This is a genomic window from Cellulomonas endometrii (assembly GCF_949769265.1).
In the GTDB taxonomy this organism is placed as follows: Bacteria; Actinomycetota; Actinomycetes; order Actinomycetales; family Cellulomonadaceae; genus Cellulomonas; species Cellulomonas endometrii.
Map to the genome: position 1 here is coordinate 451,363 of NZ_CATKPC010000001.1, position 57,162 is coordinate 508,524.

Annotated in this window: 53 protein-coding genes, 1 tRNA gene and 1 pseudogene (2 of these 55 cut by a window edge); 14 read left to right on the plus strand and 41 right to left on the minus strand. The window is 74.1% G+C overall.

The features are described 5' to 3' along the window. Together QNH85_RS02180 and QNH85_RS02185 are read left to right on the plus strand one after the other, a co-directional pair. Positions 1-415, plus strand: partial view of a class C sortase gene (locus QNH85_RS02180; RefSeq protein ID WP_282944254.1) — the end only. The gene continues 650 nt to the left of window position 1, outside the view; 415 of the gene's 1,065 nt are visible here — the last part of the coding sequence; the start codon falls outside the window, past its left edge; its stop codon occupies positions 413-415. 70 nt (positions 416-485) lie between these two features. Further along, positions 486-2,333: an Ig-like domain-containing protein gene (locus tag QNH85_RS02185; RefSeq protein ID WP_282944255.1), complete on the plus strand. Its 1,848-nt coding sequence runs from the start codon at positions 486-488 to the stop codon at positions 2,331-2,333. A 655-nt stretch (positions 2,334-2,988) separates the two neighbouring features. On the opposite strand, the gene QNH85_RS02190 is transcribed toward QNH85_RS02185, so the two are convergent. The 3 genes from QNH85_RS02190 to QNH85_RS02200 all read right to left on the minus strand — a co-directional run bounded on the left by QNH85_RS02190 (position 2,989) and on the right by QNH85_RS02200 (position 5,641). Continuing rightward, positions 2,989-3,765 (minus strand): nucleotidyl transferase AbiEii/AbiGii toxin family protein, encoded by a 777-nt coding sequence (locus QNH85_RS02190; RefSeq protein WP_282944256.1) that lies wholly within the window; start codon positions 3,763-3,765, stop codon positions 2,989-2,991. Beyond that, on the minus strand, positions 3,762-4,469 hold the full coding sequence (locus QNH85_RS02195; protein ID WP_282944257.1) for a MarR family transcriptional regulator: 708 nt from the start codon (positions 4,467-4,469) through the stop codon (positions 3,762-3,764). Before QNH85_RS02195 ends, QNH85_RS02190 begins: the two co-directional genes overlap by 4 nt. Before the next feature lie 251 nt (positions 4,470-4,720). Next, complete coding sequence (locus QNH85_RS02200) at positions 4,721-5,641, minus strand: alpha/beta hydrolase family protein (RefSeq protein WP_282944258.1); 921 nt, start codon at positions 5,639-5,641, stop codon at positions 4,721-4,723. Between the two features lie 96 nt (positions 5,642-5,737). Between QNH85_RS02200 and QNH85_RS02205 the strand changes: the two genes are divergently transcribed. Further along, positions 5,738-6,328: a TetR/AcrR family transcriptional regulator gene (locus tag QNH85_RS02205; protein ID WP_282944259.1), complete on the plus strand. Its 591-nt coding sequence runs from the start codon at positions 5,738-5,740 to the stop codon at positions 6,326-6,328. 141 nt (positions 6,329-6,469) lie between these two features. Next, positions 6,470-6,772, plus strand: coding sequence for a tyrosine-type recombinase/integrase (locus QNH85_RS02210; RefSeq protein ID WP_282944260.1), 303 nt, complete (start codon positions 6,470-6,472; stop codon positions 6,770-6,772). A gap of 147 nt (positions 6,773-6,919) precedes the next feature. On the opposite strand, the gene QNH85_RS02215 is transcribed toward QNH85_RS02210, so the two are convergent. From QNH85_RS02215 to QNH85_RS02280, 14 genes and pseudogenes are all read right to left on the minus strand, one after another. Beyond that, positions 6,920-6,993: transfer RNA gene (locus tag QNH85_RS02215), tRNA-Pro, on the minus strand. A 48-nt stretch (positions 6,994-7,041) separates the two neighbouring features. Beyond that, complete coding sequence (locus QNH85_RS02220) at positions 7,042-8,334, minus strand: MFS transporter (RefSeq protein WP_282944261.1); 1,293 nt, start codon at positions 8,332-8,334, stop codon at positions 7,042-7,044. Next, positions 8,331-9,011, minus strand: a complete 681-nt coding sequence (locus tag QNH85_RS02225) for a GntR family transcriptional regulator (protein ID WP_282944262.1) — start codon at positions 9,009-9,011, stop codon at positions 8,331-8,333. The genes QNH85_RS02220 and QNH85_RS02225 overlap by 4 nt, the downstream gene beginning before the upstream one ends. A 73-nt stretch (positions 9,012-9,084) precedes the next feature. Beyond that, complete coding sequence (locus QNH85_RS02230; RefSeq protein WP_282944263.1) at positions 9,085-10,257, minus strand: hypothetical protein; 1,173 nt, start codon at positions 10,255-10,257, stop codon at positions 9,085-9,087. Continuing rightward, positions 10,254-11,840, minus strand: coding sequence for a ribosome biogenesis GTPase Der (gene der / locus QNH85_RS02235; protein ID WP_282944264.1), 1,587 nt, complete (start codon positions 11,838-11,840; stop codon positions 10,254-10,256). Before der ends, QNH85_RS02230 begins: the two co-directional genes overlap by 4 nt. A gap of 48 nt (positions 11,841-11,888) precedes the next feature. Next, the gene (locus QNH85_RS02240; protein ID WP_282944265.1) at positions 11,889-12,551 is read right to left on the minus strand and encodes a lysophospholipid acyltransferase family protein; all 663 of its coding nucleotides are present in this window, start codon (positions 12,549-12,551) and stop codon (positions 11,889-11,891) included. Further along, the gene (gene cmk / locus QNH85_RS02245; RefSeq protein ID WP_428830338.1) at positions 12,548-13,306 is read right to left on the minus strand and encodes a (d)CMP kinase; all 759 of its coding nucleotides are present in this window, start codon (positions 13,304-13,306) and stop codon (positions 12,548-12,550) included. Before cmk ends, QNH85_RS02240 begins: the two co-directional genes overlap by 4 nt. Beyond that, positions 13,288-14,412 (minus strand): prephenate dehydrogenase, encoded by a 1,125-nt coding sequence (locus tag QNH85_RS02250; RefSeq protein WP_213284244.1) that lies wholly within the window; start codon positions 14,410-14,412, stop codon positions 13,288-13,290. Before QNH85_RS02250 ends, cmk begins: the two co-directional genes overlap by 19 nt. Further along, entirely contained in the window at positions 14,409-15,143 is a 735-nt protein-coding gene (locus QNH85_RS19910) for a pseudouridine synthase (RefSeq protein WP_346016285.1), read from the minus strand. The genes QNH85_RS02250 and QNH85_RS19910 overlap by 4 nt, the downstream gene beginning before the upstream one ends. Positions 15,144-15,664: 521 nt before the next feature. Beyond that, entirely contained in the window at positions 15,665-16,372 is a 708-nt protein-coding gene (gene scpB / locus QNH85_RS02260; protein ID WP_282944268.1) for an SMC-Scp complex subunit ScpB, read from the minus strand. Next, complete coding sequence (locus tag QNH85_RS02265) at positions 16,369-17,304, minus strand: segregation and condensation protein A (protein WP_428830339.1); 936 nt, start codon at positions 17,302-17,304, stop codon at positions 16,369-16,371. The genes scpB and QNH85_RS02265 overlap by 4 nt, the downstream gene beginning before the upstream one ends. Next, a pseudogene (locus QNH85_RS02270) lies at positions 17,288-18,155 on the minus strand (ParA family protein). The gene QNH85_RS02265 and the pseudogene QNH85_RS02270 overlap by 17 nt, the downstream one beginning before the upstream one ends. Before the next feature lie 29 nt (positions 18,156-18,184). Next, positions 18,185-19,228 carry a site-specific tyrosine recombinase XerD gene (gene xerD / locus QNH85_RS02275; RefSeq protein WP_282944269.1) on the minus strand — a complete coding sequence of 348 codons (1,044 nt, stop codon included), beginning with the start codon at positions 19,226-19,228 and terminating at the stop codon, positions 18,185-18,187. 28 nt (positions 19,229-19,256) lie between these two features. Then, a complete protein-coding gene (locus QNH85_RS02280) occupies positions 19,257-20,213 on the minus strand; it encodes a heme o synthase (RefSeq protein ID WP_213284239.1) in 957 nt (318 codons plus the stop codon). Positions 20,214-20,541: 328 nt separating this feature from the next. Between QNH85_RS02280 and tal the strand changes: the two genes are divergently transcribed. Genes tal through pgl form a run of 4 tightly spaced genes read left to right on the plus strand, consistent with a single transcriptional unit; the run spans position 20,542 to position 24,891 of the window. Next, complete coding sequence (tal, locus tag QNH85_RS02285; RefSeq protein ID WP_213284238.1) at positions 20,542-21,660, plus strand: transaldolase; 1,119 nt, start codon at positions 20,542-20,544, stop codon at positions 21,658-21,660. Continuing rightward, positions 21,657-23,198 (plus strand): glucose-6-phosphate dehydrogenase, encoded by a 1,542-nt coding sequence (gene zwf, locus QNH85_RS02290; RefSeq protein WP_213284237.1) that lies wholly within the window; start codon positions 21,657-21,659, stop codon positions 23,196-23,198. Before tal ends, zwf begins: the two co-directional genes overlap by 4 nt. Then, positions 23,195-24,112, plus strand: coding sequence for a glucose-6-phosphate dehydrogenase assembly protein OpcA (locus QNH85_RS02295; protein ID WP_282944270.1), 918 nt, complete (start codon positions 23,195-23,197; stop codon positions 24,110-24,112). Before zwf ends, QNH85_RS02295 begins: the two co-directional genes overlap by 4 nt. Then, positions 24,109-24,891: a 6-phosphogluconolactonase gene (pgl, locus tag QNH85_RS02300; protein WP_282944271.1), complete on the plus strand. Its 783-nt coding sequence runs from the start codon at positions 24,109-24,111 to the stop codon at positions 24,889-24,891. Before QNH85_RS02295 ends, pgl begins: the two co-directional genes overlap by 4 nt. An 80-nt stretch (positions 24,892-24,971) precedes the next feature. Here the strand turns inward: pgl and QNH85_RS02305 are convergent, their stop codons facing one another. The 9 genes from QNH85_RS02305 to uvrC form a co-directional block, all read right to left on the minus strand. Beyond that, a complete protein-coding gene (locus tag QNH85_RS02305; protein ID WP_213284234.1) occupies positions 24,972-25,328 on the minus strand; it encodes an RNA polymerase-binding protein RbpA in 357 nt (118 codons plus the stop codon). A 13-nt stretch (positions 25,329-25,341) separates the two neighbouring features. Continuing rightward, positions 25,342-25,584: a preprotein translocase subunit SecG gene (gene secG, locus QNH85_RS02310; protein WP_213284233.1), complete on the minus strand. Its 243-nt coding sequence runs from the start codon at positions 25,582-25,584 to the stop codon at positions 25,342-25,344. 195 nt (positions 25,585-25,779) lie between these two features. Continuing rightward, positions 25,780-26,568: a triose-phosphate isomerase gene (gene tpiA / locus QNH85_RS02315; protein WP_282944272.1), complete on the minus strand. Its 789-nt coding sequence runs from the start codon at positions 26,566-26,568 to the stop codon at positions 25,780-25,782. 3 nt (positions 26,569-26,571) lie between these two features. Then, positions 26,572-27,762, minus strand: coding sequence for a phosphoglycerate kinase (locus QNH85_RS02320; RefSeq protein WP_282944273.1), 1,191 nt, complete (start codon positions 27,760-27,762; stop codon positions 26,572-26,574). 132 nt (positions 27,763-27,894) lie between these two features. Continuing rightward, positions 27,895-28,899, minus strand: a complete 1,005-nt coding sequence (gene gap, locus QNH85_RS02325) for a type I glyceraldehyde-3-phosphate dehydrogenase (RefSeq protein ID WP_213284230.1) — start codon at positions 28,897-28,899, stop codon at positions 27,895-27,897. A gap of 246 nt (positions 28,900-29,145) precedes the next feature. Continuing rightward, positions 29,146-30,126 (minus strand): DNA-binding protein WhiA, encoded by a 981-nt coding sequence (gene whiA, locus QNH85_RS02330; protein ID WP_213284229.1) that lies wholly within the window; start codon positions 30,124-30,126, stop codon positions 29,146-29,148. 4 nt (positions 30,127-30,130) lie between these two features. Next, the gene (locus QNH85_RS02335) at positions 30,131-31,150 is read right to left on the minus strand and encodes a gluconeogenesis factor YvcK family protein (RefSeq protein ID WP_282944275.1); all 1,020 of its coding nucleotides are present in this window, start codon (positions 31,148-31,150) and stop codon (positions 30,131-30,133) included. Between the two features lie 4 nt (positions 31,151-31,154). Beyond that, the gene (gene rapZ, locus QNH85_RS02340; RefSeq protein WP_213284228.1) at positions 31,155-32,102 is read right to left on the minus strand and encodes an RNase adapter RapZ; all 948 of its coding nucleotides are present in this window, start codon (positions 32,100-32,102) and stop codon (positions 31,155-31,157) included. Then, the gene (gene uvrC / locus QNH85_RS02345) at positions 32,099-34,183 is read right to left on the minus strand and encodes an excinuclease ABC subunit UvrC (RefSeq protein ID WP_282944278.1); all 2,085 of its coding nucleotides are present in this window, start codon (positions 34,181-34,183) and stop codon (positions 32,099-32,101) included. Before uvrC ends, rapZ begins: the two co-directional genes overlap by 4 nt. A gap of 83 nt (positions 34,184-34,266) precedes the next feature. On the opposite strand from uvrC, the gene QNH85_RS02350 reads away from it, so the two are divergent. Next, the gene (locus tag QNH85_RS02350) at positions 34,267-34,800 is read left to right on the plus strand and encodes an OsmC family protein (RefSeq protein WP_213284226.1); all 534 of its coding nucleotides are present in this window, start codon (positions 34,267-34,269) and stop codon (positions 34,798-34,800) included. A gap of 32 nt (positions 34,801-34,832) precedes the next feature. On the opposite strand, the gene uvrA is transcribed toward QNH85_RS02350, so the two are convergent. Next, complete coding sequence (gene uvrA / locus QNH85_RS02355; RefSeq protein WP_428830340.1) at positions 34,833-37,694, minus strand: excinuclease ABC subunit UvrA; 2,862 nt, start codon at positions 37,692-37,694, stop codon at positions 34,833-34,835. 101 nt (positions 37,695-37,795) lie between these two features. Here uvrA and QNH85_RS02360 point away from each other — a divergent pair, with 101 nt between their 5' ends. The 3 genes from QNH85_RS02360 to QNH85_RS02370 all read left to right on the plus strand — a co-directional run bounded on the left by QNH85_RS02360 (position 37,796) and on the right by QNH85_RS02370 (position 41,856). Further along, positions 37,796-39,691, plus strand: coding sequence for a glycoside hydrolase family 15 protein (locus tag QNH85_RS02360; RefSeq protein ID WP_282944279.1), 1,896 nt, complete (start codon positions 37,796-37,798; stop codon positions 39,689-39,691). After that, positions 39,688-40,365, plus strand: a complete 678-nt coding sequence (locus tag QNH85_RS02365; RefSeq protein ID WP_282944281.1) for an MBL fold metallo-hydrolase — start codon at positions 39,688-39,690, stop codon at positions 40,363-40,365. The genes QNH85_RS02360 and QNH85_RS02365 overlap by 4 nt, the downstream gene beginning before the upstream one ends. Before the next feature lie 195 nt (positions 40,366-40,560). Continuing rightward, positions 40,561-41,856, plus strand: coding sequence for a DUF4190 domain-containing protein (locus QNH85_RS02370; RefSeq protein ID WP_282944283.1), 1,296 nt, complete (start codon positions 40,561-40,563; stop codon positions 41,854-41,856). Between the two features lie 73 nt (positions 41,857-41,929). On the opposite strand, the gene QNH85_RS02375 is transcribed toward QNH85_RS02370, so the two are convergent. Both QNH85_RS02375 and QNH85_RS02380 read right to left on the minus strand, forming a co-directional pair. After that, a complete protein-coding gene (locus QNH85_RS02375) occupies positions 41,930-43,096 on the minus strand; it encodes an acyl-CoA dehydrogenase family protein (RefSeq protein WP_282944355.1) in 1,167 nt (388 codons plus the stop codon). 2 nt (positions 43,097-43,098) lie between these two features. After that, positions 43,099-43,941, minus strand: coding sequence for an aldo/keto reductase (locus QNH85_RS02380; protein ID WP_282944285.1), 843 nt, complete (start codon positions 43,939-43,941; stop codon positions 43,099-43,101). Between the two features lie 56 nt (positions 43,942-43,997). Between QNH85_RS02380 and QNH85_RS02385 the strand changes: the two genes are divergently transcribed. After that, positions 43,998-44,294 (plus strand): YciI family protein, encoded by a 297-nt coding sequence (locus tag QNH85_RS02385; RefSeq protein WP_282944286.1) that lies wholly within the window; start codon positions 43,998-44,000, stop codon positions 44,292-44,294. Between the two features lie 30 nt (positions 44,295-44,324). Here the strand turns inward: QNH85_RS02385 and QNH85_RS02390 are convergent, their stop codons facing one another. The 4 genes from QNH85_RS02390 to uvrB all read right to left on the minus strand — a co-directional run bounded on the left by QNH85_RS02390 (position 44,325) and on the right by uvrB (position 49,227). Beyond that, positions 44,325-45,341 (minus strand): TerC/Alx family metal homeostasis membrane protein, encoded by a 1,017-nt coding sequence (locus QNH85_RS02390; protein WP_282944288.1) that lies wholly within the window; start codon positions 45,339-45,341, stop codon positions 44,325-44,327. Positions 45,342-45,348: 7 nt separating this feature from the next. Continuing rightward, a complete protein-coding gene (locus tag QNH85_RS02395) occupies positions 45,349-46,392 on the minus strand; it encodes a TerC family protein (RefSeq protein ID WP_282944290.1) in 1,044 nt (347 codons plus the stop codon). A 210-nt stretch (positions 46,393-46,602) separates the two neighbouring features. After that, entirely contained in the window at positions 46,603-47,049 is a 447-nt protein-coding gene (locus QNH85_RS02400; protein ID WP_282944292.1) for a VOC family protein, read from the minus strand. 72 nt (positions 47,050-47,121) lie between these two features. Continuing rightward, complete coding sequence (gene uvrB, locus QNH85_RS02405) at positions 47,122-49,227, minus strand: excinuclease ABC subunit UvrB (protein ID WP_282944294.1); 2,106 nt, start codon at positions 49,225-49,227, stop codon at positions 47,122-47,124. 172 nt (positions 49,228-49,399) lie between these two features. Between uvrB and QNH85_RS02410 the strand changes: the two genes are divergently transcribed. Then, complete coding sequence (locus QNH85_RS02410; protein WP_282944296.1) at positions 49,400-50,968, plus strand: HNH endonuclease signature motif containing protein; 1,569 nt, start codon at positions 49,400-49,402, stop codon at positions 50,966-50,968. A gap of 36 nt (positions 50,969-51,004) precedes the next feature. Here QNH85_RS02410 and pcp read toward each other — a convergent pair whose 3' ends face one another. From pcp to QNH85_RS02450, 8 genes are all read right to left on the minus strand, one after another. Then, on the minus strand, positions 51,005-51,715 hold the full coding sequence (pcp, locus tag QNH85_RS02415) for a pyroglutamyl-peptidase I (RefSeq protein ID WP_282944298.1): 711 nt from the start codon (positions 51,713-51,715) through the stop codon (positions 51,005-51,007). After that, positions 51,712-52,338, minus strand: coding sequence for a dephospho-CoA kinase (gene coaE / locus QNH85_RS02420; RefSeq protein ID WP_282944300.1), 627 nt, complete (start codon positions 52,336-52,338; stop codon positions 51,712-51,714). The genes pcp and coaE overlap by 4 nt, the downstream gene beginning before the upstream one ends. 38 nt (positions 52,339-52,376) lie before the next feature. Further along, a complete protein-coding gene (gene hisF, locus QNH85_RS02425; protein ID WP_282944302.1) occupies positions 52,377-53,147 on the minus strand; it encodes an imidazole glycerol phosphate synthase subunit HisF in 771 nt (256 codons plus the stop codon). Between the two features lie 2 nt (positions 53,148-53,149). Beyond that, positions 53,150-54,055, minus strand: coding sequence for an FKBP-type peptidyl-prolyl cis-trans isomerase (locus tag QNH85_RS02430; protein ID WP_282944303.1), 906 nt, complete (start codon positions 54,053-54,055; stop codon positions 53,150-53,152). A gap of 119 nt (positions 54,056-54,174) precedes the next feature. Beyond that, positions 54,175-55,536 carry a Pup--protein ligase gene (gene pafA, locus QNH85_RS02435; RefSeq protein WP_213284211.1) on the minus strand — a complete coding sequence of 454 codons (1,362 nt, stop codon included), beginning with the start codon at positions 55,534-55,536 and terminating at the stop codon, positions 54,175-54,177. 10 nt (positions 55,537-55,546) lie between these two features. Further along, a complete protein-coding gene (gene prcA / locus QNH85_RS02440) occupies positions 55,547-56,272 on the minus strand; it encodes a proteasome subunit alpha (protein WP_282944307.1) in 726 nt (241 codons plus the stop codon). Further along, positions 56,269-57,117: a proteasome subunit beta gene (gene prcB / locus QNH85_RS02445; RefSeq protein ID WP_282944357.1), complete on the minus strand. Its 849-nt coding sequence runs from the start codon at positions 57,115-57,117 to the stop codon at positions 56,269-56,271. Before prcB ends, prcA begins: the two co-directional genes overlap by 4 nt. Before the next feature lie 18 nt (positions 57,118-57,135). Beyond that, positions 57,136-57,162, minus strand: partial view of a ubiquitin-like protein Pup gene (locus QNH85_RS02450; RefSeq protein ID WP_146837158.1) — the end only. The gene runs 168 nt beyond the window's last position; only the last 27 of its 195 coding nucleotides appear in the window; its start codon lies beyond the right edge, outside the window; it ends in the stop codon at positions 57,136-57,138.

A 57,162-nucleotide genomic window follows, 5' to 3' on the forward strand; every position in this document is an offset into this window, starting at 1 on the left:
CGCGCTGCGGGTCGTCGAGGGCGAGGACCGGGTCACGCTCGTCACCTGCACCCCGATCGGCGTCAACACCCACCGCCTGCTCGTCCAGGGGCACCGCGTCACCGTCGCCGCGACCGAGGGCGGCCAGGGCGTCGTCCCGGGCACCGGGCGCACCGCCGGCTTCCCGTGGTGGGCCGTGCTGCTGGCTGCCGGCGCGGGCGGCGCCACGCTGCTCGCCGTCGTGCTGCACCGCGGGCCCCGCCGCCGACCGCGCCACCTGGCGCCGGCCCGCCGCCGCTCCCGCCGCCGGGCCCGCCCACCGTCGGCACCGTCCGCACTCGCACGACGGTCGCCGCGCCGGACCCGCGCGGCGCGCGCGCGGACCCGGGACGTTGGTCCTTCCGGGGGACGTTCCCGCCGTGCTGGCCTGCGGTGACATACCGTTCCGACCGCAGGCCGCCGCACCCGACCGGGTCCACCTGCCGACCCGGAACGGGGACCGCTGGATGCGCCGCACACCTGCCGTCGTGACCCTCACGCTCGCCCTCGCGGGTGCGCCGCTGCTGCCGGCCGCGTCGCCGGCCCTCGCGGCTCCCCCGACGGCGACCGTGACCTTCGCCGACACGCAGCTCACCATCGGGGAGACGACGACCGTCACGATGACGTTCTCCGAGGCCGTGACCGGGTTCACGCTCGCGGACGTCGTCGCCAGCGCCGGCACGGTGACCAACCTGACGACGAGCGACAGCATCGTCTACACCGCGACGTTCACGCCGACCGACACCCTCGACGCCACGACGGCCAGCGTCACCGTCGCGCACTCGGGGGTAGCGGACGGCTCCGGCACACCCGGGACCGGGACGTCCTCGGCCACGGTCGCCGTCGACACCCTCCGCCCGTCGGCGTCGGTGGTCGTCGCCGACACGACGCTCCAGGCCGGCGAGACGTCCCTGGTCACCATCACCTTCTCGGAGCGCGTCACGTCGCTGGACCGCGGCGACCTCGTCGTCGCCAACGGGACGGTGAGCTGGCCGTCCAGCGCCGACGGCGGGCTCACGTGGACCTCCGAGCTGACGCCCGCCGCCGATGTCGACGACCCGGCGAACGTCGTGACGCTCACGAACTCCGGCGTGATCGACCTCGCCGGCAACGGCGGGACCGGCACGACGACCTCGAACTCCTACGCCGTGCGCACCGTGCGGCCGGACGCGACCGTCATGCTGGCGGACACCGCGCTGAAGGCCGGCGAGACCAGCACGGTGACCATCACGTTCACCGGCGCGGTCTCCGGCTTCACGAACGCCGACCTCACCGTCCTCGACGGCACGCTCACCCCGGTGGGCAGCACCGACGGCGGGGTCACGTGGACGACCACGTTCACCCCGGCGGCCGGCGTCGAGGCCGCGGGACGCGTCCTCACCCTGGACCTCACCGGTGTGGTGAACGCGGCCGGCAACGCCGGCCTCGGCACCGTCAGCTCCGGCGCCTACGTCGTCGACACCCGCCCGCCCACCGCCACGGTCGCCGTGGCCGACCCGGTCCTCGGCATCGGCGAGACCACCACGGCCACCATCACGTTCTCGGAGCCCGTCGCGGGGTTCTCCGCCGCCGACGTGGTGGTCACCGGCGGCACGGTCAGCGCCCTCAGCACGACCGACGGGCAGGTCTGGACGGCGACGTTCACGCCCGCCGCGAACACCGAGACCACGACGGCGTCCGTGCGCGTCGACCTCTCCGGCGTGGTCGACGGTCTGGGGAACGTCGGCTCGGGGGTCACCCCCGCGGCGCCGTTCACGGTCGACACGGTCGCGCCGACCGCGACCCTCGCCCTCGCGGCGTCGCGGGTCACCGGTCCCACGACGCTCACCGTCACGTTCTCCGAGCCGGTCACCACGCTGACGCTCGCCGACCTCACCGCCACCCGCGGCACCCTCTCGGCCCTGGCGACCGCCGACGGCGGCACGACCTGGACCGCGACCTTCACCCCCGACGCGGGCGTGTCGGCGGCGGTCACCATCGCCCTCGACCTGCCCGGGATCACCGACGCGGCCGGCAACGCCGGGGTCGCCGCGGTGCTGTCGGCGCCGTTCGCGGTGGACACCGCGGCACCGGCCCCGCCGTTCCCGCCCCCGCCGTTCCGCCCCACCGCCCCGCTCCCCGCGGCCCCGCTGCCGGCCGCGCCCGTCGCCGTCGTCCCGGCACCGTCGGCCACGGCCCCGGTTCCGGCCGCGCGCCCGCTCGCCGCCACGGGTGCCGAGGTGCTCGCCCTGCTCGGCTCCGCCGTCGCGCTCGTGGGCACGGGCCTCGCGGCGCTGCGCCTGCGCGGACGGCGGACCCGCCCCGGCACGCGCTGACCCCCTCGGCGTCGCGCCCGCCGGCCGGGCGCGACGCTCAACGGCTGCGATCGACGGCCGGTAGACCGGGGAACGGCGAGAGGCCACCCCCGGTTTCCCGGGAACGGCCTCTCGCCTGCTACTTCATCTGTCGGGCTGACAGGATTTGAACCTGCGACCCCTTGACCCCCAGCTCACGTGGTCGTCGATCGGGAGCATCCGCACACGTCCGCTCCCGTGTGAGCTTCGGCTAGGTCTGAACCACCGGACGGGTGTGGACCTGCACGGACAAGCTGCGCTGGGGTCATCGCTTGGGGTCAGGAACAGTCCCACCGAGCGCGCTCCGCGTGAGTCAGCTCCCCGTCTCGTTCGGCACCGTCGTTCAGTTCCACCTCGAAGCCCGCACCTCGTGGTTCGCCCGGCCGTGGCGCTGAGGTTCACGCGGGCGGTTGTCCGCACCGGCCTGACCGTCGCCGACTGGGCTGGCATACCGACGCCCTGTACGCGGAGCATGCCGGCGACGCCCGAGCTTGGGATCCCGGCGACCTAGAGCTGTTCCGGTCGCTGGTCGCCCGGCTACGCACGCAGCACGGCACAGAGGCGCGCAGCGACCTCGCGGCCGACCTCGGTGCGCTGGCCGAGGCGATGGTCTACCCGCGGCCGCGGCGCTGACGCGCTACCAGCTCTGGGCCGCGAACCAGCGCACGATCTCGGGTGCCCGATGCCGCCAGTACGCCTCGACCTCGGTGCGCTCGACGGGCAGTCCCGGGTCGTCGTTGACGTCGTCGAGGTACCCCAGTCCGCGCACGATCGCGGACACGGCAGCCTCGGGAGACGCGGGCTGGTAGCGGTCGACGAACAGCACCAGGCCCTCCTCGACGGTCAGGTCGGTGCGCTGCTCGATGACCATCAGGTCGAAGTAGTCGCGCAGCTCTCCGCGGTCGGCGATGACCTTGACCTTGGTGGCGAGCAGGTCGGGCAGCGAGGCGATGCGCACGCCGTCGACCTGCGTGAAGTCGCGCAGCGGGCGCTGGGTGGTGGCGTCGAGGAACTGGACCTTGGTGTCCTCGAACACGCCGTCGAGCGTCCCGGCGCTCTGGTCGGTCACCGCGAACCGGCCGCGGGCCTTGAGGATCTCGGCCAGCTGCTGCTCGTCGAACGGCCCGTCGGTGAAGAAGTCCAGGTCCCGCGACAGCCGGTGGTGCAGGTGCACGGCCAGTGCGGTGCCGCCGGCGAGGTAGGCAGCCTCGGGCACGACCGGCCCGAGCTCGCGCCACGCGTGCGCTGCGCCCTCCGGCAGCGCCTGCTCGAACTCGTGCCCCTCGAGCCGGCCGGACAGGTCGACCTCGGACTCGCCGGCAGGCTTCCCTCGACCCGCGCTGGTCCGGGCCTTGGCGCTGCCCTTGATGGCGTGCTGGTTGGTGCCGCGCCCGCCGCCGCTCTTGCCCGTCATGATGCCCTCGCAACGTTCAGGAGCCACCGGTCACGGGGCGCGAAGCTGCGCGAGGACATCGCCTTCTCCAGGGCCTCGTAGGGCAGCCCGGTCACGGCCCACGCGGTCGCGGTGGGATCGGGTGCGGCCAGCAGCCGCGACGCCACGAAAGCAGCGTCGGCGGGCAGCGTGAGCGCGCGCACGTCGACGTTCCAGAACAGGTGGTGGAACCGCGCCGGCACCTTCGTCGCCCGATCGCGCTGGGGCGGCTGCGGCAGGGCGGCCGCCTTGGCGTCGCCGAGCAAGCTCCGCGGCCAGGTCGCCAGGCTTCGCGCAACCCACTCGGTGACCTCGACGGCGCGGCCGGACGCCACGGTGCGGGTGCGCTGGGTGACCAGCCCGCGGGCCTGCAGCTCGTGCAGGGCCTTGGCGGCCGTGGTGGGGCTCGTGCCCGTGAGCCGGGCCAACGCCCGAGCCGAGCGGATGCCGAGCGGGGCGTGCGCGACCGCCTTGGCCGCAAGAACGGCCTCGCGGGTCAGGCCGCTGCGTCGCCGCGGCACCTTGCCGATCTCGCGCTCGATCGCCTCGGCGACGGCGGCGGGCACCTGGCGCGCCTTCCCCGGGCCGGCGGCGGGCGGCACGCCGTGGCGATCGAGCAGGCGGTGCACGCGCGGCAGGGAGATGCCTGCTGCCGCTGCGACCTGCGGCGCCGAGTAGGTGTCCATATCGTTATGGTACCGCCTGCGTCACGGTTGACGCGGGGCCCGGCGGGATCCGGACCCGCTGCGGGAGCCAGCGTTGTTCGCGGCAGCGCCAGCGGCGCTTGCGCCAGATCAGCTGCACCGGGGTGTGCGGGCGAGGGTGCCTGGGCTGCAGGAGGAGTGCAGGGCACAGCCGTTCGTTGGTCACTGACCGGGCCAGGAAGGCCCGCGACCGGGCTCGCCGCGGGAAACGACTGAGCCCGGCCGCGTCGGGTCTACTTGCTGTCGATGCTGAAGACGCCGGAACTGGCTGCGGCCTTCTCCTGCAGGTCCTGCCATGCGCTGGCGTCAGCATTGAGGGCGTCGAGGAGGTAGGCGGCCACGGCGTCGGCGACGAGAGCGACACGGGCGGGGTCCTCGTCGCTGGTCTCGCGGACGGCTTCCCCTGCGACGCCGCCGAGGGTGTGCTCGCCGTCGGTGATGGTGAGCATCGCCTTGGGGGCGGGGCTGAGGTAGTAGGCGTCGGTGAACCAGTCCGGTCCGCGGGTGGACATCGCCGACTGGTCCTTGCCGCCGGTGATGACCAGGGCGGGGGTGGTCATGGTGGAGTAACCCGGGCGCATGAACGGCAAGTGCTCCAGCGCGAACGGGGTCAGCGTGTCACCGGTGCCGGTGGTCGCGATGAGCGCGCCCGCCTTGACGGCGGGGTGGGTGAAGTCCTCCCCCGGGGCGCCGTCGGCGTCCAGGACACGGGCCCCGAGCAGAGCCCCGGTGCTCTGCCCTCCCCAGGAGTGCCCGACGACGGCGACGCGGCCCGCGTCGACGCGGGGAGACAGGCCGGGGACCTGGCCGAGGACGTCATCGAGGTGATCCAGGACCGCGTGCAGGTCGGCGATGCGGACCCGCCAGATGGTGGAGAAGCGCGGGTCACTGAAGCCGATGCGGTTGCGGCGGGAGTCCAGGTGGGTGGGCTGGACGACGACGAACCCGGCGGCCGCCCAGCGATCCACGAGAGGTTCGTAGCCGTCCATGGACCAGGCGTTGCCGTGGGAGAAGACGATGACGGGCAGGTCCTGGCCGTCGACGGGTGCGGTGACCTTGACCTGCAGGTCGAGGCCGCGGTCGACGCCGTGACCGGTGGTGGGAACCGTGATGGGCTTGACCGCGATGAGCTGACGGTCGAGGGCTTCGGGCACGAGATGTCCTTCGAAGGGGGCCGGCTCTGCCACACTGGCGGAGCATCGTTCCGCCGACGTTAACGGAACATCGTTCCGCGAGCAAGGGAGGGCGTGGTGACCCCCACGACCGGAGTACGCCAGGCCGGCATGCAGCGAAGCCGCGAGGCACTGCTGACCGCGGCGGCGGCGGCGTTCATCGAGCACGGCGTGCAGGCGCCGGTGCGGGACGTCGCTGAACGTGCCGGGGTGGGTGTGGGCACGGTCTACCGTCACTTCCCTACCCGCGCGGACCTCGTCAACGCTGTCTACCGCCACCAGGTCCAGGAGTGCACGGCCCTCGCGGCGTCCCTGCTCGAGCAGCCGATCCCGGCGGTCGAGGCGCTGGAGCGGTGGATGGCGGCCTTTGTGGACTTCCTGGTGACCAAGCACGGCCTCAGCGAGGCTCTGCTCTCAGAGGACCCGAGCCTGGCGAACTTGCACGCCTTGATCCTCGACGAGCTGGTACCGGCGTGCGCATCCCTGCTCGCGGCCGGCCAGGACGCCGGCGAGGTCGACCCGCAGGTCGCCGCGTTCACGCTGCTGCGCGCGGTGGGGAACCTGTCCATCCCCGGACCGGGCTACGGCAGGGACGAGGCCCGGCAGATGGTTACCCGCCTCCTCGCCGGGTGCCGCACCGCGATCGCTGACTCCCCTCGCCAGGGTTGAGCTGTACGGTCCTCACCGGACAGGCGGGCGGCCGGACCTGACGAATCGAGACTCGCCTGTCGCAGTGGAAGTGGTGAGCCGCACCTTCCCACCCGCAGATCCGAAGACCCCCCATCGGTCTACGGAGACACACTCCGCGCGGTGTTGACCAACCCGACAGGAGGGGTCTGGCACCCCCGCAACGTCCTGCGAACGCTGCAGGACGCCGTCAACCGTCTCGGGCTGCCGAACGGCACTGGCGTCCACACCCTGCGTCACACTGCTGCTACCCACATGCTCGAGGCCGGCATCCACGCCCGCGCCGTTGCCGACATCCTGGGTCATGCCAGCGCGACCACGACTCTCGAGATCTACGGACACACCACAGCCAAGGTCGTCCGAGAGGCCGGCGACCATCTCGCGGACGCGCTACTCCCGGCAAGCGACGACACGAGCGCAGAGTGACACGGCCCACATACCGGACCTGCTGTGCGAAGGCCGCGGGGCCGCCGTCAAGGCCCGACGGGGCTCAATGGGGGTACGAGCCCCTCCAGACGCGGAAAGAGGCCGCCTCCGATGATCCGGAAACGGCCTCTGACCTGCGACATCACGTCGGGCTGACAGGATTTGAACCTGCGACCCCTTGACCCCCAGTCAAGTGCGCTACCAAGCTGCGCCACAGCCCGATGGCCCTCGAAGGGACCATCACGGCCCCCGCAGGAGCCTCGGAAACTCTACCGCATGCGAACGGGCCCGCTGTCCCCCGCGGGCAGGTGGGCGCGCCACGCGGCGGCGACGACGGCCAGGCAGCCGGCGGCGACGACCGCGCCGGCGACGAACATCTGCGGGTAGGCCCACCGCGTCGACAGCCAGGCGAGCACCGCCGGGACGAAGAACCCGAGGTACGCGGCCGAGTAGTACACGGCGGTGAGGCCCGCGAGGTCGTCGGGCGTCGCGATGCGCTGCACCTCGGACAGCCCGGCGACGAGCGCCAGCCCGTAGCCGGCACCCAGCACGGCGGCGGCGACCAGGACCATCGGCAGGGCGAGCGTCGCGGCGGCCCGGGCGGCGAGCCCCATGCCGACGACCAGGATGACGAGGGCGACGACGGACGCCCGGGCGCTGTGCCGGGTGTCGACGAGGCGGGCGACCGACTGCACGGCGAACCCGACCGCGAGGGTGACGACGGTGAGCAGGGCCGAGAACGCGATGGGGACGCCCCCGGCGTGCGACCGCATGAGGCCCGGCAGGACCGCGTACGCGCTGCCCACGGCCCCGAACACCCAGGGCGCGAGCGGCAGCACCACCCGCAGGAACCGCCGGTGCCCGACGGCGGGGACGCGCAGGTCGTCCCGCAGCCGCCCCCGCGGCGCGCCGGGCTGCACCGGATGCGTCTCCGGGACCGTGAGCACCGCGAGGCCGGCGAGGACCGTGACCACGGCGTGCACGAGGTACGGCGTGCCGGTCCGCCACGGGCCCCACTGCGCGAGGACGCCCGCGATGCCGGCGCCGAGCAGGAACCCCGCGGTGAGCGCGAGGGAGGCCCGGCGGGCGCCCGCCTGCGGGGAGCCGGCGGCCGCGCACAGCTCCGCGACCCACGTCGTGCCGACGGCCATCACCAGGCCGAGCGCCAGTCCGGACAGCACCCGCCCGGCCGCCAGCGCCGGCACCGAGGCCGGGCCGAGCGCCAGCACCAGCGATCCGACGATGCCGAGCGGGGCCGCGGGCAGCAGCAGCGGCCGCCGGCCGTACCGGTCGGAGAGCGGGCCGCCGATCAGCAGCGCGGGGACGATGCCCACCACGTAGGCGGCGAGCAGCGCGTCGACGGTCAGGACCGACAGGTGGCTGACCTCCCGGTACATGACGAGCAGCGGCGTGAACTCGTTGCCGCCCCACGCGACCGCGAACATCAGCGCACCGACGCGCAGCCAGGTGCGGGCGTCCACGCCCGCGCCGCCGCCGACCACCCGGGCCGCGGTCGATGCCGGGGCCGGAGCGAGGTCCGAGGTCGTACCCGGCGCGGTCACCGCTCCGCCTCCGCCCGGTCCGGGCGGCCCGTGGCGGCGCGGTGCAGGTGCGCCTCGTGCAGATGGGCGCGCAGCCGGTCGCGGAACACCGCGGCGTCCCCGGCCTCGACCGCCGCGACGAGGCCCTCGTGCCCGGCGACGAACTCCGGCGCCCGCTCCCCGCGCGCGCCCACGGACAGCGCCACCATCCGGCGCTGCCGCTCGCGGAGCGTCACGGAGAAGTCCGTGAGCACCGGGTTGCCGCCGGCCGCGACGACCGCCAGGTGGAACGCTGCGTCGTGCGTCGCGTACGCGTCGAGGTCGCCGGCGGCGAGGGCCGCGCGCTGCGCGTCGACCAGCCCGCGCAGCTCGGCGACGAGCCGGTCCCGGGCCGCGTCCGACCCCACGACCACGTCGACCGCGTGCGACTCGAGCAGCACCCGCGCGTCGACGACCGCCTCCACCTCCCCCGGCGCCACCGGCACGACCAGGGCGCCCCGCTTCGGGAACAGCCGCAGCCACCCCTCCGTGGACAGCCGCAGGAACGCCTCCCGCACCGGCGTGCGGCTCATCGCGAGCTCGGCGGCGACGTCGCCCTCGCTGACCATCTCCCCCGCCGGGAGCCGCCCGGACAGGAGCGCGTCCTTGACGTGGCGGTACGCGAGGTCGGCGGCGGGAACGGCGGGAGGCGACTGCATGGTTCCTACATGTATCTCAGTTGCATCTCAGATGCGCAACGCGTCCGAGGGGTGGACCGCAGACGGCCACGCCTCAGCGGGCGGCGCGCGGGGTGCCGGTGGCGCCGGCGCCGCGGGTGTCCCGGGCCGCGGCGTCCGCCGCGCTGCCGTCCCCGCCGGTGCGGCCCCGCAGCACGTCCAGCTCGGCGGCGACGACCCCGAGCAGCACGAGGTCGATCACGAGCCCCGTCACGGCGCTCCACTGGTCGACCCGGAACAGGAAGATCTGCGTGAGCAGCAGGTTCACCAGCACGGCGCGCCGGAACCACTCGTACCCGCGCCGGCGGTCCCGCCCGACCAGGCGCAGCCCGACGACGGAGCACACGAGGGAGGCCGCGCCGCTGGCGAGCATCCCGGCGATCGCCCACCACGGCAGGTCGACGCCGGACGCGACGAGCACGACGCCCCGTCCGACGGTGTACAGGGTGGCGACCGCGAGCACGCCCACGGTGACACGCGGGAGCCAGCGCACGCGCACGATCCGCCGCGAGGCGGCGACGACCGCCCGCGACACGGCGCTGATCGGGTCGGGCAGCTCGCGCGCGTCGTCCTCGACGGCGTCGAGCAGCGCCCGCACCTCGGCGGCACCGCGCACGTCGCCCGCCGCGTCGGCGAGCTCGCGGGCCTGCCGGCGCGCCCGGTGCGAGAAACCGCCGGCCAGGCCGGCCACCGCGAGGTCCGCCGCGGCCGCGAGGGTCTCGTGCGGGTCGCGCGCCCGGCGCCCGTGGATCGTCTCCCCCACCAGCACCAGGAGCACGACGACCACGTAGATCAGCGACGCGGTCGGCTCGTAGAAGTAGTCGTTGTCCGACGTGACGAACTTGCCGATCTCGTCGATGAACAGCCCGAACCCGATGCCCCCGACCAGCGCCGCCAGCGGCCGCACGACGGGTCCCGCCCACGACAGCACGGCCACCACGGCGACGGCCATCAGCAGCCCGCCCCACAGGACGTGCGCGATGTGCAGCCCACCGCCGCCCAGCTGGGGGAACCCGGTGAGGGCCAGCGCGCCGCGCGTGACCAGCACGGTCAGGACGGTGACGGCCAGGAACCCGGCGACGTGCCGCGGCCCGGCCGGGTCGCGCGGCAGGCCCAGCACGAGCACCGGCGAGCGGCCGGCGAGCAGCGGCCGGTGGGCGGTCACGCCGGTCTCCGGCGCGCCCGCCCGCTCGAGCTGCTCGCCCGCACCGCGGGCCGCGCGGGTCACCGCTTGCGCTTCTCCCGCACCCGGACCGAGATGGAGATCGGCGAGCCCTCGAACCCGAAGGTCTCGCGCAGGCGGCGCTCGATGAACCGGCGGTAGCCGGCCTCGAGGAACCCGCTGGCGAAGATGACGAACCGCGGCGGGCGGGTCGACGCCTGCGTGGCGAACAGGATGCGGGGCTGCTTGCCGCCGCGCAGCGGGTGCGGGTGCGCGGCGACGAGCTCGCCCAGGAACGCGTTGAGCTTGCCGGTGGGCACGCGGGTGTCCCACGACTCCAGGGACTTCGTCAGCGCGGGGACCAGGCGGTCGGTGTGCCAGCCGGTGCGCGCGGAGAGGTTCACCCGCGGCGCCCACTGGATCTGCACGAGCTCCTTCTCGATCTCGCGCTCCAGGTACGGGCGGCGGTCCTCGTCCATGAGGTCCCACTTGTTGTACGCGATCACCAGGGCGCGCCCGGCGTCGATGACCTGCTGGATGACGCGCGTGTCCTGCTCGGTGAGCGGCTGCGACGCGTCGAGCAGCACGACCGCGACCTCGGCCTTCTCGATGGCGGCCTGCGTGCGCAACGAGGCGTAGAAGTCGGCGCCGGACGTCTGGTGCACGCGGCGGCGGATGCCGGCGGTGTCGACGAACCAGTACGGGACGCCCTTGAGCTCGACGAGCTCGTCGACCGGGTCGCGCGTGGTGCCGGCGACGTCGTCCACGACCACGCGGTCGGTGCCGAGCACCTTGTTCAGCAGCGAGGACTTGCCGACGTTCGGCCGGCCGACCAGCGCGACGCGCCGCGGGCCGCCGGGGCGGGCCGTCCCGTGCTGGGACACCGTCGGCAGCGCGGCCATCGCGGCGTCGAGCAGGTCACCCGTGCCGCGGCCGTGCAGCGCCGAGACGGGGTGCGGCTCGCCGAGGCCGAGGCTCCACAGCTCGGCGGCGTCCGCCTCGACCCGCGGGCCGTCGACCTTGTTGGCGCAGAGCACGACCGGCTTGCCGGACTTGCGGAGCAGGCGGACGACGCGCTCGTCGGTGGCGGTGGGCCCGACGGTCGCGTCGACGACGAACAGCACGGCGTCGGCCAGCGAGATCGCGACCTCGGCCTGCTCGGCGACGCGCGCCTCGATGCCCGCGACGTCGACCTCCCAGCCGCCCGTGTCGACCAGGGTGAACCGGCGGCCGGACCACTCCGCCGGGTACGACACGCGGTCGCGCGTGACGCCCGGCTTGTCCTCGACGACAGCCTCCCGGCGCCCGAGGATGCGGTTGACGAGGGTCGACTTGCCGACGTTCGGCCGGCCGACGACCGCGAGCACGGGCAGCACCTGGTAGGCGCCGTCCTCGTCGAGCTCGCCGCCCTCGCCGGACAGCAGCGCGACGTCCTCGTCCTCGAGGTCGTAGTCGGCGAGGCCGGCGCGCAGCGCCCGCTCCCGCGCGGCGTCGTCGTCGGCCTCCGTGGTCACGTCGGTGCCGTCGAACGGCTCGGCGTCGATCGGCTCCGCGTCGCCGGGGTCCCCGGCGACCTGCTCGTCGAGGTCGACGATCTCGTCCTCGACGGGTCCGCTGGTGGTCGGCTGGGCCGGCTCGCTGTCACGCATGGGCACCATTGTCCCTGACCGCGCGCCCGGCGACGAACCGCGCCCCGCTCAGTCCGTGGGGAGCTCGAACCGGGCGCGGGCCGAGGCGTCGGCCACCAGGGCCGAGAGGGCGTCGCGGATCTCCTCGATCGCCGCCGCGGTCACGTCCCGGCGGGACATCCCCGGGCGGCGCTCGACGTGGACCGGCGCGCCCAGCTCCACGTGCAGCCGCCGGCGCAGCCCCGGGATGTGCCCGACGGACTCCCCCGTGCGCCGGGTGCCGAGCATCGCGACGGGGATCACCGGCGCGTGCCCGTTCACCGCCAGCCACGCCACCCCGGCCCGGGCGCTGGCGGCGTCGCCCCGCCCGCGGTTGCCCTCCGGGAACACCCCGACCGCCCCGCCGCGCTGCAGCACCCCCAGCGCGGCGGTCAGCGCCGCCCGCCCGCCGCCGGTCCGGTCCACCGGGATCTGCCCCGACGCGCGCAGGACCGCGCCGATCGGGCCGCGGAACATCTCCTCCTTGACCAGGATGTGCACCGGCCGGGGCACGACGCCGGCGAGGATCGGGCCGTCCACGACGCTCGTGTGGTTGGCCGCGAACAGCACCGGGCCCTCGGCGGGCACGTGCTCGACGCCGACGACGCGCGCGTCCCACACCCCGTGCGCGAGCAGCCGGCCGATCCCGCGCGCCCACGCCGGCATGTCGCGGACGGGTGCTGCTCCGGTCACGCGTGCAGGTCCGCGGTGCGGGCGACGACGTCGAGCACGGCCTGCACGGTCTGCTCCAGGTCGAGCTCCGAGGAGTCGACGGTGACGACGCCGTCCGCGGCCACGAGGAACTGCGAGACGGTCGAGTCGTCCGCGTCCCGGCGGACCACCTGGTCGCGGGTCGCCTCGACCGCGGCCGCGTCCGCCGTGCCGTGCACCTCGCGGGCACGCCGGGCGAGCCGGGCCTCCTCGCTGGCGGTGAGCAGCAGCCGCACGTCGGCGTCCGGGGCGATCACCGTGGTGATGTCCCGGCCCTCGGCGACGATGCCGCGCCCGCCGGAGAACGACGAGGACGCCCCCTGCGCCGCGATCTCGTCCCGCTGCCGGCGCCCGAGCTCGGCCCGGACCTCCAGGTTCGTGGCGACGGCGCTCACCGCGGCGGAGATCGCCGTCTCGCGGATGGCCTCGCCGACGTCGTGCCCGTCGACGTGCACGCCGGGCTGCCGCGGGTCGACACCCATGACGAGCGGCATCCCCCGGACCAGGTCGGCCACGGCGTCGGTGTCCGTCAGCGGGACGCCGCTCTGCAGCGCCCACCAGGTCGCCGCCCGGTACATCGCGCCGGTGTCGAGGTACGCGAGCCCGAGCCGGTCGGCGACCATCCGGGACACGGTCGACTTCCCCGAGCCGGACGGCCCGTCGATCGCCACCACCACCGGGCGCCGGGCGCCCGTCTCCGTCGTCGCGTCCTCGCGCGTCACCGGACCAACCTCCATCCGCGGGCCGTCAGCTCCGCCTCCAGGTGCGCCGAGCGCGCGGGGTCGACGGACACCGACGCCATGCCGACGGGCCGTCCCGCCGCGTGCTCGAGCTGCAGCTCCTCCAGGTTCACGCCGGCCGCGCCGACGTCCGTCAGCAGGCGGGCGAGCTCTCCGGGCTGGTCGGGGACCAGCGCCGTGACCACCGCGTACCGGCGCGGCGCACCGCCGTGCTTGCCCGGGACCAGGCCCACCCCGGCGTTGCCGTCCGCGAGCAGCCGCGCGATCCGCGCGAGGGCCCCGAGCTCGACGTCCTCCGGCCCGGAGGCCTGCGCGGCGCTGCCCAGCGCGGCCAGCACCTCGTCCAGGTCCGCCCGCAGGCCGGTCAGCACGTCCCGCACGGCCTCGGCGTTCGCCGCGAGGATCGACGTCCACAGGGCCGGGTCCGACGACGCGATGCGCGTGACGTCCCGCAGCCCCTGACCGGCCAGCCCGAGGGCGTCCGGCTCCGCGCCCCGCAGCCGCGCCGCGACCAGGCTCGCGGCGACCTGCGGCACGTGCGACACCACGGCGACCGCCGCGTCGTGCGCGTCGGCGTCCATCGTGACGGGCACCCCGCCCAGGTCGGTGGCGAGCGCCCGCACGGCCAGCAGCGCCTCGGGCCGGGACTCGCCGGAGCCGACGACGACCCACGGCCGCCCCACGAACAGGTCCGGCACCGCCGCGGCGGGGCCGGAGCGCTCCCGTCCCGCCATCGGGTGCGACCCCACGTAGCGCGTGAGGTCCGCGCCGGCGGCCCGCAGCTCGGCCAGCACGTAGCCCTTGACGCTCGCCACGTCGGTGACGACGGCGTCCGGGTGCGCGGCCAGCTCGGCCCGCACCACGTCGGCCGTCACGTCCGGCGGCGCCGCGACCACGACCAGCGCGGGCTCCGGGTCGCCGTCGCCGGCCGGGCGTCCCGCGCCGACGTCGCGCGCGAGCGCCAGCGCCGTGCGGGACGGGTCGTGCAGGGTCACGTCGACGCCGCGGGTGGTCAGCGCAAGCCCGACGGACGCGCCCAGCAGGCCGGTGCCCACGACGCGCACGGGGCCGCGGGTCGCGACCCCGCCGTTCGCCGCCGTCACATGCCCACCGAGGTCATCAGCGACCCCACCTCCGCCTTCCCGAGCACGCGGGTGCGGCCCGGGGGCAGGTCGCCGAGCTTGATGGGGCCGATCTGGACGCGCAGCAGCCGGGTCACGGGGTACCCGACCTCCTCCAGCAGGCGGCGGACCACGCGGTTGCGGCCCTCGTGCAGCACGATCTCCACCAGGCTCGCCTGCGGCGTCTGGTCGATCAGCCGGAAGTCGTCGACCGCGACGACGCCGTCCTCCAGCTCGACGCCCTTGCGCAGCCGCGCGCCGATGCCGCCGGACACCCGGCCGTCGACCGTCGCGAGGTACGTCTTGGTGACGCCGTGCGACGGGTGCGACAGGCGGTTCGCCAGCTCGCCGTCGTTCGTCAGCAGGATCAGGCCCTCGGAGTCCGCGTCGAGCCGGCCGACGTGGAACAGCCGCTCCTCACGGCCCTGCACGAACTCCGCGAGCGACGGGCGCCCCTCCGGGTCGTGCATCGTCGAGACGACGCCCAGCGGCTTGTTCAGCGCGATGGTGATCATCGACTGGTCGAGCTGCAGGCGCAGGCCGTCCACGTGGATGACCGAGGTGAGCGGGTCGACGCGCACGCCGAGCTCCGTCACGACCTGGTCGTCCACCGACACCCGGCCGGCCGAGATCAGCTCCTCGCACGCGCGGCGCGAGCCGAGGCCCGCCTGCGCGAGCACCTTCTGCAGCCGGACGCCCTCGGGGTCGTGCACGTCGACCGTCGGCTCCGAGCGGCGGCGGGGTGCCGCCGGGCGCGCGGGGCGGGAGGGCCACTTCGAGCCGGGGCGGCCGATGCCGCCCGCGGGGCTGCGCCGGTCGCCACCGGGACGCCCGCCGCCCTGGCCGCCGCTGCGGCCCTGACCCGAGCCACCGCCGGAACCGCCGCCCTGCCAGCCGCCGCCCTGGCCGCCGCTGCGACCCTGACCCGAGCCGCCACCGGAGCCGCCGCCCTGCCAGCCACCGCCCTGTCCCGGGCCGCCGCGCCGCTCACCGGCGACCCGGCCTCCGGGGACGCCGGAGCGACCCGCGCCGCCGGCACCACCGGAGCGACCCGCGCCGCCGGCACCCGGACGACCGCCCGACGGGCGGCCCGCGCCGCCACCGCCGGGGCGTCCGCCGGCACCCGGCCGGCCCGATCCTCCGGACCGGCCCGCCGCACCGCCGCCGGCTCCGCGCGCGCCGCCTCCGCCGCCCGCTCCGCCACGGCCCCGGCCGCCCTGTCCTGCTGCACTCATCACACGTCTCCTGTCGTACCGTCGGCCCCGTCCAGGCCCTCGAACGCATCGATGTCGGGCAGGTACGGGGCGAGCGGGGGCAGCTCCTCGAGGTCCGTGAGGCCCATCCGCTCCAAGAAGTATCCCGTGGTCCGGTACAGGACCGCACCAGTGGTCGGATCCGTCCCCGCCTCGGCGACCAGACCCCGAGCCGTCAGCGTCCGCACGACGCCGTCGACGTTCACCCCGCGGACCCCCGAGACCTGCCCGCGCGTGACCGGCTGCCGGTAGGCGATCACCGCCAGCGTCTCCAGCGCCGCCTGCGTCAGCCGGGCGGACTGCCCGTCGAGCACGAACCGCCCGACCACCTGGTGGTACGCCGGCGCGGAGTAGATCCGCCAGCCGTCGCCGACCTGCCGCAGCTCGAACCCGCGGGGCCGGCCGCCGTGCTCCCCGCGGTACTCGGCGGCCAGCGTCGCCAGCAGCCCCTCGACGTCCGGCGTCGGCAGCCCGAGCACCGTCGCGAGCCGGACGGCGGGGACCGGCTCGTCGGCGACCATGAGCACGGCCTCCAGCGCGGCGAGCGCGCCGCCGGGCAGGTCGTCGACGTCCGGCACGGGCTCGTCGGCGCGCGGCGCCTCGTCGGTGCGCGGGGCCTCGTCGGCGCGCGCTGGCAGGTCCACGGCCTCCGCCCGCAGCTCGTCCACCGCGGTCGCGTCCTCGGTCATGCGTCCGTCCCCTCGTCCGGTCCCCCGGTGCCCGCCCCGTCGGCGTCCGGCCCGGCGTCGCCCTCGTCGAAGTCCGTGGTCACCGCCACGTCCCCCTCGCCCGTCGCCGTCCACCGGACGGTCAGCTCGCCGAGCGGCGTCACCTGCTCGAACCCGACGGCGCCCTCGCGGAACAGCTCGAGCAGCGCGAGGAACCGCGCGACGACGACGAGCGTGGAGCCGGCGTCCGCGGTGAGCGCGCGGAAGGTGGTGGCCCCGCCGTGCCGCAGGCGGTCCGCCAGCAGCGCCGCCTGGTCCCGGACGCTGACGGCCGGCGCGTGCAGGTGGCTGATGTCGACGCCCGGCGGCGGGGGCGGCGGCGCGAGGGCCTTCGCGGCCAGCGCGGCGAGCTCCGCGGGCCCGATCTTCCACACGAGCTCCGGCAGCATCGCGGCGAGGTGCGGCTCCAGCTGCACGGTGCGCGGGTACCGCTTGCCCTGCTCGGTGAGGCGCGCGCCGATGTCGGCGGCGACGACCTTGTACGCCCGGTACTGCAGCAGCCGCGCGAACAGCAGGTCCCGGGCCTCCAGCAGCTCCAGGTCCTCGGCGTCCTCCACGTCCCCGGCGGGCAGCAGCCGCGCGGCCTTGAGGTCGAGCAGGGTCGCCGCCACGAGCAGGAACTCGCTCGCCTGGCCGAGGTCCCAGGTGCGCCCCCCGCCGGGCACGGACCGCTCGGCGGCCCGGATGTAGGCGATGAACTCGTCCGTCACGGCGGCCAGGGCCACCTCGGTGATGTCGAGCTTGTGCTTGGAGATCAGCCCCAGCAGCAGGTCGAACGGCCCGGAGAAGTTCTCCAGGTGCACCTCGAAGGCGCTGGAGCCGACCGGCGCGGCGGGCTGCTCGGCTGGTGCGGCGGGCGCCGCCGGCGCGGCCGTGTCAGGCGGCGTCGCCACGGGCGACGAGCTCCCGGGCCAGCTGCCGGTACGCGTGCGCCCCGGCGTGCGTCGGCGCGTAGGTCGTGATCGGCTCGGCGGCCACCGAGGCGTCGGGGAACTTCACGGTCCGGCCGATGACGGTGTGCAGCAGGGTGTCGCCGAACGCCTCGTACACGCGGGCGACGACCTCGCGGGCGTGCAGCGTGCGGGGGTCGTACATGGTCGCGAGGATGCCGTCGACCTCGAGGCGCGGGTTGAGCCGGTCGCGGACCTTCTCGATGGTCTCGACGAGGAGCGCGACGCCGCGCAGCGCGAAGAACTCGCACTCCAGCGGGATGAGCACACCGTGCGCGGCGGTCAGGGCGTTCACCGTCAGCAGGCCCAGGGACGGCTGGCAGTCGACGAGCACCACGTCGTAGTCGTCCAGCACGGGCCGCAGCACGCGGGACAGGATCGACTCGCGGGCGACCTCGCTGACCAGCTGCACCTCGGCGGCGGACAGGTCGATGTTCGCCGGGAGCAGGTCGACGCCCGGGGTCGACGTCGGCAGGATCAGGTCGCCGATCTGCACGTGCCGGTCGACCAGCAGGTCGTACACCGTCCGGTCGAGCTCGTGCGGGTTCGCGCCCATGCCGACGGACGCGGCGCCCTGCGGGTCGAAGTCGACGACGAGCACCCGCCGGCCGTACTCCGCGAGGGCGGCGGCCAGGTTGATGGTCGTCGTGGTCTTGCCGACGCCGCCCTTCTGGTTGCACATCGCGATCACGCGGGCTGGGCCGTGCGCGGCGAGGGGGGCGGGGGACGGGGAAGTCGGGCAGGGCCCTGCCCACCGGGTCGAGAACGGTCTCGGTCGTCTCCTCGCGTGCCACCCGCACAACTTACCGGAGCGCGACCCGGGTCAGCGGCTCCCCGCGCCGGTGGCGGCGCGCTGCGTCCCGGTTCCGGTGGCGCTCCCCCGCCTGGCGCGCGGGTGGCTCGTCGCGTACACCTCGCGCAGGGTGTCGGGCGTCACCTTCGTGTAGATCTGCGTCGTCGTGACGGACGCGTGCCCGAGCAGCTCCTGCACGACGCGGACGTCCGCCCCGCCGGCCAGCAGGTGGGTGGCGAACGAGTGCCGGAGGGTGTGCGGCGAGACGTGCGCGGCGCCGTCGAGGCCCGCCCGCTCCGCCGCGGTGCGCAGGACCGCCCACGCGCTCTGCCGCGACAGCCGGGCGCCGCGGGTGTTGAGGAACACCGCGCCCCCGCTGCGGCTCATCTGCCCGGACGCGGCCAGCGCCGGGCGCGCGCGCACCAGGTAGGCCTCCACGGCCTCGACGGCGTACGCGCCGACCGGGACGACGCGCTCCTTGCTGCCCTTGCCGAACAGCCGGACGGAGGCGCGCCCCTCGGTGAGGTCCAGGTCGTCGACGTCGAGCCCCACCGCCTCGGAGATCCGCGCGCCCGTCGAGTACACGAGCTCCAGCAGCGCCCGGTCGCGCAGCGGCACCGGGCCGTCGCCGAGCGACGCGGCTTCCAGGAGCCGCTCGACGTCGTGCGTCGAGATGGCCTTGGGCAGCCGCTGGGGCTGCTGCGGGGGCCGCACCGCGCGGGCGGGGTCGGCGGCGCTCAGGCCCTCCAGCACGCAGAACCGGTGCCAGCCGCGGACGGCGACCACCGCGCGGGCGGCCGACGACGCGGACAGCACCGCGCGGCCGTCGGTGCCGGTCCGCACCGCGGTGAGGAAGTCCTCGACGTCCGCCTCGGCGACGTCCGCCACCGCCGCCCGGCCGCTGCGCTCGAGGTGCTCGACGTAGCGGGTGAGGTCGCGGCGGTACGCGCCGAGGGTGTTCACGGAGAGCCCGCGCTCGACCGTCAGGTGCGCGAGGTAGCCGTCGAGGGCCGCGCGCAGGGCGGGAGCGACGGGCGGGGCGGGAGCGACGGGCGTCCCGGGGCCGTCCGCCATGCCGCCGACCTCCCCGGTTCCTCCTGCGTCAGAACGGGAGGAACACGTCGACCGCCACCGCGACCGACAGCAGCGACAGGTACGTGATCGACCCGTGGAACACCGACATCGCGCGGAGCTTGCCGCGGGACGGGTCCTGGGCGCGACGGTACAGGCCGATGCACGACCAGAGGAACCACACGCCGAGCACCGTCGCGACGACCGCGTACACCCAGGTCATCCCGGCGACGGGGACCAGCAGCAGCGAGCAGGCGATCATCGCCAGCGTGTAGGCGATCATCTCCTTCGCGACCTTCGACTCGGCGGCGACGACCGGCAGCATCGGCACCCCGGCCGCGGCGTAGTCCTTGCGGAACTTCATCGACAGCGGCCAGTAGTGCGGCGGCGTCCAGAAGAAGATGACCCCGAACAGCAGCACCGCCGCCCAGGACACCCCGCCGGTCACCGACGACCAGCCGATGAGGACCGGCATGCAGCCCGCCGCGCCGCCCCACACGATGTTCTGCGGCGTGCGCCGCTTGAGGATCATCGTGTAGCCGACGACGTAGATGAGGATCGCGGCGCCCGTCAGCAGCGAGGACGCCACGTTGACCACCAGCGCGAGCCACGCGAGCGAGGCGACGCCGAGCAGCAGGCCGAACAGCAGGGCCGCCCGCGGCGTGATCTCGCCGGTGACCAGCGGCCGGCGCTTGGTCCGGTTCATCACCTGGTCGATGTCGCGGTCCAGGTAGCAGTTGAGGACGTTCGCCGACCCGGCCGCGGCCGCGCCGCCGACCAGGGTGGCGAGCACGAGCCCCACCGACGGGAAGCCGCCGTGCGCGAGGATCATCGTCGGCAGCGTGGTGACCAGCAGGAGCTCGATGACGCGCGGCTTGGTCAGCGCGACGTAGGCACCGACGCGGCGGCGCAGGGTCCGGCCCTGGGCGGCGTCGCCGGGACGGGCCTGGGGTCGGGAGGAGGCACCGGCGGGAGCCGCTGGGCTCATCGTGCGCACGCTCCGGTCCTCCGCCCGTCGTCGTCCCGCGCGGACCGAGGTCCCGCGGATGATCTGAGCCATCGTACGTGCCTTTCACCGGCAGAGGGCGCTCCGCAGCGCCTGGGACCTCGGTCCCAGGGGTGTGACGTCCGTCGCCCCGTGGCGCGTCGGCCTGTGGACCGACCGGCACAGCCCCAGCAGCGGGTCTACGCTCGAAGAGCACGCTCGGCTCTGCTTCTTCGGGGGGCCGGGCGTGAGCGGCGCCCGGCCCCCCGACCGGGCACCCGTCCGTCGACGTCCCGGTCCGTGGCCGGGGCGGGAGTGAGGTGGAAGAACGATGACTGAGGGCACCACGCCGCTCGACCAGGTGGCCGACGCGGGCGTCGCGGTCTGGCTGGACGACCTGTCCCGGGAGCGCCTGCGCACCGGGAACCTGAAGGACCTCGTGGCCCAGCGCCGCGTGGTCGGCGTCACGACGAACCCGACGATCTTCGCGAGCGCGCTGGCGAAGGGCGAGTCGTACGACGAGCAGCTCAAGCAGCTCGCGGCCCAGGGCACCGACGTCGACGGGGCGGTCTTCGCGATCACCACCGACGACGTCCGCGAGGCCGCCGACGTGCTCCGGCCCGTCTACGACGCGACCGACGGCGTGGACGGCCGCGTGTCGATCGAGGTCGACCCGCGCCTGGCGCACGACACCCAGGGCACCGTGGACTCGGCCCGCGCGCTGTGGTCGACGGTCGACCGGCCGAACCTCTTCATCAAGATCCCCGCGACGCGCGAGGGCCTGTCCGCGATCACGCAGGTGCTCGCCGACGGCATCAGCGTCAACGTCACGCTGATCTTCTCGCTCGAGCGCTACCGCCTCGTGCTGGACGCGTTCGTCGAGGGCCTCGAGCGGGCGAAGGCCAACGGCCACGACCTCGCGCCGATCGCCTCCGTGGCGTCCTTCTTCGTCTCGCGCGTCGACGCCGCGATCGACCCCCGGCTCGACGCGATCGGCTCCCCCGAGGCCGCCGAGCTGCGCGGCAAGGCGGCCATCGCGAACGCCCGCCTCGCCTACGGCGTCTACGAGGAGGTCGTCGCCGGCGAGCGCTGGCAGGCCCTCGCGGCGGCCGGCGCGAAGCCGCAGCGCCCGCTCTGGGCGTCCACCGGCGTGAAGGACAAGGCGTACCCCGACACGCGCTACGTCGACGAGCTCGTCGTCGCCGGCGTCGTCAACACCATGCCGGAGGCGACCCTGCAGGCGGTGGCCGACCACGGCCAGTTCCGCGGCGACACCGTCACGGGCACGCAGGCCGAGGCGCAGCAGGTCATCGACGGCCTGGCGGCGCTCGGCATCGAGATCGACGAGGTCACCGACCAGCTCGAGCGCGAGGGCGTCGAGAAGTTCGAGGCCAGCTGGACCGAGCTGCTCGACACCGTCACCGGCGGCCTGGACCAGGTGACCGAGTGAGGCCCGCGAAGGTCACCGCGGAGCACAACCCCCTCCGCGACCCGCGCGACCGCCGGCTCCCCCGCATCGCCGGGCCCTCGGGCCTCGTGATCTTCGGGGTGACCGGCGACCTCGCGCGCAAGAAGCTCATGCCGGCGGTGTACGACCTCACCAACCGCGGCCTGCTGCCCCCCGGCTTCGCGCTCACCGGGTTCGCCCGGCGCGACTGGGAGGACCAGGACTTCGCGCAGATCGTGCACGACTCCGTCAAGGAGCACGCGCGCACGCCGTTCCGCGAGGCCACGTGGCGCCAGCTGTCGGAGGGCATCCGGTTCGTCCAGGGCACCTTCGACGACGACGACGCGTTCGACCGCCTGCGCCAGACCGTCGAGGACCTCGACGTCTCCCGCGGCACCGGCGGCAACCACGCGTTCTACCTGTCGGTGCCGCCGAGCGCGTTCCCGGTGGTGTGCAAGCAGCTCGCCCGCTCCGGCCTGTCCGAGTCCGTCGAGGACGCCTGGCGCCGCGTGGTGATCGAGAAGCCGTTCGGGCACGACCTGCAGTCGGCGCGCGAGCTCAACGAGGTCGTGTCCTCGGTGTTCCACCCGGACGACGTCTTCCGCATCGACCACTACCTGGGCAAGGAGACGGTGCAGAACCTGCTGGCGCTGCGCTTCGCGAACCAGCTGTTCGAGCCGATCTGGAACGCCAACTACGTCGACCACGTGCAGATCACGATGGCCGAGGACATCGGCGTCGGCGGCCGCGCCGGGTACTACGACGGCATCGGCGCGGCGCGCGACGTCATCCAGAACCACCTGCTGCAGCTCCTCGCCCTCACGGCGATGGAGGAGCCGGTCACGTTCGACGCGCACGACCTCACCGCCGAGAAGATCAAGGTCCTCTCGGCCGTGCGCGTGCCGAAGGACATCGGCAAGCACACCGCCCGCGGGCAGTACGCCGCGGGGTGGCAGGGCGGCGAGCGCGTCGTCGGGTACCTGGACGAGGGCGGCTTCGACCCGAACTCGACCACGGAGACCTTCGCCGCCATCCGCGTGGACGTGGACACCCGCCGCTGGGCCGGCGTCCCGTTCTACCTCCGGACCGGCAAGCGCCTCGGCCGGCGCGTCACCGAGATCGCCGTCGTGTTCAAGAAGGCGCCGCACCTGCCCTTCGAGTCGACCGCGACCGAGGAGCTCGGCAAGAACGCGCTCGTCATCCGCGTCCAGCCGGACGAGGGCGTCACGCTGCGGTTCGGCGCCAAGGTCCCGGGCACCGCCATGGAGGTCCGCGACGTCACGATGGACTTCGGCTACGGCCACGCCTTCACCGAGTCGTCCCCCGAGGCCTACGAGCGCCTGATCCTCGACGTCCTGCTGGGCGACCCGCCGCTGTTCCCGCGGCACGAGGAGGTCGAGCTCTCCTGGAAGATCCTCGACCCCATCACGTCCTACTGGGCGAGCAAGGGCAAGCCCGAGCCGTACCGGGCGGGCACCTGGGGGCCGGAGTCGGCCGACCGCATGATGGAGCGCGACGGACGAGCCTGGAGGCGACCGTGATCATCGACCTGCCGAAGACCACCACGCGGGACATCAACAAGCGGCTGGTCCAGGAGCGCGACGAGGGCGGCGCGGTCGCCCTCGGGCGCGTGCTGACGCTCATCATCGACGTCGGCGCCCACGACCCGGAGGACGCCATCGAGGCGGCCAACGACGCGAGCCGCGAGCACCCGTGCCGCGTCATCGTGCTCACCGAGGAGGGCCCCGGCGCCGACTCCGAGCTCGACGCGCAGATCCGCCTCGGCGGGGACGCCGGAGCCTCCGAGGTCGTCCTGCTGCACCCGTCGGCCGCGCAGGCCCGGCACCTGGACACCCTGGTGCTGCCGCTGCTGCTGCCCGACGCGCCGATCGTCGCGTGGTGGCCGTACGACGTGCCGGCCGACCCGTCCCAGCACCCGCTGGGGCAGCTCGCGCGCCGCCGGATCACCGACAGCACCGAGGCGACCAGCCCGTCGAAGGCCCTGCACCAGCTCGCGACCACCTACGCGGACGGCGACACCGACCTCGCGTGGACCCGGACGACGCTGTGGCGCGGCCTCATCGCCGCGACCCTGGACCAGCCGCCGTTCGAGCCCGTGCAGCGCGCGGTCGTGTCCGGCGAGAGCACGCACCCGTCGGTCGACCTCATGGCCGCCTGGCTCGGGCTCGCGCTGAACTGCCCGGTCGACATCGAGCGGCAGGCCGACGCCCCGGCGATCACGCAGGTGCGCCTCGACCGCAGGTCCGGCTCGATCGTGCTCGACCGCCCGGACGGCAAGACCGCCGCCCTGCGCCAGCCGGACCAGCCGGAGCACCGGATCGCCCTGCCGATCCGCCAGCTGCGCGAGTGCCTGGCCGAGGAGCTCCGCCGGCTCGACGCCGACGAGGTCTACGGCGAGGTCATCCGCAAGGGCCTGACGAAGGTCGGCGCGTGACCGGCGCCCCGCGCACCGTCCTGGTGCACCCGGACGCGACGGTCCTCGCCGAGGCGACGGCCGCGCGGCTCATCACCCGGCTGGTCGACCTGCAGTCGGCGGCCGCGCCGGTGCACGTCGTGCTCACCGGCGGCACGGTGGGCATCCGCACGCTCGCCGCGGTCGCCGCGTCGCCGGCGTGCGCGGCGGTGGACTGGACCGGCGTGCACCTCTGGTGGGGCGACGAGCGGTTCCTCCCGGACGGCGACCCCGACCGGAACGAGACGCAGGCGCGCGAGGCCCTGATCTCCGCGCTGGGCGACGCGCTCCCCGCCGCGAACGTGCACCCGATGCGGCCGCTCGACGCCGCCGCGGGGGTCACGACCCCGGAGGACTCGGCCGCGGCCTACGCCGCCGAGCTCGCCGCGTTCGCCCCCGAGGGTGCGGACGTGCCGACGTTCGACGTCCTCATGCTCGGCATGGGACCCGACGGGCACGTCGCGTCGCTGTTCCCCGGGCACGAGGCCGTCGGCACCACCGGCGTCCCGGCCGTCGGCGTGCACGGCTCCCCCAAGCCGCCGCCGGAGCGGGTGTCCCTCACGTTCGAGGCCATCCGCGCGGCCCGTGAGGTGTGGGTCGTCGCGGCGGGCGCCGAGAAGGCCGGGGCGGTCGCGTCGGCCCTCGCCGACTCCCCCGTCGAGCAGACCCCCGCCGCGGGCGCCCACGGCACCGAGGCGACGCTGTGGCTCGTCGACGCCGCCGCGGTCGCCCAGGTCGGCGCCGACCCCGGCGCGGCCTGACGCCGCCGCACCCAGGAACGCCGGAGGGCCCCGCAGCGCGCTGCGGGGCCCTTCCGGCGTCGTACGGGGTGCGGCTCGGGTCAGCGGAGCCGGCCGCCGCGGCGGGCGCGGAGCGCGGCCAGCGCCTCGTCCAGGATCGCCTCGCCGTCCTCGGCGGAGCGGCGCTCCTTCACGTAGGCCAGGTGCGTCTTGTACGGCTCGTTCCGGACGGGGGACGGCGGGTTCGCCTGGTCCTGGCCGGCCGGGAACCCGCAGCGCGGGCAGTCCCACAGCTCGGGGGCCTCGAGGGCGGCCTCCTCGGCGAAGCTCGGCCGGGTCTCGTGGCCGTTGGAGCACCAGTAGGAGATCCACACCCGCGGGGCGGCGTCGCCCCGCTCGGCCTCGCCCATCGGGCCCGCACCGACGCGGGATCCCCGGATCGCACTTCCGCTCGCCATGTCGCCGACTCCCTCAGCTGACGCGCTCGACGAGGCCGAGCAGGATGATGACGACCGCCCACACCAGGGCGACGCCCACGGTGATGCGGTTCAGGTTGCGCTCGGCCACGCCGGAGCTGCCGGCGCTGCTGGTGATGCCACCGCCGAACATGTCCGAGAGCCCACCGCCCTTGCCCTTGTGCAGCAGGACGAGGGGGACGAGCAGCAGGCTCGCGACCACCAGGACGACCTGGAGGGCGATGGTGAGGGCTGTCACGACGGTGTCTGACTCTCTTGGCTTCGGGGGCCCGGCCCGGGGTGGGTCGGGGTCATCAGGTGGATCGCGGTCCAGGGTAGGCGACGCCGCGCCGTGGAATCCAGCACGACAGGCCGGGCGGCCGCGTGCGGGTGACGCAGGTGCGGGTGCGGGCGGCGGTCGGTGACCGTCGCCCGCACCCGCGCCGTGGGTGCCTCAGGCGCCCGCGTGCTCCTGGAAGCGCGCGATCTTCGCGAACTCCTCGGCGTCCAGCGACGCGCCGCCGACGAGCGCGCCGTCGACGTCGGGCTTGCCGATGATCTGCGCGGCGTTGCCGGACTTCACGGAGCCGCCGTACAGGACGCGGACCGCGTCGGCGACCTCGGCCGAGTACAGCTCGGCGAGCTTGCTGCGGACGGCCTCGCAGACCTCCTGCGCGTCCTCGGGGGTCGCGACCTCGCCGGTGCCGATGGCCCAGACGGGCTCGTAGGCGATGACGACGGACTTCGCCTGCTCCGGGGTGACGCCCGCGAGCGAGCCCTCGAGCTGCGCCAGCGTGTAGGCGACGTGCTCGCCGGCCTTGCGGACCTCGAGGCCCTCGCCGACGCACACGATCGGGACGATGCCCGCGCCGAACGCCGCGACGGCCTTGGCGGCCACGACCGCGTCGGACTCGGCGTGGTACTCGCGGCGCTCGGAGTGGCCGACGGCCACGTAGGTGACGCCGAGCTTCGCGAGCTGCGCGGCGGACACCTCACCGGTGTACGCGCCGGACGCGTGCTGCGACACGTCCTGGGCGCCGTAGCCGATCTCGAGCTTGTCGGCGTCGACCAGGGTCTGCACGGAGCGCAGGTTGGTGAACGACGGCAGGACGACGACCTCGGCGGACGAGAAGTCGTGCTTCGCGTCCTTCAGGGTCCAGGCGAGCTTCTGCACCAGGTGCACGGCCTCGTGGTGGTCGAGGTTGAGCTTCCAGTTGCCCGCGATGAGGGGGGTACGTGCCATGGGTCAGGCCTCCAGGACCGCGATGCCGGGGAGGGTCTTGCCCTCGAGGAGCTCCAGCGACGCGCCGCCGCCGGTCGAGATGTGGCCGAAGCCGGCCTCGTCGAAGCCGAGCCGGCGCACGGCCGCGGCGGAGTCGCCACCGCCGACGATCGAGAAGCCGTCGGTGTCGACGAGCGCCTGCGCGACGGCCTTCGTGCCGGCCGCGAACGCGTCGAACTCGAAGACGCCCATCGGGCCGTTCCACGCGATGGTCTTCGCGCCGAGGATCGCCTCGCGGAACAGCTCGCCCGACTTCGGGCCGATGTCCAGGCCCATCTTGCCGGCGGGGATCTGGTCGGCGTCGACCGTCTCGTGCGGGGCGTCGGCCGCGAAGCCGTCGGCCGCGACGACGTCGACGGGGAGCACGATCTCGACGCCGGACTCCTGCGCCTGCGCGAGGTAGCCCTTCACGGTCTCGACCTGGTCCTCCTCGAGCAGCGACGCGCCGACCTCGTGGCCCTGGGCCTTGAGGAAGGTGAACATCATGCCGCCGCCGATGAGCAGCTTGTCGGCCTTGGTCAGCAGGTTCGCGATGACGCCGAGCTTGTCGGAGACCTTCGAGCCGCCGAGCACGACCACGTAGGGGCGCTCCGGGTCCTCGACGGCCTTGCGCAGCGCCTCGACCTCGGCGAGCACCAGGGTGCCGGCCGCGTGCGGCAGGCGCAGGGCCACGTCGTAGACCGACGCCTGCTTGCGGTGCACGACGCCGAACCCGTCGGAGACGAACGCGTCGGCCAGCTGGGCCAGCTCGTCGGCGAGCTCGCCGCGCACGGCGTCGTCCTTGGACGTCTCGCGGGCGTCGAACCGGATGTTCTCGAGCAGGGCGATCTGACCGTCCTGCAGCGCGGCGACGGTGGCCTGCGCGGACTCGCCGACGACGTCCTGCGCCAGCGTGACGTCCTGGCCGAGCAGCTCGCCCAGGCGGGCGGCGACGGGCGCCAGGGAGTACTTCGGGTCGGGCTCGCCCTTCGGGCGTCCGAGGTGCGCGGTCACGACCACCCGGGCGCCGGCGTCGAGCAGGCGCTTCAGGGTCGGCAGCGCGGCGCGGATGCGGCCGTCGTCGGTGATCGTCGTGCCGTCCAGCGGCACGTTGAAGTCGGAACGGACGAGCACGCGCTTGCCGCGCAGGTCGCCGAGGTCCTCGATGGTCTTCATGCTCTCCTACCTTGCTCCGTCGGGCCGACCGGGAGGTGGCCCTGGCTCTACATGGCAGCGTCCGCGGGCGCCGGGGTCGAGACCGACCCCGGCGCACGCGGACGCATGACCGTCGCTAGCGAGCGGTGGGCGTCAGAGACGCTCGCCGACGTAGCTGGTGAGGGCGACGAGGGAGTTCGAGTAGCCCCACTCGTTGTCGTACCAGGAGACGACCTTCACCAGGTCGCCCGACACCTTGGTGAGCTTCGAGTCGAAGATGCTCTGGTGCGGGTCGGTGACGATGTCCGAGGACACGATCTCGTCCTCGACGTAGGACAGCACGCCCTTGAGCGGACCCTCGGCGGCGGCCTTCACCGCGGCGTTGACCTCGTCCACGGTGACCTCGCGGGAGGCGGTGAACGTGAGGTCGGTGGCCGAGCCGGTGATGGTCGGGACGCGGAGCGCGTAGCCGTCCAGCTTGCCCTTCAGCTCCGGCAGCACGAGCGAGACGGCCTTGGCCGCACCGGTCGAGGTGGGGACGATGTTCTGCGCGGCGGCGCGGGCGCGGCGCAGGTCGCGGTGCGGGCCGTCCTGCAGGTTCTGGTCACCCGTGTAGGCGTGGATCGTGGTCATGAGGCCACGCTCGATGCCGATCGAGTCGTTCAGCGCCTTGGCCAGCGGGGCGAGGCAGTTCGTGGTGCACGACGCGTTCGAGATGATGTGCTGCGTCGCCGGGTCGTACTGCTCGTGGTTCACGCCGACGACGAACGTGCCGTCCTCGTTCTTCGCCGGGGCGGAGATGATGACCTTCTTGGCGCCGGCCTCGATGTGGGCCTTGGCCTTGGTCGCGTCGGTGAAGAAGCCCGTGGACTCGATGACGATGTCCGCACCGAGCTCGGCCCAGGGGAGGTTGGCCGGGTCGCGCTCGGCGAGGGCGCGGATGTTCTTGCCGTCGACGATGATGTTCTCGTCGTCGAAGCCGACGCTCAGCGGGAAGCGGCCCAGCACGGTGTCGTACTTGAGCAGGTGCGCGAGCGTCTTGTTGTCCGTCAGGTCGTTGACGCCGACGATCTCGATGTCGGCGCCCGACGCCACGATGGCCCGGTAGAAGTTGCGCCCGATGCGGCCGAAGCCGTTGATGCCGACCTTGATGGTCACTTGCCCTCCTCGGCACGCGCCGGCAGGGGCCGGCACACACTGTTGCGGTGATGGACTGCGCACGCCGCTGTGCGCTCCCGGAAACGCCGTGGTCACACGATCTTGACCCGCAGGTGATCTCCGGATGGCACAGAGCCTATACCCGCGCGACCGGTGCCGCAGGGACCAAGGTCTGCCTGCCGGCGGCGTCGCGGGTGGTGCGCGGGACGGTTTCACCCGGTGCGGCGCGCGTGCGCCGCGCGGTCGCTACAGGTCGAGCAGGTCCGGGCTCAGGCCGGCCTCGGTGTCCGGGACGCCCAGGTCGGCCGCGCGCTTGTCGGCGGTCGCCAGCAGGCGGCGGATCCGGCCCGCGACCGCGTCCTTGGTCAGCACGGGGTCGGCCATCTTGCCGAGCTCCTCGAGCGACGCCTCCTTGTGCGCGAGCCGCAGCTCGCCGGCCTCCCGCAGGTGCTCCGGCACGTCGGCGCCCAGGATCTCGAACGCCCGCTCCACGCGGGCCCCCGCGGCGACCGCGGCCCGGGCCGAGCGGCGCAGGTTCGCGTCGTCGAAGTTGGCGAGGCGGTTCGCGGTGCCGCGGACCTCGCGGCGCACCCGGCGCTCCTCCCAGACGAGCAACGTGTCGTGCGCGCCGAGCCGGGCCAGCATGGCGGCGATCGCGTCGCCGTCGCGGATGACCACGCGGTCGATGCCGCGCACCTCGCGCGCCTTCGCCGGGATCTGCAGCCGGCGGGCGGCGCCGACGAGCGCGAGCGCGGCCTCCGGGCCCGGGCACGTGACTTCGAGGGCGGACGACCGGCCCGGCTCCGTCAGGGAGCCGTGCGCCAGGAACGCCCCGCGCCAGGCGGCCTCGGCCTCCTGCGCGCCGGCGGCGACGATCTGCGGCGGCAGGCCCCGCACCGGGCGCCCGCGGTTGTCGAGCAGGCCCGTCTGCCGGGCGAGCGACTCGCCGTCCTTCACCACGCGCACGACGTACCGGTTGCCGCGCCGCAGCCCGCCCCCGGACACGACGATCACGTCGGACGCGTGCCCGTAGACCTCGGCGATGGCGGTCCGGAGCCGGCGCGCGGCCGCCCCGGTGTCCAGCTCGGCCTCGATGACGATGCGCCCCGAGATGATGTGCAAGCCGCCCGCGAACCGGAGGGTCGCCGACACCTCCGCCTTCCGGCACGACGTCTTGTCGACCTGGAGCCGCGCAAGCTCGTCCTTCACCTGTGCCGTCAGAGCCATGCCGTCATCCTGCCATCCCGCGCGGGGCGCGAGGCCCGCCCGGGCGGCCGCCGGCTCCCCCGGCGCCGCCGACGTCGCCGAGGTACCCGTCCACGACGTCGCTGATGGCGGCGGCGAGCCGGAGCGCGTCGTGCCGGGGCGTGCCGTCGCCGCGGCGCACCTGCCGCAGCAGCAGGCGGCCGCCCGCGCCCTGGGTGCGCTCCACGAGCTCGTCGACGTCGTCCACGGACCCCGGGTCGGCGATCACCGCGTCGAGGCGCAGGTCCGGCGCGTGCTGGCGCAGGGCGTCGAGGTGCTCGCACGGGCCCATCCCCGCCGTCTCGGCGTCCGCGCTGAGGTTCAGCACGACGATCCGGCGCGCGGTCGTGCGGTGCAGCGCGTCGGCGAGCTCCGGCACCAGCAGGTGCGGGATCACGGAGGTGTACCAGGAGCCAGGCCCGAGGACGACCCAGTCGGCCTCGAGCACCGCGGCCACCGCCTCGGGCAGCGCCGGCGGGCGCTCGGGCACCAGGCGGACCTGGTCGATCCGCCCGCGGGCGACCGCCACGTGGCTCTGCCCGCGCACGAGCTCGGCGGTCCCGTCGGGCCGCACCACGTCGGCCTCGATGGCCAGCGGGACGGCGGCCATCGGCAGCACCCGACCGCGGGCGCCGAGCAGCCGCCCGACCCAGTCCAGGCCGTCCACGGTGTCGCCGAGCAGCTCCCACAGGGCCACGATCAGCAGGTTGCCGACCGCGTGCTGGTCGAGGTCGCCGCTGGACGTGAAACGGTGCTGCAGCACGTCGCGCCACGTGCGGCCCCAGTCGGAGTCGTCGCACAGCGCCGACAGCGCCATCCGCAGGTCACCGGGCGGGAGGACGTCGAGCTCGTCCCGCAGGCGCCCGGAGGAGCCGCCGTCGTCGGCCACGGTGACGACGGCCGTCAGCCGGTCCGTCACCCGGCGCAGCGCGGACAGCGTCCCGGACAGGCCGTGCCCGCCGCCGAGCGCGACGAACGCGGGCTGCCCGTCACGGACAGGACTCACCAGGTCATTCCTTGCCGAGGTCGCGCGCCGCCACGGTCACGCGCTGGCCGCGGGCGCGCAGGCGCTCCGCGATGGCCTCGCTGATGGCGACCGACCGGTGCTTGCCGCCGGTGCAGCCCACCGCGACGGTGACGTACCGCTTCTCCTCCGCGAGGTAACCCGCCAGCACCGGCTCGAGGGCGTCGACGTACCGGTCGACGAACTGCAGGGCGCCCGGCAGGCCGAGCACGTAGTCCCGCACGGGGGCGTCGCGGCCGGACATGTGCCGCAGCTCGGTGATCCAGTACGGGTTCGCGAGGAACCGCACGTCCACCACGTGGTCCGCGTCGAGCGGGATGCCGTACTTGAAGCCGAACGAGATGACGTTGACCCGCAGGGCGTCCTCCTGCTCGGAGGTCGACACCGCCGCGCGGACGATCCGGCCGAGCTCGTGCACGTTCGTCTCCGAGGAGTCGATCAGCACGTCCGCCCGCTCCCGGATGTCGGACAGCAGGGTCCGCTCGGCGGCGATCCCGTCGAGGATCCGACCCTCGCCCTGCAGCGGGTGCGGTCGGCGGACCTGCTCGTAGCGGCGGACCAGCACCTCGTCCGACGCGTCGAGGAACAGGATGCGGTAGTCGACGCCGGACTCGCGCAGCTGGGCGAGGACGGCGAGCAGGTCGGCGAAGAACTCCCGGCCGCGCACGTCCACGACCGCCGCGAGCCGCAGGTCGGCGCTCGGGGGGCCCCCGTGCGTGAGCATCCCCACCAGGTGGGTGAGCATCTGGGCGGGCAGGTTGTCGACGACGTACCAGCCCATGTCCTCCAGGACGGCGCCCGCGCGGGTGCGGCCGGCGCCGGACATGCCGGTGATGATCAGGACGTGCGGCTGCTGGAGGTGGGGAGCCGCGGTGGCGGCCTCGATCGCCGGGATGCCGGTGGGCACCGTGATCGGCGAGATCTCGTCGCTCATGAGCCCAGCATGCCAGCCGTGCCGGGGGCGGGCTGCGCGGGCTCCGGGGACGGCGCGGCGTCCGGGGACGGCGCGGCGTCCGGGGACGGCGCGGCGAGGGCGGCGACGACCGCGGCGGCGGTGCGCGCCCCCATGCCGGGCACCGACGCGATCTCCTCGGCCGAGGCCGCCTTGAGCCGCTTGAGCGAGCCGAAGTGCTTGAGCAGCGCCGCGGACCGCGCCGGGCCGAGGCCGGGCACGGAGTCGAGGGCCGAGACGGTCATGCCCTTGCTGCGCTTCTTGCGGTGCGCGGTGATCGCGAACCGGTGCGCCTCGTCGCGGACGCGCTGCAGCAGGTACAGCCCCTCGGACGACCGCTGGAGGATCACCGGGTAGTCCTCCCCCGGCAGCCACACCTCCTCCAGCCGCTTCGCGAGGCCGCAGAGCGCCACGTCGTCGATGCCGAGCTCCGCCAGCGCGGCGGCCGCGGCGGCCACCTGGGGCGGGCCGCCGTCGACCACGACGAGGTTCGGCGGGTACGCGAACCGCTGCGGGCGCCCGGTGGTCTCGTCGATGGGACCCGACCGCAGGGGGCCGGCGTCCGCGTCCGCCAGCGCCTCGGCGACCTGGTCCTCCCCCAGCCCGAGCTCCAGGTCACCGGCCTGCTCCCGCTCCGCGAGGTAGCGGCGGAACCGGCGGGTGATCACCTCGTGCATGGCGGCGGTGTCGTCGCGCGCGCCGGTGCCCTCCGGACCGCGGATGCCGAACGTCCGGTACTCGCTCTTGCGGGGCAGCCCGTCCTCGAACACCACCATCGACGCGACCTGGTACGTCCCCTGGTTGTGCGAGACGTCGTAGCACTCGATGCGCAGCGGCGCCGTCTCCAGCGCGAGCGCCTCCTGGATCTCCCGCAGCGCCTGGCTGCGGGTCGTGAGGTCCCCGGCACGGCGGGTGCGGTGCAGCGCGAGGGCGTGCTCCGCGTTCTTCCGGACCGTCTCCGCGAGCTCGTGCTTGGCGCCGCGCTGCGCGACGCGGACCTGCACGCGGCTGCCCCGCAGGCCGGAGAGCCACGCCTCGACCTGCTCGAGGTCCGGGGGCAGCACCGGGACGAGCACCTCGCGCGGGACCGCGCCGGCAGTGGCACCCGCGGCGGCGTCACCGCCCGGGGTGTCCCCGTAGACCTGCTGGAGCAGGTGCTCGACCAGGTCGGCGTCGGTGAGCGCCTCGACCTTCTCGACCACCCAGCCGCGCTGACCGCGGATGCGGCCGCCGCGGACGTGGAACACCTGGACGGCGGCCTCGAGCTCGTCGCCGGCCAGGGCGAAGATGTCGGCGTCCGTGCCGTCCGCGAGGACGACCGCGTTCTTCTCGGTCGCCCGCTGCAGCGCCGCGATGTCGTCGCGCAGCCGGGCGGCGCGCTCGAAGTCCAGCTCGTTCGACGCCTCCTGCATGCGCGCCGTCAGCCGCTTGGTGAACCGGGCGGTGTCACCGGCCATGAAGTCGGCGAACTCCTCCGCGAGGACGTGGTGGTCCTCCTGGGAGATCTTGCCGACGCAGGGCGCCGAGCACTTGTCGATGTACCCCAGCAGGCACGGCCGGCCCTGCTGCCGGGCGCGCTTGAACACCCCAGCGGAGCAGGTGCGCACCGGGAACACGCGCAGCAGCAGGTCGACCGTCTCCCGGATCGCCCAGGCGTGCGCGTACGGGCCGAAGTACCGGGTGCCGGGGCGCTTGGCGCCGCGCATCACCTGCACGCGCGGGTACTGGTCCGCCAGGGTGACCGCGAGGTACGGGTAGGACTTGTCGTCCCGGTACTTCACGTTGAACCGCGGGTCGAACTCCTTGATCCAGGAGTACTCCAGCGCCAGCGCCTCGACCTCGGTGCCGACGACGGTCCACTGCACCGAGGCCGCCGTCGTGACCATCGTCTGCGTGCGCGGGTGCAGGTTCGCGACGTCCTGGAAGTACGAGCTCAGGCGCTGGCGCAGGCTCTTCGCCTTGCCGACGTAGATGACCCGGCCGTGCTCGTCGCGGAACCGGTACACCCCGGGTGAGTCCGGGATCTCCCCCGGCGCGGGGCGGTAGGTCGCGGGATCAGCCATATGGAGCAGCCTAATTCGACCTGCCGACACATCCTGCGCGGGACCGGCCGGGGCGGGAGGCACCGGGGCGCCTACCCTGAGGCATGAGCCTCCTGCACACGTACGCCGCCGACGTCGTGTGGACGGGCGCGGGCGCGTCCGGGACGACCGGGTACACGTCCTACGGCCGCGAGCACGAGGTGCAGGTCGCGGGCAAGCCGACGATCCTCGGGTCCGCGGACCCGGCGTTCCGGGGCGACCCGACGCGGCACAACCCGGAGGAGCTGCTCGTCGCCGCCCTGGCCGAGTGCCACATGCTCTGGTTCCTGCACTTCGCCGCCACGTCGGGCGTGGTCGTCGTCGGGTACAGCGACCGGGCCACCGGGACCATGCGGGTCGAGGCGGCGGGGCACGGGCAGTTCACCGAGGTGATCCTGCGTCCGCTCGTGACCGTGCGGCCCGGCGGCGCCGTCGCGGCGGCCGGTGACGACGCGTCCGGGCTGGACGCCCAGCTCGCCGACCTGCACCACCGGGCGCACGAGCACTGCTACATCAGCCGGTCGGTGAGCTTCCCGGTGCTGACCGAGCCGGCGCCCGCGGTGCTGGAGGCCGCGGACGCCGACCCGGTTCCGGGCTGACCTGGTCGCCGGGCTGAGCCGGTCGAGCCCCGTCAGGCGCTGACGGGCTCGCGCTTGTCGTCCAGCACCTCCGCCAGGAACGTCCCGGTGTGGCTGCCCTCGACGCGCGCGACCTGCTCGGGCGTGCCCTGGGCGACGACCGTGCCGCCGCCCGAACCGCCCTCGGGCCCCATGTCGATGACCCAGTCGGCGTTCTTGATCACGTCGAGGTTGTGCTCGATCACGATCACGGTGTTGCCCTTGTCGACCAGGCCCTGCAGGACGCCCAGCAGCTTGCGGATGTCCTCGAAGTGCAGGCCGGTGGTCGGCTCGTCCAGGACGTACGCGGTGCGGCCCGTGGACCGGCGCTGCAGCTCGGTGGCGAGCTTCACGCGCTGCGCCTCGCCGCCGGACAGCGTGGGGGCGGGCTGGCCGAGCCGCACGTAGCCGAGCCCGACGTCGACGAGGGTGCGCAGGTGCCGGCTGATCGCGGGGACCGCTGCGAAGAAGTCCGCGGCCTCCTCGATCGGCATGTCCAGCACCTCGGCGACCGTCTTGCCCTTGAAGTGCACCTCGAGCGTCTCGCGGTTGTACCGGGCGCCGTGGCAGACCTCGCAGGGGACGTAGACGTCCGGCAGGAAGTTCATCTCGATCTTCAGCGTGCCGTCGCCCGAGCACGCCTCGCAGCGGCCGCCCTTGACGTTGAACGAGAACCGGCCGGCGGTGTACCCGCGGACCTTCGCCTCGGTGGTCTCGGCGAACAGCTTGCGGATCCGGTCCCACACGCCGGTGTACGTCGCGGGGTTCGAGCGCGGGGTGCGGCCGATCGGGCCCTGGTCGACGTGCACGACCTTGTCGAGCTGGTCGAGCCCGGTGACCCGCTTGTGCCGGCCCGCGACGCGTCGGGCGCCGTTGAGCTCGTTGGCCATCACGGTGTAGAGGATCGAGTTCACGAGCGTGGACTTCCCGGAGCCCGACACGCCGGTCACCGCCGTGAGCGTGCCCAGGGGGAACGACACGTCGACGCCCTGCAGGTTGTGCTCCCGCGCGCCGACGACCGTGACCTGACGCTTCTTGTCGACCTTGCGGCGCTGAGCGGGCATCGGGATCGTCCGGCGTCCGGACAGGTACGCACCGGTCACCGACTCGCGCGACGCCAGCAGGCCCTCGAGGTCGCCGGAGTGCACGACGCGGCCGCCGTGCTCGCCCGCGCCGGGGCCGACGTCGACGATCCAGTCGGCCGTCCGGATGGTGTCCTCGTCGTGCTCCACGACGATGAGCGTGTTGCCGAGGTCCCGCAGGCGGGTCAGCGTGTCGATCAGGCGGCGGTTGTCGCGCTGGTGCAGGCCGATGCTCGGCTCGTCCAGCACGTACAGCACGCCGACCAGGCCGGAGCCGATCTGCGTGGCGAGCCGGATGCGCTGCGCCTCGCCGCCGGACAGCGTGCCGGCGGGCCGCATGAGCGAGAGGTAGTCGAGGCCGACGTCCAGCAGGAAGCCGAGGCGGGCCTGGATCTCCTTGAGCACCTGCTCGGCGATCTGCCGCTCGCGGACCCCGAGCTCCAGGGAGTCGAGGAAGTCGCGCGCCTCCCGGATCGGCAGGGCGCACACGTCGGCGATGGACTTGCCGCCGACGAGCACCGCGAGCACCTCGGGCTTGAGGCGCGTGCCGTCGCACACGGGGCACGGCGTCTCGCGCATGAACGCCTCGTACTTCTCCTTGCTCCACTCCGACTCGGTCTCGCCGTGCCGGCGCTCGAGGAACGTGACGACGCCCTCGAAGCCGGTGGAGTACTGCCGCTCGCGGCCCCAGCGGTTCTTGTACTTGACGTGCACCTTGTGGTTCTCGCCGTACAGCACCGCCTTGCGGGCCCGCTCGGGGAGCGCGCGCCACGGCTGGTCCATGGAGAAGCCGAGGTCCGAGGCGAGGGCGTCGAGCACACGCTCGAAGTACTCCGAGGAGATCTGCGCCCACGGCGCGATCGCGCCCTCGCGCAGCGACAGGTCCTCGTCCGGGACGACGAGGTCCGGGTCGACCTCCAGCCGCGAGCCGAGGCCCGTGCACTCCGGGCAGGCGCCGTACGGGGCGTTGAACGAGAACGTGCGCGGCTCGATCTCCTCCAGCGTGAGCTGGTGGTCGTTCGGGCACGCGCGGTTCTCGGAGAAGCGCCGCTCCCGCTCGGGGTCGTCCGGGTCGGCGTCGACCATCTCGACGACCAGCAGGCCGCCGGCCAGGCCGAGGGCGGTCTCCACGGAGTCGGTCAGCCGGCGCTGCACGCCCTCGCGGGCGACCAGGCGGTCGACGACGACCTCGATGTCGTGCTTGAGCTTCTTCTCCAGCGCCGGCGGCTCGGCGAGCTGGACGACCTCGCCGTCCACCCGGGCACGGGCGAAGCCCTTGGCCTGGAGCTCCTTGAACAGGTCGGCGTACTCGCCCTTGCGGCCACGGATGACCGGCGCGAGCACCTGGTACCGCGTGCCGTCCGGGAGCTCGAGCAGCCGGTCCACGATCTGCTGCGGGGTCTGCGCGGTCACGCGCTCGCCGCACACCGGGCAGTGCTGGGTGCCGGCGCGCGCGAACAGCAGGCGCAGGTAGTCGTAGACCTCGGTGATGGTGCCGACCGTCGACCGCGGGTTCCGGTTGGTCGACTTCTGGTCGATCGAGACCGCCGGGGACAGGCCCTCGATGAAGTCGACGTCGGGCTTGTCCATCTGCCCGAGGAACTGCCGGGCGTACGCCGAGAGCGACTCGACGTACCGCCGCTGCCCCTCCGCGAAGATGGTGTCGAAGGCCAGCGAGGACTTCCCCGAGCCGGACAGCCCCGTGAACACGATGAGCCGGTCACGCGGGAGATCCAGGTCGACGTTGCGCAGGTTGTGCTCGCGGGCCCCCTGGACCACCAGTCGATCATTCACGCGCGCCATGCTACGGCGCAGCACCGACACACGCACATGTGTTCGAACGGTGCGCACGGCTCGGGCGGCGCGTCCGTGCTGCTCGGACGCATGATGAGGCCATGCCCGACCCGCGCCCCACCGCCTCGTCCGTGACGCAGCCCACGGCGGCGCCCGCGCCACCGACCCCGATCGGCGACTACGCCGTGCTCGGCGACGGGCGGACGGCAGCGCTGGTCTCGCGGGCCGGCTCGGTGGACTGGCTCTGCGCCCCGCGGTTCGACTCCCCCGCGTGCTTCGCCGCCCTGCTCGGCGGGCCCGAGCACGGCCGGTGGCTGCTCACCGTGCCCGACGCGACCCGGGTCACGCGCCGGTACCTCGGCGACTCGTTCGTGCTCGAGACCACCTTCGAGTCACCGACGGGGACCGCGGTCCTGCTCGACGCCATGCCGCTCCGCGACGGGCGCTGCGACGTCGTCCGGCGGATCACCGCGACCGCGGGGACGGTCGACGTGCGGCACGAGTGGGTCGTGCGGTTCGGCTACGGCAAGGTCGAGCCCTGGGTGCACCGCGTGACCGACCCGGACGGCGCGGAGGTGATCCAGGCGGTGGCGGGACCCGACAGCCTGGTGCTGCGCGGCGAGCGGCTGCCGCGACCGCGCGGCCGTGGCGAGCGCCGCGCGCACGTCGACGAGTTCTCCCTCGCGGCCGGGGAGTCCGTCGAGGTGTCGTCGACGTGGGTGCCGTCGTGGCTCCCGGTCCCGCGCGCCCCCCGCCTGGAGCACCGCATCGAGGCCACGGAGCACCGGTGGGGCCGCTGGGCGCAGGCCTGCCGGTACACCGGCGCCTACCGGGACGCCGTCGTGCGGTCGCTGCTCGTGCTGCGCCTGCTGAGCGACTCCGAGACCGGCGGGATCGTCGCGGCGGTGACCACGTCGCTGCCCGAGGACTTCGGCGGCGAGCGGAACTGGGACTACCGGTACTGCTGGCTGCGGGACGCGGCCATGACCCTGGAGGCGCTGCTCGAGCACGGCTACCGGGAGGAGGCCCAGGCGTGGCGGCAGTGGCTGCTGCGCGCGGTCGCGGGCGACCCGGCCGACGTCCAGATCATGTACGCGGTGGACGGCAGCCGGGAGCTGCCGGAGCGGACCCTCGACCACCTCCCCGGGTACGCGGGCTCCCGGCCGGTGCGGGTCGGCAACGCCGCCGTCGGCCAGGTGCAGAACGACGTGCTCGGCGAGGTGATGTGCGCCCTGCACCTCGCCCGGTCCGTGGGCGTCGCCGAGAGCACCGACTCCTGGTCGCTCCAGGTGCACCTGGTCGACCACCTGTGCCGGACGTGGCGGCAGCCGGACAGCGGCATCTGGGAGGTCCGCGGCGAGCCCCGGCACTTCACGCACTCGAAGGTGATGGCGTGGGCCGCGCTCGACCGCGCCGTGCGCGCCGTCGAGGAGCACGGCCTGCCCGGCCCCGTCGACCGCTGGCGGCAGGAGCGCGACGCTGTGCACGCGGACGTCCTCGCGCACGGCTGGGACGCCGGCCGCGGGACGTTCGTGCAGTACTACGGCGCCACGCACACCGACGCGTCGCTGCTGCAGCTCGTGCAGGTCGGCTTCCTGCCCCCGGGCGACCCGCGGCTGGCCGGCACGATCGCCGCGGTGCGCGCCGAGCTCGAGGTGGCCCCCGGGCTCCTGCACCGGTACCGCCCCGAGCGCACCGACGACGGCGTGCGCGGCGGCGAGCACCCGTTCCTCGCGTGCTCCGGCTGGCTCGCCGACGCGCTCGCCCGGCAGGGGGACGTCGCGGGGGCGGCCGCCGTGCTCGACGTGCTGACGGGGCTGCTGACGGACGTCGGCCTGCTCGCCGAGCAGCACGACCCGGCGACCGGGCGGATGGCGGGGAACCTGCCGCAGGCGCTGTCGCACCTCGCGCTGGTGCGGGCGGTGCACAGCCACGAGGAGGCGGTGGCGCGGGCGGGGCGTCCGGAGCCCACCGCCGAGACGGTGGGCCGCCCGTGACCGCGGCGGACGGGCTGGTGCTCGACGACCTCGTCCTGCGGACGCTCCGCGTGGGACCGATGGAGAACCAGGCGTACCTGCTCACCTGCCGGCGGACCGGCGCGCAGCTGCTCGTCGACGCCGCCGCCGAGCCCGACCGCCTGCTCGCGCTCGTCCGCACGGGATCGCCCGACGGGCGGCTCGACCTGGTCGTCACCACGCACCGGCACGCCGACCACCTCGGCGCGCTCGCGGCGGTGCTGGCGGCCACCGGGGCGCCGCACGCCGCGGGTGAGGCCGACGTGGACGCGGTGGCGGCGGCCGCCGGCACGACGCCGCCGCGCGCCCTGCGGCACGGGGACGTGCTGGCCGTCGGCGACCTCCGGCTCGAGGTGATCGCCCTGCGCGGGCACACCCCCGGCGCGATCGCCCTCGCCTACCGGGAGCCCGACGTCGTGCGGCAGGAGGGGGCCGCCGCCGGACGCGTGCACCTGCTCACCGGCGACTCGCTGTTCCCGGGCGGGCCGGGCCGCACCACGAGCCCGGCGGACTTCGCCTCGCTGATGGACGACCTGGAGCGGCGGGTGTTCGCGCGGTTCGACGACGACACGTGCGTGCACCCCGGGCACGGGCGGGGCACGACGCTCGGCGCGGAGCGGCCCTCGCTGGGCGCGTGGCGGTCGCGCGGCTGGTGACTGTGCGGCCGGGAGCCGTGCCGCCGGTGACCGTGCGGCCGGTGACCGTGCGGCCGGTGACCCTGCGGCCGGTGACCACGCGCCGGCGGTTGGACCGCGCCGTGGCCGGGCGAACTTCCGGACGCGTTCGTCCTGGTCTCCCCCGGTTCTGCCATAGTGGCGCACAGCATCGACACAGAGAACGAGGGGATATCCATGTCCAACGACGGCACCTCCACGCCGGAACCGGGCAAGCAGCCCGACAGCAGCGGCTGGCCCAGCCCCGGTACGGGCGCCGAACCGCCGGCCGCGCCGGCCCCGTCCGGCTACGAGGCGACGTCCGGCGCCGGCGAGGCGCCCGGTCAGGCCGACCCGACGCAGGCGTACCCCGCCGCCGACCCCACGCAGGCCTACCCGGCCGCCGACCCGACGCAGGCGTACCCCGCGGCCAGCCCCACGCAGGCGTACCCCGCCGCGGGCGGCTACCCCCAGCCGGGCTACCCGCAGGGCTCGTACCCCCAGGGGTCGTCCGCACAGGGTTCGTCCGCACAGGGCGGTGAGCAGCAGGGCGGCTACCCCCAGGCCGGCTACCCGCAGGGCGGCTATCCCCAGGCCGGCTACCCGCAGGGCGACCAGCAGCAGGGCGGCTACCCCGGCGGCGGCTACCCCGGCGGCGGCTACCCGGGCGCCCCGTCCCCGTACGCCCCCGGCCAGTACCCCGGCCCCCCGCAGGGCTCCAGCACCGACGGCGTGTCGATCGCCGCCCTGGTCACCGGCATCTTCGGCCTGGGCGTCATCCCGATCGTCCTCGGCGTGATCGGCCTGCGCCGCACCAAGCAGAAGGGCACCCAGGGCAAGGGCCTCGCGATCGCGGGCATCGTCCTGGGCTCGCTCGCGATCCTCGCGTCGATCGCCATCGGCGTCGCGATCTTCCTCGGCATCACCGCGCACAACGAGCGCATGGACGACCTGCGCTCCGACTGCGAGTCCGGCGAGATGGCGGCGTGCGACGACCTCTACCAGGAGTCGACGCCCGGCTCCGACGACGAGGACTTCGGCTGGACGTGCGGCGACCGCACCGACGGCGGCGCGGGCTGCACGGCGATCGACCCGACGCGGTTCACCTACGGCGACGACGAGGCGCTCGACGCCCTGTGGGACGCCTGCGAGTCGGGTGACGCGGCCGCGTGCGACGAGCTCTACAGCTCCGCCCCCTCGGGGTCCGACTACGAGGAGTTCGGCGCCACCTGCGGCGGGCTGACCGACGGCACCGAGTTCTGCGACACCGCCGAGGAGGCCGTGCCCGAGGAGGAGACCACCTCCGGTGCGCAGACCTACGGCGACGACCCGGCCCTCGACGCCCTGTGGGACGCCTGCGAGGCCGGCAGCGGCACCGCGTGCGACGACCTGTACTGGCAGTCGGAGTCCGGCTCCGCGTACGAGGAGTTCGGCACCACCTGCGGCAACCGCGTCGAGTTCGCGGCGAGCTGCGCCGCGGAGATCGGCGGCTGACGCAGCCGCTCCCCCGCACGACGACGGCCCCGGGCAGCACGCCCGGGGCCGTCGTCGTGCGTGCGCCGTCCCGTCAGCGGTCGAGCGGCCCGAGCCACGCGGTCGCGACGGTCCCGTGCGCCGACTCGTCGTCCGACGGGTGGAAGATCCCGGCGAGCACGTCGCGGTACAGCCGCCCGAGCTCGCTGCCGCTGAAGTACGAGCCGCCGCCGGACACGCGGATCGCCTGGTCCACCACCACGCGCGCCGTCTCGGTGGCCCGGACCTTCAGGCCGACCAGCCGGGCGAACCACCGGGCGCCGTGGTCCACCTGCTCGTCGACGTCCCGCGCGAGCGCCCACACCTGCGGCTCGATGCCGTCCTGGGTGATCGCGGCGTCGGCCACCCGCCACCGGATGTCCGGGTCCTGCGCGTAGCTGCGGCCGTCGTTCTTCATGGACGTGCGCCGGTGCGCGGCCGCGACCGCGAGGTCGAGCGCGCGGCGGCCGATCCCCGTGTAGACCGCGGCCAGCAGGACCTCGAACACCGCGAACAGGGCGAACACGTACGGGTCGGCGCTCGGCCCCGGCGGCAGCGCGCGGAACACGCGCTCGGCCCGCGCCGGCGCGCCGTCGAGCACCGTGGTGCAGCTCTGGGTCGCGCGCATGCCGAGCGTGTCCCAGTCGTCCTTCGTCCGGATGCCGCCGTCCTCCCGGGACACGACGGCGTGCACGAGGCGCGGGCCGTCCGGGTGGTCCTCGTCCAGCCCGAACGTCGCGAGCCTCGTCCACACCGGCGACAGCGACGTGAAGATCTTCGTCCCGGTGAACCGGTAGCCGCCGTCCGCCTGCCGCTCGGCCCGCGTCCGGGAGCCGAACATCACGAGGTCGTTGCCGGCCTCCGAGTTCCCGAACGCGAACACCTCCCCCTCGGCCGCGTCCCGCAGGACGAACGCCAGCGAGTCGTCGCCGCGCGCCGCGAGCACCGCGGCCATGCCGGTCACCACGAGGTGCATGTTCACGGCCAGGGCCGTCGCCGGCGCCGCGCCAGACAGCCGCGCCTGCTCGCGTGCCACCTCCGCCAGCGTGAGGCCGGCACCACCGAGCTCGGCCGGGACGAACGCCGCGAGGTAGCCGGCGGCCCGCAGGTCCGCGAGGTCGTCGTGCGGGAACGTGTTCTCGCGGTCGTGCACGGGCGCCCGCTCCGCGATCCGGGCGAGCACGTCGTCGGTCAGCAGCGTCCGGGGGGCCGGGCGGGTCATCGTCACGCCCCCAGCACGTCGGGGTCGGGACCGATGCGTCCGCCCCGGTCGAGACCGGCGATCCGCTCGTGGTCCTCCGCGGTCAGCGAGAAGCCGAGGACGTCGAGGTTCGCGCGGATCCGCTCCGGCGTCACCGACTTCGGGATCACCACCGTGCCGAGGTCCAGGTGCCAGCGCAGCACCGCCTGCGCGGGCGTCACGCCGTGCGCGCGGGCCACGTCGACGATCACCGGGTCGTCCAGGAGCCCGGTGTCCCGGCCCAGCGGCGACCAGGCCTCGGTCGCGATGCCGTGCTCCGCGTGGAAGGCGCGCAGCTCACGCTGCTGCAGGTACGGGTGCAGCTCGACCTGGTTGAGGACCGGCACCTCCCCGGAGTCGTCGATCACCCGCCGCAGGTGCGCGGGCGTGAAGTTCGAGACCCCCACCGACCGCACCCGGCCGGCGTCCCGCAGCTCGACCAGCGTGCGCCAGGTCTCCGCGTACAGGTCCTGCCCGGGGAACGGCCAGTGGATGAGGTACAGGTCCGGGACGCCCAGGTCGAGCCGGGCCACCGACGCCTCGAAGGCCGCGAGGGTGCGGTCGCGGCCCTGGTCGTCGTTCCACAGCTTCGTGGTGACGTAGACGTCGTCGCGCGGCAGGCCCGAGGCGCGCACCGCGCGGCCCACGCCCGCCTCGTTGCCGTACAGCTTCGCGGTGTCGACGAGGCGGTAGCCCGCGGCGAGCGCGTGGCCGACCGCCGCCTCCGCGCCGGCGTCGTCGACCTTGAACACGCCGAAGCCGACCTGCGGGATGGAGGTGCCGTCCCGCAGCGGGACGGCCGGGACCTGGGAAGGGGTGAGGCTCATACGGCTACTCTCGCACCCCCGCGCGGGTGGCCGGGCGCGTGCGGCAGGATGACCGCATGACCACCTTCGCCGTCCGGTACACCTACGACCAGCGCGCCGACCTGCAGGACCAGGTCCGCCCCGAGCACCGCGCGTACCTGGGCGAGCTCGCCGAGCGCGGGCTGCTGCACGGGTCCGGGCCGTTCACCGACGGGGCGCCCGGTGCGCTCCTGGCGTTCGAGACCACCGACCGCGCCGCGCTCGAGGTGCTCCTGGCCGACGACCCGTTCGCCCGGGCCGGCGTCATCGCGGACGTCGAGATCCGCGAGTGGAAGCTCGTCATCGGCCCCTGGGCGGCCGGCGTGGCGGGCTGACGCCGCCGGTCCCGCCGCCCCGGCGCGGCGTCAGCGCGCGTCGACCTCGGCCGTCGCGCGCCGCTCGTCGCGCCGGGACGCGGCGATGCTCGTGGCCGCGGTGACGGCCAGCGTCACGACGATCACCGCGAGCGACACCCACGACGGCAGCTCGGGCGCCCACCCGACGGACTCGCCGCCGTTGACGAACGGCAGCGTGTTCTCGTGGAGCGCCTGCAGCACGAGCTTCACGCCGATGAATCCGAGCAGCACGCCGAGCCCGATGTTGAGGTAGCGCAGCCGGGTGAGCAGCCCGCCGAGCAGGAAGTACAGCTGGCGCAGGCCCATCAGCGCGAACACGTTGGCCATGAGGACCAGGTACGGCTCCTGCGTGAGGCCGAACACCGCGGGGATCGAGTCGAACGCGAACAGCAGGTCCGTCGCACCGATCGCCACCAGCACGAGCAGCATCGGCGTGACGTGCCGCCGGCCCTCGACCCGGGCCGTGAGCCGGACGCCGTGGTACCCGTCGGTCGTCGGCAGGAACCGCTGCACGACCCGGACCAACGCCGGCGCCTTGTAGTCGTCGGCCGCCTCGTCCGCGTCCTCGCCGACCCCCTCGCGGGCGACCTTCACGGCTGTCCACACCAGGAACGCGCCGAACAGGTAGAACACCCACGAGAACGACGCGATCGCCGCGGCGCCGATCCCGATGAACACCCCGCGGAACACCAGCGCCAGGATGATGCCGATCAGCAGCGCCGTCTGCTGGTACTGCCGCGGCACGGCGAACCGGGACATGATCAGCAGGAACACGAACAGGTTGTCGACCGACAGCGAGTACTCGGTCAGCCACCCGGCGACGAACTCCCCCGCCGGGTCGGCGCCCCAGACCAGGGCGACGACCACGGCGAAGGCGAGCGCCAGGCCGATGTACACACCGAGGTACCGCAGGCACTCCGCCGTCGACGGGATGTGCGGCCGCCGGCCCACCACCGCCACGTCCAGGATCAGGACGGCGGCGGCGAGGCCGAGGGACACGCACCAGACGAGCGGCGAGACGTCCATGCGCGGGTCAGTGCTCCTTGGTGACGGCAGGCTCCTCGGCGGCGGTCACGGCCGGGGCGGCGTCGCGGTCGTCGCGCCGGGTCTTGGCCAGGCTCGCGATCGTGGCGACGGTCAGCGTACCGAGGATGACGAGCAGCGAGAGCCACGTCGGGATCTCCGGGGCCCACTCGATGTGCTCGCCGCCGTTGATGAAGGGCAGCTCGTTCTCGTGCATCGCGTGCAGCACCAGCTTCACGCCGATGAACGCCAGGATGAACGCCAGGCCCTTGTTGAGGTACACCAGGCGCTCCAGCAGCCCGCCGATCAGGAAGTACAGCTGGCGCAGGCCGAGCAGCGCGAACGCGTTGGCCGTGAACACGATGTACGGCTCCTGCGTCAGGCCGTAGATCGCGGGGATCGAGTCGAGCGCGAAGAGCAGGTCGGTCGAGCCGATCGCCACCATCACGACGAGCATCGGGGTGATGAACCGCTTGCCGTCGATGCGGGTGGTGAGGCGGTCGCCGTGGTACTCGTTCGTCGTCGGGACGACCTTCTTCAGCAGCCGGACCGCGAGACCGTCCTTCTCCTCGCTCGCGTGCTCCAGCTCGTCCGCCTCGTGCTTCTCCCGGGCGAGCTTGATGCCGGTGTACACGAGGAACGCGCCGAAGATGTAGAACACCCAGGACCAGCGCTCGATGGCCGCGGCCCCCGCGAGGATGAACACCGTGCGCAGGACCAGCGCGATCACGACGCCGACCAGGAGCACCTTCTGCTGGAACTCCCGGGGTACCGCGAACTTCGTCATGATGATGAGGAAGACGAAGAGGTTGTCGACCGACAGGCTCTTCTCGGTCACGTACCCGGCGAAGTACTCGGTGCCGTGGCCCCAGCCCCACACCATCCCCAGGCCCACGCCGAAGACGATCGCCAGGGCGATGTACACCGTGGACCAGATCGCGGCCTCGCGGAACGACGGTGCGTGGGGCGTGCGGACGTGCGCGAAGAAGTCGAACACGATCAGACCGACGATCGCGACACCCGTCACGATCCAGACCCACAGGTCGACAGACATAGATCACCCTCCGGTACAGACGACGAAGTACCGGAGGTCTCTCCCACCCGTGAACCGGGCCGACGTCCCGGGCCGGCGTCAGAGGCGGCCGTGATGACGGGGGCGTCGTGTCGGGATACTCCCCTCCACTGCGTGCGCAAGCATAGGTCATGAGTCCCACGTCGGCAGCATGACCCGCGACACGTCAGGGACCTCGCCCGCGCGGCACGGTCACACCACGCAGAACTCGTTGCCCTCGGGGTCCGCCATGACCACCCAGGCGCCCTCGCGGGGGTCGTCGTGCTCGCGGAGCACCGTGGCACCCGCCGCGACCAGGGTGCCCGCGTGCGCCCGGGCGGCGGCGAGCTTCGCCGGGCGGTCCTCGCGGTCGACGCGGGCGCCCCCGGGCGAGGACACGTCGAGGTGCACCCGGTTCTTCGCGGTCTTGCCCTCCGGGACCCGCTGGAAGTACACCCGCGGCCCCGTGCCCTCCGGGTCCACCAGCGCGTACGCCACGTCGCGGTCCCCCGGGTCGACGCCCCACGCGTCCAGAGCCGCCTCCCACGAGTCGAAGCCCGGCGGTGGCGGCTCCTCCACGTAGCCCAGGGCCACCGCCCAGAACGCGCCGAGCGCGCGCGGCGATCCGGCGTCGAACGTGACCTGGAACCCGTGCCCCATGCTGGCCTCCGTCGTCGTGGCGGTCGGGAGTGGTCGGGACCTCGACCCGCCGGGCCAGGCCGTCGCGGCGGGTCAGGCCGTCGCGGCGTGCATCTGCCGCAGCTCCTTCTTCAGCCCCGAGATCTCGTCGCGCAGCCGGGCGGCGAGCTCGAACTGCAGCTCCGCGGCGGCCGCGTGCATCTGGTCGCTGAGCTCCTGGATGAGCCCGGCGAGCTCCCCGGCCGCCGCGCCCGCCAGCTTGGTCCGCTCCGAGGCCGGGCCGGCCTTCGAGCTGAGACCGGGCACCGGCGCCTTGCCGCGGCTGGACTGCCGCCCGGCGCCGCCGAGCAGCTCCGCGGTGTCGGCGTCCTCCCGGGCCAGCAGGTCGGTGATGTCACCGATCTTCTTGCGCAGCGGCTGCGGGTCGACGCCGTGCTCCAGGTTGTACGCCACCTGCTTCTCGCGGCGACGGTTGGTCTCCTCGATCGCCATCTCCATCGCGGCGGTGATCTTGTCGGCGTACATGTGCACCTGGCCCGACACGTTGCGGGCCGCGCGGCCGATCGTCTGGATCAGCGACTTCCCGGACCGCAGGAAGCCCTCCTTGTCGGCGTCCAGGATCGCGACGAGCGACACCTCCGGCAGGTCGAGGCCCTCGCGGAGCAGGTTGATGCCGACCAGCACGTCGTACTCGCCGAGCCGCAGCTCGCGCAGCAGCTCCACGCGGCGCAGCGTGTCGACCTCCGAGTGCAGGTAGCGGACCCGGACCCCCTTCTCGAGGAAGTAGTCCGTCAGGTCCTCCGCCATCTTCTTGGTGAGGGTCGTGACCAGGACGCGCTCGTCCTTCTCGACGCGGGTGCGGATCTCGTCCAGCAGGTCGTCGATCTGGCCCTTCGTCGGCTTCACGACGACCTCCGGGTCGACCAGGCCGGTCGGGCGGATGATCTGCTCGACCACGCCGTCCGACATGGCGAGCTCGTAGTCGCCCGGCGTCGCCGACAGGTACACCGTCTGGCCGATGCGGTCGACGAACTCCTCCCAGCGCAGCGGCCGGTTGTCCATCGCGCTCGGCAGGCGGAACCCGAAGTCGACGAGGTTCCGCTTGCGGGACATGTCGCCCTCGAACATCGCGCCGATCTGCGGGACCGTCACGTGCGACTCGTCGATGACGAGCAGGAAGTCCTCGGGGAAGTAGTCGAGCAGGGTGTTCGGCGCCGTGCCCGGTGCGCGCCCGTCGATGTGCCGGGAGTAGTTCTCGATCCCGGAGCACGAGCCGATCTGGCGCATCATCTCGATGTCGTACGTGGTGCGCATGCGCAGTCGCTGCGCCTCCAGGAGCTTGTTCTGGCGCTCCAGGTCCTTCAGCCGCTCCTCGAGCTCGTGCTCGATGCCGGCGATGGCGCGCTCCATCCGCTCCGGCCCGGCGACGTAGTGGGTGGCCGGGAAGACGTGCACCTGCTTCTCGTTGCGCACGACCTCACCCGTCAGCGGGTGCAGGGTCTGGATCGCCTCGATCTCGTCGCCGAAGAACTCGATGCGGATGGCGAGCTCCTCGTACACCGGGATGATCTCGACGGTGTCGCCCCGCACGCGGAACGTGCCGCGGGTGAACGCCATGTCGTTGCGGCTGTACTGCATCGACACGAACTGCCGGAGCAGCTGGTCCCGGTCGACCTGGTCCCCGACGTCGAGCGTCACCATGCGGTCGACGTACTCCTGCGGCGTGCCGAGGCCGTAGATGCAGGACACCGACGCGACCACCACGACGTCGCGTCGGGTGAGCAGCGAGGACGTCGCCGAGTGCCGCAGGCGCTCGACCTCGTCGTTGATCGACGAGTCCTTCTCGATGTACGTGTCCGTCTGCGCGATGTACGCCTCGGGCTGGTAGTAGTCGTAGTACGAGACGAAGTACTCGACCGCGTTGTTCGGCAGCAGCTCGCGGAACTCGTTGGCGAGCTGCGCGGCGAGCGTCTTGTTCGGCGCGATCACCAGCGTCGGTCGCTGCAGCTGCTCGATGAGCCAGGCCGTGGTCGCGGACTTGCCCGTACCGGTGGCGCCGAGCAGGGTGACGTCCTTCTCCCCCGCCTGGATGCGCTTCTTGAGCTCGGCGATCGCCGTCGGCTGGTCGCCCGACGGGGTGTACTCGGACACCACCTCGAACGGGGCGACGGTGCGCTGCAGATCGGTGACGGGACGCATGCGTCCACGGTACGACGAGGGTCTGACACACGCGTCGGCCGGGGGCGCCGGTTCGCCGAGGGCGAGCGGGGCGGCGCTCCGACTCGTCCACAGGTCGCGGCGGGTTGCGTCGTCCCCAGGGAGCAGCACCCGGGGACGCGCGGTGCCGGTACGGGCTCGTTACGGTCCCGACATGCCGGCCGACCTCGACGAGCGCCCCGCCTCGCCACCCACCCGCCTCACCGCGGCGTGGGCCGAGGTCGGGCGCCGTCAGCGCGCCGCTGACTTCCGCGACCGGCTGGAGGCGACGCCCACGGGGTCGCCGTTGGTCGGCGCGCTGGAGTCGCTGGAGCGCGACGGGTTCGACGCCCTCGGCGACCACGAACGGCTGGAGGTCGTCGCCGCGGCGGCACGGCTCGAGGCGTGGGCGCACGCCGTCAAGGCGCGGGCGGCAGCGGCGCTCGACCGTCACGCGTCGATGCGGCCGCCCCGCGAGCGTCCCCGCGCGGGGACAGCGCTCGTCTCCCGGAACGTCACCGCGGCGTCCATCGCGATGCGGCTGCGGTGCTCGCCCCGCGAGGCCGACACGCTGGTGCGGGAGGGCCTGAGCTACGGCGGCGTGCTCTCCGACACCGGCGCGGCGCTCGCCTCCGGCACGATCGACGCCCCGCGGGCCCGGGCGCTCGTCGACCGGTTGTGGGACCAGATGCCGCACATCGCGGCGCACGTCCAGGGCGAGGTCCTCCCGCGCGCCGGCGGACGCACCGCCTACCAGGTCCGCCGCGACGTCGAGCGCGCCCTCGTCCTCGTCGCGCCGGACGACGCCACCGACCGGCACCGCGCGGCCCGGGACGCCCGGTACGTGAGCCGTCCGCTGGCACGGCCCGACGGGATGGCGGCGCTGTGGGTGCTGCTGCCCGCCGTGCAGGCCGTGCAGATCGACTGCGTCCTGGAGGCCGCCGCGCGGACCGCCCGCGCGGCCGGTGACACCCGCACCCTGGCCCAGCTCCGCGCCGACGGGATGTGCGACCTGGTGCTCGGTGCCTCAGCCGGCGGCCACGCCCCGACTCCGGTGACCGCCGAGAGCCAGGCCCGCGCGGGTGCGCTCGAGGGTGGCGACGGCGATGACAGCGGTGACGCCGGTGACAGCGGTGACGACACCATCGGCGCGACGGCCGACGCGCTACCGGTCACCGTGACAGCGCCGCAGCGTCCGCGCACCCAGGTCCTGGTGACCGTCCCGCTCTCGACCCTGATGGGCCTGGACGACGGGCCCGCCGAGCTCGCCGGGTACGGGCCGCTCGACGCGGTGCAGGCCCGGGCGCTCGCGTGGCAGGGCACCTGGCGCCGCCTGGTCACCGACGACCTCTCCGGCACGGTCCTGGACGTCGGGCGAACGCGGTACCGACCACCCGCAGCCCTGGACGAGCACGTGCGTGTCCGCGACAGGACCTGCTCGGCACCTGGCTGCCACGTCCCCGCGGACCGCGCGGACCTCGACCACACGCGGGAGTTCCACCGCCTGCCCGGGGACGACACCGGTACGCCACCCGGCGGCACGAGCCACGACAACCTCGGGCCCGCGTGCCGGTACCACCACCGGTTGAAGACCGAGACCGGCTTCACCCTGCACCAGACCAGCCCCGGGACGTTCGCCTGGACCGACCCCACCGGGCACCAGTACCTCGTGACCCCCGGCCTGGACGGCGCGGTGCGGGAGCTGACCGTCCCGCCGCACCACGACGACGCGCCACCCTTCTGAGGAGCCGGGCGACCCCGGACGCGCGCGCCGGCGACCTCAGGCGAGCGTGCCCGCGGCCAGGGGCACGTCCTCCGTGGTCCGCAGCGCCGTCCGCACGATCGCACGCAGTCCCGCCGCGGCCTCCGGCACGCCGAGCGCCGGCGCACCGTCGGGCACCTGCTCCGGCAGCCGCGGCACGTGGACGAACCCGCCTCTCGCCCCGGGCGCGTGCCCGGCGGCGAGGTGGTCGGCCAACGCGTACGCCACCGTGTTGCAGACGAACGTCCCGGCGGTGTTCGACACCTCTGCCGGGACGCCGGCCGCCGCCATCGCCGCGAAGCAGGCCTTCACCGGCAGCGACGAGAAGTGCGCGACGTCGCCCCCCGGGACGACGGGCACGTCGACCGGCTGGGCGCCGTCCTCGTCGGGGATCCGCGCGTCCTGGACGTTGACCGCCACGCGCTCGACGCCCACGGCCGACCTGCCACCCGCCTCGCCCACGCAGACCACGAGGTCCGGCCGCGTCTCCACCAGCAGCTCGGCGAGCCGACGCGGCGCGCGGGCGAACGAGACGGGCAGCACCGCGGCGACGAGCGACGCGCCCTCCGCGGTGTCGTCCCAGTCCTCCGCCACCGCGCGCACCGCCGCCCACGACGCGTTGACCTCCTGCTGCTCGAACGGCTCGAACCCCGTCAGCAGCACGGTCAGGGGACGGGGCGCGTGGGCGGCGGGGCCGGAGGCCGGTGCCTGCGCATCGGTGGTCGTCATGCGTCCACGTCCTGCTCGTCGCGCCGCTCGGCCGCGAGCCGGTCCCACAGGTGGTCCACCTGCTCCCGCAGCTCGTCGGGGTCGCCGGACCCGTCGAGCAGCACGTCCGCGACGGCCAGCCGGTCGTCGTCGGGCACCTGCGCGGCGATGCGCCGCTCGGCCTCCGCGCGGTCCATCCCGCGGGTGCGGACGAGCCGCTCGACCCTCAGGACGGCGGGCGCGTGCACGACGACGACGAGGTGGAACGAGTCGGCGTACCCGGACTCGACGAGCAGCGGGATGTCGTGCACGACGACCGCACCGGGGTCGGCTGCGGCTGCCGCGGCCTCGCGCTCGGCGGCGAGGCGACGCACCACGGGATGGACGATGCCGTTCAGCCGCTCCCGGGCGGCGGGGTCGGCGAAGACCACCGCGGCGAGCCCGGGCCGGTCGAGCGTGCCGTCGGCCGCGAGCACGCCGGGACCGAAGGCCTCGACCACGTCCGCGAGCCCGGCGGTGCCGGGCGCGACGGCCTCCCGGGACAGGACGTCGTAGTCGACGAGCACCGCCCCGCGCTCCGCGAGTCGTGCCCCGGCGACGGACTTCCCCGCCGCGATGCCCCCGGTCAGTCCGATGCGCTGCATCGCCCCATCGTGCCGTGCGGCGCGGCCGGGCGCACGCGTCAGCGGACGACGTGCCCGGTGGCGCGCAGGTGGTCCTTGACCTGGCCGACGGTGAGCTGGCCGAAGTGGAAGACGCTGGCGGCGAGCACGGCGTCGGCCCCGGCGTCGGCGGCTTGCGCGAAGTGCTCGACGGTCCCGGCGCCGCCGCTGGCGATCAGCGGGATGCGCACCTCGCGGCGCACGTCGCGCAGCATCTCGAGGTCGAAGCCACCCTCGGTGCCGTCGGCGTCCATCGAGTTGAGCAGGATCTCGCCGGCGCCGAGCTCGGCGGCGCGCGCGGCCCAGGCGACGGCGTCGAGGCCCGTGCCACGGCGTCCGCCGTGGGTGGTGACCTCGTAGCCGGAGTCGGTGCGGGTGTCGCCGGTCACGCGCCGGGCGTCGACGGAGAGGGTGAGGACCTGGCTCCCGAACCGGTGGGCGATCTCGGCGATGAGCTGCGGCCGGGCGATCGCCGCGGTGTTCACCCCGACCTTGTCGGCGCCGGCGCGCAGCAGGCGGTCGACGTCGTCGGCGGTGCGCACGCCCCCGCCGACGGTCAGGGGCACGAACACCTGCTCGGCGGTGCGCCGCACGACGTCGTAGGTCGTCTCCCGGTCGCCGGAGGACGCGGACACGTCGAGGAACGTGACCTCGTCGGCGCCCTCGCGGTCGTAGCGGCGGGCGAGCTCGACGGGGTCACCGGCGTCGCGGAGGTTCTCGAAGTTCACGCCCTTGACGACGCGGCCGGCGTCGACGTCCAGGCACGGGATGACCCGCAGGGCGACGGACACGGTCACTCCCCTTCCGGCGCGGCGGTCGCGCCCGGGTCGGCGGCGTCCTCGCGCACGGGCGCACGCGTGGCGAGCAGGTCGATGACGAACACGATGGTCTGCCCGGCGAGCTCCTCGCTCTGCGTCGCGCCGAGGGCGTAGGACGGCGGGACGACGACCATCACCTGGCTCCCGACGGCCTGCTCGACGAGCGCCTCGGACCAGGCGGGGACGTCGTCCAGGGAGAAGGTGGCGGGGGTGCCGTTGGTCCAGGTGGACTCGAACGAGGCGCCGGTGGCCCACACGAAGCCGGTGTACTGGACGGTGATGACGTCGCCCTCGGCCACCTGGTCGCCGGTGCCGCGGATCAGCGGCTGGACGACGAGGTCCGCGGGCGGCTCGGTGCCGGTCGGCGTGATGCTGGGGGCGCCCTCGTCGTCGAGGGCGACGGCGGGCATGCCCTCCCGCGGGGCCACGGGCTCGCCGTCGGCGCGGATCGGCAGGACGTCGAGCACGGTGACGGTCGGGTAGGACGAGGCGCTGGCGTCGGACGCGGGGGTCATCTGCAGCAGCCGGGCGCCGACGTTCTCCCCGGAGAGGGTCGCGTAGAGGTCCTTGCCGAGGTCCTCCTCGGTGAGGAGCCGCGGCGTGGGGCTCGTGGAGTACGACTCCTTGACGAGCGAGGCGTCGGAGGCGTTCTCGAGCCAGAAGTCGAGCAGCACGGGCCGCCCGTCGACGAGCTCGGGACCGGTGCCCTCCCACACGGTCTCGTGCATGGCCTCGGGCACCCGCAGCGGGGTCCGGTAGGTCACGGTCGGCGCCTGCCCGGCCTCTCCGGAGACCACGACCTCGGGGGGCGCGGGGTCCGGGGTGGAGCACCCCACCAGCAGCAGCGCCGCTGCGGCGCACGCGGCCACGAGACGTCGCACGTCGTTCCTTCCGAGGGTCCTGCACGGTCGGCGACCACTGTACGGGGCGCGCGGGTGCCCCCGGGACGCCCGGCCTGGTCAGGCCGGTCGGGCCTCGTGAAGGTGTCGGGGGGCCGCCGTCACATGGACTCGATGAGGCGCTCGACGCGGTCGTCGACGTTCCGGAACGGGTCCTTGCACAGCACCGTGCGCTGGGCCTGGTCGTTGAGCTTGAGGTGCACCCAGTCGACGGTGTAGTCGCGACGGGCGTCCTGCGCCGCCTGCACGAACTCGCCGCGCAGCTTGGCGCGGGTGGTCTGCGGCGGCACGGAGGTGGCCTCGAACACCTCGACGTCGGTGGTGACCCGCTCGACCAGCCCCCGCTGCGCCATGAGGTTGTACAGGCCCTCGGTCCGCGAGATGTCGTGGTACGCCAGGTCCATCCGGGCGACGCGGACGTCCCCGAGCTCGAGGCCGTGCTTGGCGCGGTAGCGCTCGATGAGCCGGTACTTGATGACCCAGTCGAGCTCCCGCTCGACGAGGGACAGGTCGCCGGTGCGCAGCGCGCGCAGCCCGCGCTCCCACAGGTCGAGGACCTGCTTGACGTCGGGCCCGGTGTCGGTCTCGGCGGCGACCCAGTCCTGGACCCGGCCCAGGTACTCCTCCTGCAGGTCGACCGCGGTGACGGTCCGGCCGCTCGCGAGGGTGACCGGGTGGGTGCCGGTGACGTCGTGGCTGATCTCGCGGATGGCCCGGATGGGGTTCTCGAGGGTGAGGTCCCGCATCGGCAGCCCGGCCTCGACGAGGCGGAGGACGAGGTCGGTGGAGCCCACCTTGAGCATCGTGGTGGTCTCGGACATGGACGAGTCGCCGACGATGACGTGCAGCCGGCGGTAGTGCTCGGCGTCGGCGTGCGGCTCGTCGCGGGTGTTGATGATGGGGCGCGAGCGGGTGGTCGCGGACGACACGGACTCCCAGATGTGGTCGGCGCGCTGCGACAGGCAGAACACGGCGCCGCGCGGGGTCGCGAGGACCTTGCCCGCGCCGGTGAGCACCTGCCGGGTGATGAGGAACGGCACCAGCACGTCGGACAGCCGCGAGAAGTCGCCCTGCCGGCGCACGAGGTAGTTCTCGTGGCAGCCGTAGGAGTTGCCCGCCGAGTCGGTGTTGTTCTTGAACAGGTGGATCCGGCCGGACAGGCCCTCGTGCTCGAGCCGCTGCTGGGCGTCGGCGACCAGACCCTCGAGGATCCGCTCCCCCGCCCGGTCGTGGGTGACCAGCTGCCGCCAGTCGTCGCACTCGGCGGTGGCGTACTCCGGGTGCGACCCGACGTCGAGGTACAGCCGGGAGCCGTTGCGCAGGAAGACGTTGGACGAGCGACCCCACGCCACGACCTTCCGGAACAGGTAGCGCGCGACCTCGTCGGCCGACAGGCCACGCCCGTCGTCCGCGGCGCAGGTCACGCCGTACTCGGTCTCCAGGCCGAAGATCCGTCGGTCCATGAGCTTCTCCCTAGGGCAGGTCGGACGTGGTCGCCGACCCCAGCAGGTCCTCCAGGACGACGCCGGAGAGGCGTCGGAACGCCCGGCGTGGGCGTGTGCGGTCGAGGACCGCGACCTCGAGCTGCGCGGCGGGGATGACGCGGCGGTCGTCCTCGTCGGCACCGGGAGCGGGAGCGCCGAGCACGCGCACGGCGAGCGCGAGCACGTCGGCGAGCGGCATGCCGGGCACCCAGCCGTCGACGATCTCCTCGCGGAGCCGGTCGGACTGGCCGCCCATGACGACGAAGCCGCGCTCGTCCGCCACCGAGCCGTCGTACGACAGGCGGTACAGCTGGTCGGTCGCGGCGTCCTCGCCCACCTCGGCGACGACGATCTCGACCTCCAAGGGCTTGGACTCCGTGGTGAACACCGTGCCGAGGGTCTGCGCGTACGCGTTCGCGAGGCCGCGCGCGTTGACGTCGCGGCGGTCGTAGGAGTAGCCGCGCAGGTCCGCGTACCGCACGCCGGCCACCCGCAGGTTCTCGAACTCGTTGTACTTGCCGACCGCGGCGAACGCGATGCGGTCGTAGATCTCGGACACCTTGTGCAGGGCGCGGGACGGGTTCTCCGTGGCGAAGGCGATGCCGTCGTCGTAGGTGAGGACCACGACGGACCGGCCGCGGGCGATGCCCTTGCGCGCGTAGTCCGCCCGGTCCTTCATCAGCTGCTCGGGCGAGACGTAGAACGGCATGCTCATGCGGGGGTGTCCTCCTGCCGGGCTCGGGCGTGCTGCGCGGCGCGGTCGGCGGCCACGGCGGCGACGACCTCGCCGAGGGCCTCCTGCCCGACGCGCAGGTAGCCGGCGCCGGTGACGGTCGCGACGACCGGCCAGATCTGCCGCGACTGGTCGGGGCCGCCGGTCGCGGAGTCGTCGTCGGCGGCGTCGACGAGGGCCTCGACGGCCACCCGCACGGCGGCGTCGGCGTCGAGGCCCGGCTGCCAGAGCTTCTTCAGCGAACCCCGCGCGAACACGGAGCCGGACCCGACGCTGTGGTGCTGGTGCTCCTCGTACCGGCCGCCGGTCACGTCGTAGGAGAAGATCCGCCCGGTGCCGCGGTCCAGGTCGTACCCGGCGAACAGCGGCACGACGGCCAGGCCCTGCATCGCCAGGCCCAGGTTGCCGCGGATCATCGTGGACAGGCGGTTCGCCTTGCCGTCGAGGGACAGCAGGGTGCCCTCGATCTTCTCGTAGTGCTCGAGCTCGAGCTGGAACAGCCGCACGAGCTCGACGGCGAGGCCGGCGGTCCCGGCGATGCCGACGGCGGAGTAGTCGTCCGCCGGGAAGACCTTCTCGATGTCCCGGGACGCGATCTGCGAGCCCATGGTCGCCCGCCGGTCACCGGCCATGACGACGCCGCCGGCGAACGTGAGCGCGACGATGGTCGTCGCGTGCGGGGCGGCGGGCGCGCGGGTCACGTCACCCGCGGGGAGCGGGCTCCGCCGGCCGGGCAGCAGGTCCGGGGCGTGCTGGGCGAGGAAGTCGACGAAGGACGACGACCCGGGCGTGGTGAACGCCCCGGGCAGCCGCCCCGCCGAGGTCAGCGGATCCGTCGGCACGCGTCACTGACCGCCCTTCTGCACGAAGCC

Bases quoted from the DNA above. Each gene is read 5' to 3' on its own strand.
- QNH85_RS02185 (WP_282944255.1), top strand. From the start codon at position 486: ATGCGCCGCACACCTGCCGTCGTGACCCTCACGCTCGCCCTCGCGGGT.
- QNH85_RS02190 (WP_282944256.1), bottom strand. From the start codon at position 3,765: ATGACGGGCAAGAGCGGCGGCGGGCGCGGCACCAACCAGCACGCCATC.
- QNH85_RS02195 (WP_282944257.1), bottom strand. From the start codon at position 4,469: ATGGACACCTACTCGGCGCCGCAGGTCGCAGCGGCAGCAGGCATCTCC.
- QNH85_RS02225 (WP_282944262.1), bottom strand. From the start codon at position 9,011: ATGCAGTCGCCTCCCGCCGTTCCCGCCGCCGACCTCGCGTACCGCCAC.
- der (WP_282944264.1), bottom strand. From the start codon at position 11,840: ATGCGTGACAGCGAGCCGGCCCAGCCGACCACCAGCGGACCCGTCGAG.
- cmk (WP_428830338.1), bottom strand. From the start codon at position 13,306: ATGGAGGTTGGTCCGGTGACGCGCGAGGACGCGACGACGGAGACGGGC.
- scpB (WP_282944268.1), bottom strand. From the start codon at position 16,372: ATGACCGAGGACGCGACCGCGGTGGACGAGCTGCGGGCGGAGGCCGTG.
- xerD (WP_282944269.1), bottom strand. From the start codon at position 19,228: ATGGCGGACGGCCCCGGGACGCCCGTCGCTCCCGCCCCGCCCGTCGCT.
- QNH85_RS02280 (WP_213284239.1), bottom strand. From the start codon at position 20,213: ATGAGCCCAGCGGCTCCCGCCGGTGCCTCCTCCCGACCCCAGGCCCGT.
- tal (WP_213284238.1), top strand. From the start codon at position 20,542: ATGACTGAGGGCACCACGCCGCTCGACCAGGTGGCCGACGCGGGCGTC.
- QNH85_RS02305 (WP_213284234.1), bottom strand. From the start codon at position 25,328: ATGGCGAGCGGAAGTGCGATCCGGGGATCCCGCGTCGGTGCGGGCCCG.
- tpiA (WP_282944272.1), bottom strand. From the start codon at position 26,568: ATGGCACGTACCCCCCTCATCGCGGGCAACTGGAAGCTCAACCTCGAC.
- QNH85_RS02320 (WP_282944273.1), bottom strand. From the start codon at position 27,762: ATGAAGACCATCGAGGACCTCGGCGACCTGCGCGGCAAGCGCGTGCTC.
- whiA (WP_213284229.1), bottom strand. From the start codon at position 30,126: ATGGCTCTGACGGCACAGGTGAAGGACGAGCTTGCGCGGCTCCAGGTC.
- rapZ (WP_213284228.1), bottom strand. From the start codon at position 32,102: ATGAGCGACGAGATCTCGCCGATCACGGTGCCCACCGGCATCCCGGCG.
- uvrC (WP_282944278.1), bottom strand. From the start codon at position 34,183: ATGGCTGATCCCGCGACCTACCGCCCCGCGCCGGGGGAGATCCCGGAC.
- QNH85_RS02350 (WP_213284226.1), top strand. From the start codon at position 34,267: ATGAGCCTCCTGCACACGTACGCCGCCGACGTCGTGTGGACGGGCGCG.
- QNH85_RS02360 (WP_282944279.1), top strand. From the start codon at position 37,796: ATGCCCGACCCGCGCCCCACCGCCTCGTCCGTGACGCAGCCCACGGCG.
- QNH85_RS02370 (WP_282944283.1), top strand. From the start codon at position 40,561: ATGTCCAACGACGGCACCTCCACGCCGGAACCGGGCAAGCAGCCCGAC.
- QNH85_RS02375 (WP_282944355.1), bottom strand. From the start codon at position 43,096: ATGACCCGCCCGGCCCCCCGGACGCTGCTGACCGACGACGTGCTCGCC.
- QNH85_RS02380 (WP_282944285.1), bottom strand. From the start codon at position 43,941: ATGAGCCTCACCCCTTCCCAGGTCCCGGCCGTCCCGCTGCGGGACGGC.
- QNH85_RS02385 (WP_282944286.1), top strand. From the start codon at position 43,998: ATGACCACCTTCGCCGTCCGGTACACCTACGACCAGCGCGCCGACCTG.
- QNH85_RS02390 (WP_282944288.1), bottom strand. From the start codon at position 45,341: ATGGACGTCTCGCCGCTCGTCTGGTGCGTGTCCCTCGGCCTCGCCGCC.
- QNH85_RS02395 (WP_282944290.1), bottom strand. From the start codon at position 46,392: ATGTCTGTCGACCTGTGGGTCTGGATCGTGACGGGTGTCGCGATCGTC.
- QNH85_RS02400 (WP_282944292.1), bottom strand. From the start codon at position 47,049: ATGGGGCACGGGTTCCAGGTCACGTTCGACGCCGGATCGCCGCGCGCG.
- uvrB (WP_282944294.1), bottom strand. From the start codon at position 49,227: ATGCGTCCCGTCACCGATCTGCAGCGCACCGTCGCCCCGTTCGAGGTG.
- QNH85_RS02410 (WP_282944296.1), top strand. From the start codon at position 49,400: ATGCCGGCCGACCTCGACGAGCGCCCCGCCTCGCCACCCACCCGCCTC.
- pcp (WP_282944298.1), bottom strand. From the start codon at position 51,715: ATGACGACCACCGATGCGCAGGCACCGGCCTCCGGCCCCGCCGCCCAC.
- coaE (WP_282944300.1), bottom strand. From the start codon at position 52,338: ATGCAGCGCATCGGACTGACCGGGGGCATCGCGGCGGGGAAGTCCGTC.
- pafA (WP_213284211.1), bottom strand. From the start codon at position 55,536: ATGGACCGACGGATCTTCGGCCTGGAGACCGAGTACGGCGTGACCTGC.
- prcA (WP_282944307.1), bottom strand. From the start codon at position 56,272: ATGAGCATGCCGTTCTACGTCTCGCCCGAGCAGCTGATGAAGGACCGG.